Raw genomic sequence first — 56,158 nt, forward strand, 5'->3', positions numbered from 1 at the left:
CGCGAAGACAGCATTTCGTGAACGTCACGAACGAGAGAGTAATTAGATTACGGGTGTTGTACGCCGTCAGTGAAGTGTGGCGACCGATGCAACCCGCGGAACGACCGCCCGAGTGGGCCGGGTCGTCCCGCGATTCACTTTCACCACGCTGTCCAAACCCTCTTACACGCCGGCCCCGGAGACGAGGGTAATGGACGGGAACGAGCGCCTCGAGTTGCCGGTTTCCGACGACTCCCTCCCCTTCGATTCCGACGCCGCGACGATCGAAGACGCCGACGTGTTCGGTCGCCTCGAGCCCGCGGTTCAGGAGTGGTGGCTCGAGGAGTTCGGTGAGTTCGTCCCCGAGAACGAGGGCTTCTTTACGCCGCCACAGCGGGGCGCGATTCCGAAGATCCACGAGGGAACGAACACGCTGATCTGTGCGCCGACCGGTAGCGGCAAGACGCTGGCAAGTTTCACTTCGATAATAAATTATTTGTATAACGAAAGTCGCGAGAGCGAGGAAGGACTCGAGAACTCCGTCTACTGCCTCTACGTCTCGCCACTGAAATCCCTCGCCAACGACATCCACCGCAACCTCGAGGTGCCCCTCGAGGGCATCGAGGAGATCGTCGCGGAGCGCGACGGCGAGGAGTCGATGGGCGAGATCCGCCACGCCATCCGCCACGGCGACACCGACTCGAGCGCGCGTCAGAAGATGCTCGAGGAGACGCCCCACATCCTGAACACGACTCCCGAAACGCTCGCGATCCTGCTCAACTCGCCGAAGTTCCGCGAGAAACTTCGAACCGTCGAGTACGTCATCGTCGACGAGATCCACTCGCTGGCGGCGGGCAAGCGCGGCACCCATCTCGCAGTGAGTATAGAACGGCTCGAGGCGATGGCCGAGGGCAACATCACCAGGATCGGCTGTTCGGCGACGATCGAGCCGCTGTCTCGCGTCGCGGAGTTCCTCGTGGGCTGTGACACTCCCGGCGGCGAGCCACGCGATTACGAGATCGTCGACGCCCGGTTCGCCCGCGAGTTCGATCTGCAACTCGAGTGTCCGACCGACGATCTGATCAATACGCCCCGGGAGATCGTCCAGGACCGATTCTATCGAATCCTCCACGAGCACATCCAGGACCATACGAACACGATCGTGTTTACGAACACGCGTTCGGGCGCGGAGCGGGTCCTCCACAATCTCCGGGACGGGTTCGACGCCTACGACGAGGACAACTCCGGCTGCCACCACGGTAGCCTCTCGAAGGAGGTCCGTCAGGACATCGAGAGCCGGCTGAAAGACGGCGACATCGACGTTGTCACCTCCTCGACGAGCCTCGAGCTGGGGATCGACATGCCCCACGTCGATCTGGTCGTGCAGGTCGGCTCCCCCAAGTCCGTCGCGGCCCTGCTCCAGCGGGTCGGCCGGGCGGGCCACCGCGTCGGCCAGACCGTGACCGGCCGGGTGATCGCACTCGATCGGGACGAACTCCTCGAGTGTGCGGTCATGCTCAAGAAGGCCCAGGAGGGATTCGTCGATTCGGTGTCGATCCCGGAGAACGCCCAGGACGTCGCCGCCCAACACGTCTACGGGATGGCGATCGCCGAGATCCGCCCCGAGACCGAACTGAAGGGAATTCTGCGTCGCGCGTACCCGTACCGGAACTACTCGGAAGACGAGTACGAGTCGCTCATGCGGTATCTCACCGCCGAGTACGCCGGTCTCGAGGAGAAGAACGTCTACGCGAAGGTCTGGCGCGACGAGAACGACCCGCCCGACGGCGAACATCACTACGAGGAGTACCCCGTCGGCGAGCGGCTGATCGGTAAGCGCGGCCGGCTCGCGCGGGTCATCTACATGACCAACATCGGAACGATCCCCGACTCGTTTACCTGCGACGTGAAAACGCGTGCGAGCGACGAGTGGGTCGGCCAGTTGGACGAGCAGTACCTCGATACGCTCGAGAAAGGCGACGTGTTCGTTCTCGGCGGCGACCACTTCGAGTACCGCTACCGGCGGGGCTCGAAGGTCTACGTGGATCGCACGAGCGCGCGCCCGACCGTCCCCTCGTGGTACTCAGAGCGACTGCCGCTCTCCTACGATCTGGGCTGTGAAATTCTCGACTTCCAGGGCGAACTCGTAGAGCGCTACGAGGCCGGCGGCCCGCCGCGGGTCCGCGCGTGGCTCCGGGAGTTCCCGCTGGACGACGACAGCGTCCGCGCTATCGCGCGCCTGTTCGACCACCAGTGTCAGTACGCCGGCCTCGAGAGCGTCAGCACGCCCGACCGGCTCGCCATCGAAGTCGTCCGCGACCGCGAGGAGTACGAGCGCCACTACTACGTCCACTCGAACTACGGCCGGAAGGTCAACGACGGACTCTCCCGTCTGCTCGCCTACCGCTGCGCCCAGGCGGCGACCGCGAACGTCCGCGTGGCGGTCGCGGACAACGGCTTCGTCCTCTCGATGCCGCTCAATCGGAAAGTCGACATCGAGGGCGTCATCGCCGATCTCGAGTCCGACGCCGTCCGCGACGACCTCCGGGCCTCTCTCTCGGGAACTGATCTGCTCCAGCGCTACTTCCGGATCAACGCGACCCGGTCGCTGATGATCCTCAAACGCTACAAGGGCTACGAGAAGTCCGCGAGCGAACAGCAGGTCTCCAGCGAGATGCTACTCGGCTTCGCGGAGGACTTGGAGGGGTTCGCGGTCATCGAGGAAACCTATCGCGAGATCCTCGAGGACAAACTGAACGTCGAGGAGATCGAGGACATCGTCGGCGCGCTCGACGCGGGCGACCTCGCGGTATCCCGGCGGCTGCTCGACTCGCCGACGCCGCGGGCGTTCGGCCTCGCGACGCTGTCGGCCAGCGACGTCGTCCTCGCCGAGGACGAGAGCGCCGCCCTGCAGGCGTTTCACGAGCACGTGCTCGAGGAGATCGGCGAGGAGTCGATGGCCGGACTGACCGCGGGCTCCGAGGACGAATAGCGACGGACCAGCCGTCCGCGGCTCCGCCGTGCCGACTCCGTGGCCCGCTGCAACCGCTCCCGCCGGCCGTCGATTCGGTCGCGCTCGCGGTTAACAGCGGTAGGGCTCTCCCAAACTGACTTTATGTTGGAAACTGAAGTGGCGCTATGTCACCGATGACGGTGCGCGAGACAGTTATACGGAAGAGCCGCGATCGCTGGGATGACGGGCTCGACGGAGCGACGAGTCGATCGACGACCGTCCGACCGACGGAGGGGATATAGATGGTCGATCACGAGACCTGGAGCGACGCGCAGTCGTCGGCGACCGTCTCGGTCGACGGCCACGACCTCGAGGTCGCCTATCACGAGGACGGCCCCGAGGAGAGCGGCGACCCGCCGGTCGTCTTCGTCCACGGCATTCCGACCTGGTCGTTCCTCTGGCGCGATATCGTCGCCGAGGTCGCCGAGGACCGCCGGACCATCGCGCCCGATATGGTCGGCTACGGCAACTCCGCGATGTCCGACGACTTCGACCGCTCGATCCGCGCTCAGGAGGCGATGCTCGAGTCCCTGCTCGAAGCGCTCGATGTCGATCGGATCGCACTGGTCGCCCACGATATCGGCGGCGGCGTCGCGCTGCGATTCGCCGCGCACAACCCCGAAACGGTCGATCAACTCGTCCTCTCGAACGCCGTCTGTTACGACTCGTGGCCGGTCGAGTTCGTCTCGAACCTGGGGCTGCCCTCGACCGCCGAACTGGATCGCGGGGAGCTCGAGGGACGCCTCGACGGGGCGTTCGTCGAGGGGGCCTACGGCGAGGCCGATCCAGAGTTCGTCGACGGGATGAAAGCGCCGTGGCTGACCGACGAGGGCCACGTCTCGCTGGTTCGCAACGCCGTCGCGACGAACACGAACCACACGACCGAGATCGACTACGGCGCGATCACCGCCGAGACGCTGCTACTGTGGGGCGAAGACGACGTCATGCAGCCGTACGCCTACGCCGAACGGTTGGCCGACGATCTCGCGGACGCCGAACTCGCCCCGCTGTCGGACGCCTACCACTGGGTTCCGGAGGATCGATCGGACGCCTACGCCGAACGCCTTCGCGAGTTCCTCTCGGACGGGGGGCAGTAGTACACATGGTATCTCGATAGCATGAGCGGGAACCCACCGAACTGGGAGTTCAAGGACCGCGACATCGCGATCCTCTGTGAACTCTCGAACGATCCACAGCTGTCGTCGCGGGAACTGACGCAGGTCCTCGAGGCGGAGTACGATATCGACGTCTCCCACGTCACCGTCAGCGAGTCGATCCGCCGGATGCGCGACGAGGGCGTCTTCCGCGAGGCGATCATTCCGAACGAGGAGTACTACATCTTCGCGCTGTTCGAGTTCAAGTTCAACGCCGAGCACTTCGCGGAGAACTGGCGCGACGCGATGGAGTACATCAGAGGGGACAAACACACCCTCTTTTTCTTCCTCTCGGACGGCGAGTACCAGTGGAAAACGGTCATGATGTTCCGCGACCGCCAGGAAGTCTCGCAGTGGATTCACGACTGCTACACGGAGCACGGCAGCGTCATCGCGAACATCCGCAACTCCGCGATCCACAACGTCCTCAAGTTCCAGACCGACCCGCGGATCTACGAGGATCTGGGAACGGACCGCAACGAGCGGTAGCGCCGCTCGGCGGCTACTCGTCGCCGAGTCCGTCGCGGAACAGCCGGTAGGTGGTCCGGCCGACGGCGGCCTCGCCGTTTGCACCCTCGACGGTCACGTCGGTGACGCCGGTCGACCCGCCGACGCGAAGCACTTCGGCTTCGGCCCGCAGGTCGCCCGTCGCCGGCCGCAGATACGAGACGTTGAGATCGGTCGTCGTCAGGAACGATTCCGACGGGTTCTCGAGCGTGCTTCGGAGTGCGAACGCGCTCGAGGTGTCGATCAGCGTCGCGACGATACCGCCGTGGACCGGATTCGGGCCCTCGGTTCCGGTCGGGTTCTCGAAGTCCTCGTTTCGCTCGATGGCGAGGACTGCGCGTCCGTCCTCGAGGTGGTCGACCTCGATGTCGAGCCAGGACAGGTAGCCGTGACTCTCGACGAACGACGCCCATTCGGGCCACGCCGACGGCTCGTCCGGTCCGCCGGTCATCTCACTTGCCCTCGAACTCGGGCTCGCGGTCCTCGGCGAACGCGGCGGTCCCCTCGAGGACGTCTTCCGTGCTCGTCAGGAGCCCGAAGCCCTGGCTCTCCATCGCGATCGCAGCTTCGATGCTCGCGTCCTCGCCTTCGTTCATGACCTTCTTGGCGATCTTGAGGGCGATCGGCGGGCCGCCGGCGAGGTCGGAGACGAACTCATCGACGGTGTCGTCGAACTCGTCGCGTTCGACCGAGCGGTTGATGAGGCCCCACTCCTCGGCACGGTCGGCATCGATGTGGTTGCCCCGGAAGACCAGTTCCTTCGCGCGGGTCTCGCCGAGGACGCGAGTGAGCCGCTGGGTGCCGCCGCCGCCGGGGATCAGGCCGAGGTTGATCTCGGGCGCGCCGAAGGACGAACGCTCGGTCGCGACGCGCAAGTCACAGGCCAGCGCGAGCTCCAAGCCGCCGCCGAGACAGAAGCCGTCGATCTTCGCGAGGACGGGGCGCTCGAAGTCGTTGACCGTCTCGAAGGCGGGCGTCACGTCCATCAGGTCGGTCGGGTTCGCGTCGCTGAAGCCGGAGACGTCCGCACCGGCACAGAACGCCTGGTCGCCCGCGCCTTCGATCGTCGCACACCGGACTTCGTCGGTGTCGACCGAGGAGAACAGCTCGTCGATCTCGTTTAGCAGGTCCTCCGAGAGCGCGTTCATCCGCGACGGGCGGTCGAGTTCGACGGAGAGAACGCCGTCCTCGAGCTCGTAGTTCAGGTCGTGGAAGGGGCCGAGTTCGTCGTCGCCGTAGTCGTAGAAGCCGGCGCCGGCTTCCTCCCCGGTCTTCCCCTCCTCGACGAGTTGCTCGAGGTACGGGTGGGGCTCGAAGCGGTCGGAGCCGGTCTCCTCGTAGAGCGTCTGGAGCTTCTCGAGGACAGTGTCGAGGCCGATCTTGTCGGCACGACGGCAGATGCCCTCGGGGAAACCGAGACCGAGCTGGACGCCGGTGTCGACTTCCTCGGGTTTGGCGACGTCTTCGCCGACGAGGAAGGCCGCGCGGTTGATCATCCGGGCCTCGACGCGGAGCCAGTCGAAGTCGCCCGCGTCCTCGGGTTCGTAGTCGGCGCCGTCGCCGTCCTCGTAGTCGTAGAAGCCCTTGCCGGTTTTCTGGCCGAGATCGCCGGCTTCGACCTTCTCTTCCGTGATCGGCGGGATGGGGTCGCCGCCCTCCTTACGGACGTGGTAGCCGACGTCGATGCCGGTCAGGTCGCCGAGTTCGAACGGTCCCATCGGGTAGCCCCGCTCGTGGACCATCGTCGCGTCGGCCTCGCGGATCGTGGCCTCGTCGTTCGAGACCATCCAGGCGGGCTCGCCGCCGAACGGACCGACGATCGTGTTGACGACGAAGCCGCGAACGTCCTTGCGGACGTAGATCGGCGTCTTGTCGATCGACTCGACCCACTCGTAGCCGGCCTCGGCGGCCTCGTCGCTGGTGTCCTGCCCATAGATGACCTCGACGAGGTCCATCTTCACCGGCGGGTTGAAGAAGTGCAGACCGAGAACGCGCTCGGGCGTGTCGACGACCTCCGCGATGTCCGTGATCGGCAGGCTCGAGGTGTTGGTAGCCAGCAGTGTATCCTCGCTCGTGTACTCCTCTAAGTCGCTGAAGATGTCGTGTTTCAGGTCGAGTTCCTCGGGCGCGGCCTCGATGACGAGGTCGGCGTCGGCGACGGCCGCTTCGAGGTCCGTCGTCGTGTCGATCCGGTCGAGGACCTCCTCGGCGGAGTCGTCGAGCATCTCCTTTTCCTCGAGCTTCTCGACGCTCCACTTGATCGACTCGTAGCCGTCCTCGACGAACTCGTCTTTGATGTCCCGCATCGTGACGTCGTAGCCGGCCATGGCCGTTACTTCGGTGATCCCGTGTCCCATGTTCCCCGCGCCGAGAACCGCAACGCGGTCAATGCTTTCGAGTGACATGGACGAGTTGTCGGTCGGAAGCGTCTTAATACCACCGACACCGGCTTACCATTGTTAAGAGTTCAATCGAACGGCTAAAAAACCGTGTCTGATTCGCGGTCTGTGAAAACTACTGTTCAGTTTCCGGGCGTTGTCCGGTTCCGGTCGGCGGCGGCCGTCGGATAGGTCGTCCGATAGCGATCCCAGCAAATCGCCTGCCCTGATGGGTCGATGCTCAGAGCGGCTCGTCGCCTTCGATGATCCGTTTGGCCCGCGCGGCGAGCGCCGGCACGCGCTCTTCCATCAGCGGGTACATCGGATCGTCGCTGTTGCCCTCGAGGTAGCGCCGGAAGAACATCTCGCCGAGGCCGGCCAGCTTGTAGACGGCGAGCGCGCGGTAGAACCGCTCGTGTTCGAACTCGAAGCCGGTCAGCTCCTCCCAGCGGTCGACCAGTTCGCGTCGGGTCGGGTACCCCTCGCGTTCCATGAACCGCGTGACGAGTTCCGGGAGCTCCGGATCGGGGTCTTTCGCGTCGCGCCAGTACGACAGCATCCAACCCAGATCCGCGCGCGGGTCGCCGAGTGTGGCCATCTCCCAGTCGAAGACGCCGATGAGTTCCGGCGGCGTCCCCGGCCCGAACATGACGTTGTCGAGCTTGTAGTCGCCGTGAACGAGCGTGTGCGGGTGCTCCTCGGGGACGTTGTCCCGGAGCCAGTCGCCGACCTCGTGGAGGTCGGGTACCTCCCGCTCGTCTTCGGTCACTTCGAACGCCCACGAGAGCTGTTTGCCCCAGCGGTCGACCTGCCGTTGCGTGTACCCCTCGGGACGGCCGAACTCGCCGAGTCCGATGGCCTCGTAGTCGAGGTCGTGAATCTTCGCCAGATTGTCGACGAGTTCCTCGCCGATCCGCTGTCGGTGTTCGGGCCGGGCGAACCGCTCCGGTTCGTCCTCCCGGAGCACGTCGCCCTCGAGCTGTTCCATCACGTAGAAGTCGCTCCCGATGACGTCGTGGTCCTCGCAGGCGAGCACCGGCGTCGGCACGGGGACGTCGGTGTCGGCCACTGCGTTCGTAACGCGGTACTCGCGTATGACGTCGTGGGCGGTGTCGGCGGTCTCTCCCGGCGGCGGCCGACGGATGACGAGTTCCCGGTCACCCCAGGTCACGAACAGCGTCTCGTTCGAGTGCCCCTCCTGATGGCGGGCGATGTCGTAGTCGTCGACCGATCCGAGGTGGTCCTCGAGATACGCCGCCAGCGCGTCCTCGTCGACGAGACGCTCGTAGTAGTTCTCGCTCATGGCAGCCGTTCGCTGTTCTCGGCACGAGTGGCCGGTACGGTGTCGTCCGACTGATTTCGGTGCGTGTCTGTCATTGTCGTGTGCCAATATCTCCCCCCTTTACGAAAATAGTTACGCCGCTATACCTCTTTTACAATGTTTGCGAGATGCAAGTTACCGTGCGGCACGGTCGTGGCCGGCTGGTCGACCGTCCGAGACTACTCGTCTCGCTCCCCGTCGACGATCTCGAGCATCTCTTCCGGCGATTCGATTCGGTAGGCGACGGCCGGACCGTCGTCGGCACCGAACGCGACGCCGTGCATCCCCATCTCGTCGGCCCCCCTCACGTCGTGGTCGTAGCGGTCGCCGATCATCAACGATCGTTCGGGGGCGACGCCGGCCTTCTCGAGCGCCGTCTCGAAGATGGCCGGATCGGGCTTGGTTCGCCCGACCTCTTCGGAGGTGGTGATCGAGTCGAAGTGCTGGCGGACGCCGAACCGCTCTAACATGCGTCGCCCCTCCGCGTCGTCGACGTCGCTGATGACGCCGACGTGGAGGTCCCGATCGGCGAGCCGGGCGATCGTCTCGGGGGCACCCGCGATCGGTTCGATCGACGAGCTAACGACTTCGTCGAACCGGGGTTGCCACTCCTCTCTCGGGATCTCCTCGCCGACGATGGCCTCGATCCCGCGGTGGTACCCTTCGCGCGCGGAGCGGAATTCGGTGCCGTCGCGCTCGCGGAAGTAGTCGCCGACGGTCGTCCGCCAAGTGTCGATCGCGTCCTCGATCGTCGTGTCGACCCCGTGGCGCTCGAGGACGTCCGCGATGAAGTCCGCGTGGGCGGCCTGGACGGTGTCGAGCGCGAGGATGACGCCGCCGATGTCCCAGAAGACGGCCTCCCACTCGCCCGCGTCGGGATCCCTCGCGCCGGCGTCGACGGTCGCGTCCTCGCTCATCGCTCGGCCCTCCGAACCGTCGAGCGATCGACCTCCTCGAGGCTCGCACACCCCGAGAGTCCGACCGTCAGGTCGAGGTCGGCGAGCAGGTTCTCGAGGACGGCACGGACGCCGTCTTCGCCGCCGATCCCGAGGCCGAGCGCGTAGGGCCGGCCCAGCAACACCGCGTCGGCCCCGAGTGCGATCGCGCGGACGACGTCGCTCCCGCGCCGGATGCCGCTGTCGAAGAGCACGGGCACATCCTCGTCGGGGTCCGTTACGTCGTCGACCGCGTCGACGACCTCCGGCAGCGCGTCCAGCGCGGGGATCGCGCCGTCGACCTGTCGGCCGCCGTGGTTCGAGACCACCATGCCGTCGACGCCGCGCTCGACAGCTTCGCGGGCGTCGTCGGGGTGGAGCACGCCCTTGACGAGGACGGGAAGGTCGGTCTGGGCCTGCAGCCACTCGAGATCGTCCCAGGTCAGCGACGCGTCGCCGAAACACGACTGCCAGGAGGCGATCGCGGCCTCCTCGTCTTCCTGTGGGTCCGCTTCGAGTCGATCACGGAAGGCCGGATCTTCGAAGTAGTTCGTCAGGCCCTCGCCCTCGAGGAAGGGGAGGTAGCCGAGTTCGATGTCGCGCTCGCGCCACCCCATCTTCGGCGTGTCGAGCGTGACGACGACGGCCTCGTAGCCCGCGTCTTCGGCGCGCTCGAGGAAGCTGGCCGCCACGTCCCGGTCGGAACTCCAGTAGAGCTGGAACCAGCCGGGACTCTCGCCGAGTTCGTCGCTGACGTCCTCGATCGAGTACGAGGAGACGGAGCTACAGATCATCGGCACGTCGAACGCGCTCGCCGCACGGGCGACGGCCAGTTCGGCCTCCCCGTGGAGGATCGACTGGACGCCGATTGGCGCGAGCATGACGGGCGACGGGTATTCGTGACCGAAGAGCTCGACCGAGAGGTCGCGCTCGGAGATGTCCCGCATGATCCGAGGGACGATCTGCCACTCGTCGAAGGCGCGGTCGTTCGCCTCGACGGTCGATTCCGAGCCCGCGCCGCCCGCGACGTAGGCGAACGCCTCATCGCTCAGTTCTTCGCGAGCGCGATCCACGAGGTCCTCGTAGGAGACGGGGAACTCGGGCGGTTCGTCCTCGAGCATCCCGCTGAGATAGACCTCGGCCTGTCGATCCGGTCCGTAATCGGGGGTGTCTGGTGACATGGATGTGTTCTATCGCGACGACCGTTCCGCCGTCGTCTGAGTACCTGTGTCAGTGCCACCCATTCACTTAACGGTACGGTATCCATACCCATCTTTATTAACAATTGCTGAAAATGGGCGGGTGGAGCTAACAATGGTAACTACGATTCGGGACACAGGTGATCGCGTATGAGCACCGGACAGTTCAGCGTCGACGGCGAGACCGCCATCATCACGGGCTCTTCGAGCGGTATCGGGAAGTCCATCGCCGAACGGTTCGCCGCGGACGGCGTCGACGTCGTCGTCTGCTCGCGCGAACAGGAGAACGTCGATCCCGTCGCCGAGGCGATCAACGAGAGCGACAGCCCCGGGCGCGCGCTGGCGGTCGAGTGCGACGTGACCGACCGCGAGGCCGTCGAGGCGCTCGTCGAGGCCACCGTCGAGGAGTTCGGCGGGCTCGACGTACTGGTCAACAACGCCGGCGCGTCGTTCATGGCCGACTTCGACGACATCTCGCCGAACGGCTGGAAGACGATCATCGACATCAACATCAACGGCACCTACCACTGCACCCACGCCGCCGCCGAATATCTACAGGACGGCGGCGGCTCCGTGATCAATCTCGCCAGCGTGGCCGGCCAGCGCGGCTCGCCGCTGATGAGTCCCTACGGCGCGGCAAAAGCGGCGGTGATCAACCTGACGACGACGCTCTCCTACGAGTGGGCCGACGAGAACGTCCGCGTCAACTGCATCGCGCCGGGCTTCGTCGCGACGCCGGGCGTCGAGAGCCAGATGGGCGTCTCCGCCGACAACATCGACCGCGAAGAGGTCGCCCGGCGCATCGGCACCGTCGAGGAGATCGCCGACGTGACGCAGTTCCTCGCCAGCCCCGCCTCCTCGTACGTGGTCGGCGAGACCATCACCGTTCAGGGCGTTCCCCAGATCGAGGAAGAGCGCGACGTCTGAGCGCCTGGTCGCTCGTTTCTCGAGCGTGAGTCGGTCGCGGCCGGCTCTCGGGTCGGAACCGATTCGTCCGCGAACCACTCCCGTTCACGGGTTCGGCTTCGCTGCCGCAATCGTCGGCGTGCAAGCCCGCGTGAACGATAGTTCGCTCACCTCCGGTTCCCATACAGCCAAAAGGCCGTGTTTCCTCTGTGAATGACGATGACTGACAGAGATGTCCACCTCCCCGTCGCCGCACAGCCGACGATCGACTCGATCGCTGACTACGCCCGAACCGCCGAGGACGCCGGCTACGACTGCGCGTGGCTCCCCGAAACGTGGGGTCGCGACGGCGTGACCGTGCTCTCGGCGATGGCCGAACGGACCGAGACGATCGACATCGGCTCGAGCATTCTCAACACCTACTCGCGCTCGCCGGCGCTGCTGGGGCAGACGGCGGCGACCCTGCAGGAACTCTCCGACGGTCGGTTCCGGCTCGGCCTCGGCCCGAGCGGCCCCGTCGTGATCGAGAACTGGCACGGCGTCGAGTTCGGGAACCCGCTCAAACGAACCCGCGAAACCGTCGAAATCGTTCGAGAAGTGCTGTCGGGGGAGACGGTGAACTACGACGGCGACGACTTCCAGCTCTCGGGCTTCCGTCTGCGCTGTGACCCGCCGGAGACGACCCCGCCGATCGAGGTCACGGGCATGGGCCCCAAGGCCGTCGAACTCGCGGGTCGGTTCTCCGACGGCTGGCACGGGATCATGCTCACTCCCGAGGGAATGGCAGACCGCATCGAGGACATCGAGCGCGGTGCCGACCTCGGCGACCGCGACCCCGACGACGTGCAGGTCACCGCCGGCGTCACCTGCTGTGTGCTGGACGATCCCGACGAGGCCCGCGCGCTCACCCGACAGCACGTCGCCTTCTACGTCGGCGGCATGGGCACGTTCTATCGCGACGCCCTCGAGCGCCAGGGGTACGACGAGGCGACCGAGATCTACGATTCGTGGCAGGAGGGCGACCGCGAGCGCGCCCTCGAGCTCGTCGACGAGAACATCCTCGACGACCTCTGTGCGGCCGGCGATCCCGAGACCGCCCGCGAGCAACTCGAGCGCTACGAGGATGTCGACGGTATCGACGCCATCGCGGTCAGCTTCCCGCGCGGCGCGGACGAGGAACAGGTCCGGCAGACGATGGAAGCGGTCGCGCCCGAGAACTGAGCGGCTCTCGAAATCCGTCCGTTTCCCCGTGGCCGTCCAGGCTCTGCGACAGCAGCCCGATCAAACAACGTCCGGGTGGGAACGAAAGGGGCGACGGCGCTTTCAGGGTATCACTGTAATCGATTCCGAAGAAAGACGCCTTCGCCACGAGAAACGAATCCTTCGACAGCTACAAACGGCGCATCGTCCCAGTTCGTGGTATGCCCGGCAAGGTGAGCCCTGACGACCTGCTCGCGCACGTCTTCGATCGGACGGGGGCGGCCGAGTCCGACGAGACGGTACTGCAGGGGCCCGCGGACGGCGAGGACGCGGCGGCGATCGACTGGCCCGACGGCGACGGCACGCTCGTGGTCAGCTCCGATCCGATCTCGCTCGCGGCCTCGCAGGTGGGGCGACTCGGCGTCCCCGTCGCGACCAACGACGTCGCAGTGTCGGGGGCCGATCCGCGCTGGCTGACCGCCGTCCTCCTCCTCCCGACCGGGACCGACGAGCGCACGCTCGAGGCGATCAGCCGCGACCTCGACGACGCCGCCCGCGAGATCGGCGCGTCGATCGTCGGCGGCCACTCCGAGTACGTCGACCAGCTCGACCGCCCGATCCTCTCGCTGACCGCGATGGGATCGACCGACCGGTTCGTCCCGACCGGCGGCGCGGAACCCGGCGATCGCGTTCTCCTCACGAAAGCCGCCGGAATCGAGGGGACGGCCATCCTCGCGTCCGACTTCGGCGACGACCTCGAGGTCGACCCCGAGATCTGCGACCGCGCCGAGGAATTCCTCTCGGAGATCAGCGTCGCTCCCGAGGCTCGAATCGTCCGCGAGTACGCGACCGCGATGCACGACCCGACCGAGGGCGGTGTGGCGGCCGGCTTGCTCGAGGTGGCCCGCGCCTCGGACGTTCGGCTCGCGGTGGATCGCGACGCCGTCCCCGTCCGCGCGGAGACCGCGGCGCTGTGCGAGGCCGCCGGTGTCGATCCGCTCCGGATCTTCGGCTCCGGGGCGCTGGTCGCGACCGTTCCCGAAGACGCACTCGAGAACTGTCTCGCGGAGCTCGACGACGCGGACCTCGAGGCGGCCGCGATCGGCACCGTTCGGGCGCTCGACGGCGGCGAACCCGCACTCGCCCTCGACGGCGAGTCGATCACCGAGCCGATCGAAGACGCGCTCTACCCGCTCTGGGAGGCAGCCGACGCGGACGATTGACCGACGGACTCGTCGGTATCCCGGAGCGCGTCTACCGTCGCCGCCGCTAATACGGCCTCGGGGTCGACGACGGCGTCCGCGCCGGCTCGCTCGAGCGCGTCTAGCGCCTCCCCGTCGACGATGGCGACGATTCTGGCGTCCGTCACCGACCGAGCGACCGCCATGAGCTGCCGCTGGTCGTCCTCGCCCCCGCCGACGAGGACCGCGTCGCAGGTCTCGAGGCCGGCCCGCTCGAGCGTCCGTTCCGCGGTCGGTTCGCCGATAATTGCCTCGATACCGTCGGGAAGCGTGACGGCCGACGCCTCGCCCGTCACGACCGTGACTGACGCTCGTCCGGCGAGTGCCGCGATCGCGGGCCGAATCGTCTCGCCGGCCCCGAGGACGACGATCCGTGATTCGGCGTCGATCTCGTCGCCGATTTCCTCGCCGGCAGCTCGGGCCCTGCGTCCCGTCGCCCGTCGACCGGTTCGGGCGAGGTGGGCCTCGACCGCGGGGCCGAACAGGCTGCCGGCCGTGGCCGCGATCGTCGCCGGGCCGAGGACGACCAGCGAGACGGCGAACAGTCGCGCCGCGTCAGTCGACGCGTGAACGTCGCCGTAGCCGACGGTACTCGCCGTCACGACGGTGAAATACACCGCGTCGACGATGCTTTCGACTCCGTCGAACCCGCTTCGCAGCGCGTAGGCGCCGGCCGTGCCGTAACAGAAGACGCCGACGATCGAGAGCAGCGCGCCGACCTGCGTCGCGTCGAGGTGGCTCGAGCGGGTAAACCGTCGACTCGTGGTCACGAGGACGACGAGGCCGCCGACCGAGAGAACGACGAGCGGGACGGACAGCGCCCGAAACTGAGCGACGCCGTGAGCCCCAGCGAGGAAGACCAGAGCCACGGCGACGGCGTAGGCAAGCCGATAGTCCCGACGCATTCCCCACGCGGTGACGAGCAGGGCGAACCCGACGATCGTCCCGCTGAACTCCGCGGCGGCCTGGAGGTCGCCGAGCGCGCCACCGGTCTCGAGCGCCGGTTGCGTGACGATCGCGCCGATGCCGGTTCCGATCGACGCGAGTGCGATCGCGGTGACGATCCAGACCGCGGCGCGGCCGCTGGGTCGACGCGGGTGAAGCGCCTCGAGCATACGGGTTCTACACCCGCAACGGCGGTAAATCCCCAGTCGGCCGCGCCAGCGTCGATCGCGCGAATTCGCGCGCACGGGACTTATCGTGCCGCGCCGCCTGCGCTAGACGTATGGCCACGATCGCCTACGAATCGCCGGACGGGCTCGCCGAGGAATCGGTCGACGCCGACGACATCACGGACTCCGGAAAAGTCCAGGGCGTCAGGCTCAAACTCGAGGACGAGAGCTTCGTTCACCTCCCGTACGCACGGCTGTACTGGGTCCGGGAGAGCGAGGACGAGGGGAAAATCGACTACTCGTCGCGGTAGGCAACCCGAACGCCGGTCCGCGGCGCGTTCGACGATCCCGCTCGAGTCCTTCCCCGCGTTACCGGTCGGAATCGTCGTCGATCCCTGCGCCGTGGCGGCCCTCGCCGGACGCGAACCGGTCGGCCCCCTCCTCGGCCGTCTCGAGCGCCCGTCGGCCGTGCCAGGCCTCGATCTGTAGCCCCTTCTCGATGGGTTCGCCGAGCCCCTCGTACAGCGCCGCCCGATCCGTCCGGACCGTCGTCTGCGGGAAGTCCGCGATCGTTTCCCCCATGTCGACGGCGGTCTCGAGCGCTTCCCCGTCCGCAGTCACGCGATTGACGAGCCCCCACTCCCTGGCCTCCTCGGCGTCGACGGGCCGGCCGGTCAGGATCATCTCGAGTGCCCGCCCCTGGCCGACGATCCGCGGGAGGCGCTGGGTGCCGCCGTCGACCAGCGGGACGCCGAACCGGCGCTCGAAACAGCCGAAGGCGGCTCCTTCGCCGGCGACGCGGAGGTCACACCAGAGCGCCATCTCGAGGCCGCCGGCGACGCAGTGGCCTTCGACGGCGGCGATCGTCGGCTTCTCGACCTCCAGGCGCGAGAAGCCCAGCCACCCCTCCGGCCCGTCCTCCAGGTCCATCTTCTTCAGGTCGGCCCCGGCCGAGAAGGTCTCCTCGTCGCCGGTCAGTACGCCGACGGCAGCGTCCTCGTCGTCGTCGAAGCGCTGCCACGCATCGTTCAGTTCCGCCGCGGTTTCGCCGTCGATCGCGTTCTTCGCATCCGGTCGATCGATGGAGATCACTGCGACTGGCCCGTTCCGATCGTAGCTGACCATACCCTCCACCTCTCTGTCCGATCAGATATGTATTTGGCCGGGAACGTTCGCGGTGATCGGTCCGGTGAAACCGCGGTTCAGATCCGGTTCGCGGCCCCTCGGACTTGAATTTACGGTAGTGATATACCCTCTGACATTTGCACATTGATACCGTATGAACTTCGCAGACTACGTCGATCACGCGGCGCGAAACCATCCGGATCGGGCCGCAATCCGGTTCGGCGACCGGGAACTGACCTACGACGAACTCGTCTCGCAGGCGGCGAGCCTCGGCGACTCGCTCGCCGAGCGCGGTTTCGAGTCGGGCGACGTGCTCGCGATCTACGCGCCGAACTCGCCGCAACTGGTCGTGACCGTCCTCGCCTGTCTGAAACGCGGCGTCAACCACCTCCCACTCAACCTCCGCTTCGAGCGGGACGAACTCGCCTACGTCCTCGAGGACGCGGGGGCCCGCGGGATCGTCGCGACCGACACCTTCGCCGACGGCGCGGTGTCGCTGCTCGAGACCGTCGACTCCCTCGAGACGGCCGTCGTTACGGACGATCGCGAGGGCGCGGAGCGGTTCGACGCACTGGTGGCGGCCGGCGACCCCGCCGACCGGAACTACGCGGCGAAAGGCGACGAGGTAGCGGGAATCATGTACACGTCCGGCACCACGGGGAAGCCGAAGGGCGTCAAACACACCCATCGTAACTACATCGGGAACGCCATGGGATTCGTCGAGATGTACGAACTATCGGGCGAGACGAACACGGTCACGGTCGCCCCGTGTTTCCACGTCGCCGGACTGAACATCACGGTGACGCCGACGCTCGTCGCCGGCGGGACCGCGGCGCTGCTACCCGAGTGGGACCCCGAGGCGTATCTCGAGGCCTGTGAGGCGGTCGACGCCCACTACTCGTTTATCGTGCCGACGATGCTGATGGACCTGCTGCATTTCGAAAACGCGGACGAGTACGACCTGAGCCATATGGAGGCGATGATCGTCGGCTCCGCGCCCGTCCCCGAACACGCGATCGGAGACTTCGAAGAGCAGTTCGGCGTGACGATCACCGAGGGGTACGGTATGACCGAAACGACGCCGCTGGCGGTTCTTAACAGACCCGAGGCGAAGAAAGACGGGACTATCGGTCAGGCCTACGAGCGACTCGTCGATGTGACGATCACCGATCCCCAGTCCCGCGAGGAACTGCCGCCCGGCGAGGTCGGCGAGATCACGGTCCGCGGCGAGACCGTCACGCCCGGCTACCACGACCTGCCGGCGGTCAACGAGGAGCAGTTCGGCGACGTCCGATCGAGAACGGGCGACGACGAGGGAGCGTCGTCGGGCGAGTGGCTGTACACCGGCGACCTCGGGTGGGTCGGCGAGGACGGCTACTTCCGGATCGAGGACCGGGTCGACGACATGATCATCACCGGCGGGGAGAACGTGTATCCGGCCGAGGTCGAGGAAGTCGTGTCGACGCATCCCGACGTTCGCAGCGTGGCGGTGATCGGGACCGACCACGAGCGCTACGGGGAGGCGGTAACCGCGATCATCGTGCCGAGCGCCGACGATCTCGAGGCAGAGGCGATCGTCGACCACTGTCGCGATTCGGACGCGCTCGCGAACTACAAACGACCCCGCCGCGTCGAGTTCGTCGAGGGGCTCCCGATGACCGAGACGCGAAAGATCGACAAGGTATCGCTGCGAGACCGGTTCGACTGAGTCGCCCCTGTCTTCGCGCCTCGCGCCGGCTCGGGGACGGGTCGGCTCACGCCCGCGTCGACTCGAGCGCGCCGAACTCGAACCGGCCGACGGCGGCCGGCGCGAGGACGACTCCGGCGAGGAGGACGGCGTAGAGGACGACGAGGAGCGGTTCGATCGAACCGACGATCGATTCGAGACCCCGGACGACGACCACGAACCCGCCGCCGACCGCGACGAGCAGCGCGCCCTCGAGGCGGGAGCGCAGTTCCGGCAGCGCCGACAACCGGCGCGATCCGAGGAGGCCGCCGATCGAGCCGCCGAGGCCGAGCAGCGAGTCTTCGGTGCCGCCGGCGACGACGACCGCGGGAACCGCGAGGACGAGCGCGATCGCGAAGCCGACCGTTGGATCGCCGCCGGTCAATCGATCCATCGCGACGACGAAGACGATCCCGAGGGCCGCTCCGACGAGCACGTCACCGAGATAGTGGACGCCGAGGGCGACTCGAGAGAGCGAGACGGCCGCGATGAGCGTGCTGGCTCCGAGGACGGCTCGCCAGTCGTCGCACCGATCGTACGCCGAGACGAGCCCGCCGTAGACGACGGCCGCCGCGAACGCGTGGCCGCTCGGGAAGCCGTAGCCCTCGCGTGCACCCTCGAGCGAGACGAGCATCGCGTCCGCCGGCGGCCGGGGGAGTGCGAACAGCGTCTTGAGCGTCAGCACCAGCGCCAGTCCGGCGACCGCGTAGCTGATTACCAGCGCGTTTCGCCGACGGCTGCCACACCAGAACAGCACCGCAAGCAGGAACATGAGGGCCGTCGTTCCGCCGAGTTCGGTGATCCACACGACGATCTCCGCGTGTTCGGCCGGGACGGCGTTGCGGACGGTCGCACTTGCCTCCTCGAGTCGCATATCACCGGACGGTACGGTCAGCGGAAGATAAACGTCGGCGGTATCGATCGTGTCCACGGCCGTGGTCGTGTACCAGGAGAACACGCTCATCCACGCCGCACGAAAGGAAAGAATAGTTACACGTGCGTGCGATGTACCGCTATGAACCGCCGCCCCTTCCTTCACGCCCTCGCGACCGCGGCTGTCCCGCTCTCGGCCGGCTGTTCGGTGCCGCTTTCGGGGACCAGCGAGTCGCTGGACTCCTCCACCGTGTTCGAGAGTCATCGGTTCGACGGCACGGAGCTCGTCGTCCGGTTCCGCGACGGCGTCGACGTTCAGCAGGCCGCCCTCGTGAACGAAGCGACCGGGACAGCGTACGAGGCAGTCGAGCGGCCGGCCGAGACCGTTCGGTTTCCCGTTGTCTTCCCGGATCGCCTCGAGACGTACGTCGCCCGATCGCTTCACGTAACGGTCGAGACGCCGGACGGGGAGGCCTCGCTGTGGATTCCGGAGCGCGTTCACGGCTTCGTGAGGTCCGTCGAAGCCCTTTCCGACGGCCGCGCTCGTTTCGAGATTGAGAACCAGGGCGAGGCCCCGCTCCTCGTTCGGTTCGTTGCGATGTACGACGGGGTCCCGAATCCGACCCTCGACCCGCAACGCGACTCGTCCGAGCGCGACTCGCTCGCGTTCGGTCCGGGCGTCGTCGGCGTCGGCGAGAATAGCCCGCTCTCCCCGTCACGGACCGATCTCGTCGTTCCGCCGGGCGAGACGGATCCGTTCGAGACGACCTACGCACCGTTCGCGTTCCCCGACGGGGCCGCTGCAGGCGATTGCGGCGGCGATGAGCGTACCGCGACCATCGCTGTCGTTCACGCTTCCGGCGGGAGCGCGGCCTATACGTTCGACTATCGACTCGAGGGCGATCCCGTCCCCGTCGCCGGACACACGTCGAAATCCACCGACGGAAACACGGCTACCGTCTGCCGCGGTCGTACGGACGAGTAACCGATCGGTCCGACGCCATCGGCGTCGTCTGCCACGTCACCGACGCGCCCACTCGAGCATGCGCTCGTAGACCGGGTCGGACGCGAGCGCCGACGCGTCCCCGACCAGCACCAACGCCCGCTTGGGCCGGGTCAGCGCGACGTTGATCCGGCGGTAGTCCTCGAAGATTGGCCCCTCGAGCGAGCCGGTCGCGGTGAAGGAGACGACGATGACCTCCTGGCTCGAGCCCTGGAAGCGGTCGACGGTGTCGACGGCCACCTCGTCGGGGACGTGCTTGGAGATCTCCGAGACCTGGGCGCGGAAGGGGGCGATGACGCCGATGTCGGATCGCTCGAGGCCGGCGGTTTCGTAGGCCTCGATCAACTCGGCGATCCGGGCGGCCTCCTCGCTGTCGGTGTACCGGCTCCGGTCACCCTCGACGTCGACGAACGAGACCGGATCGCGCAGGTTCGCGGGCAGTGGGTCGCGGGAGACGCCCTCGAGATCGTCCAGCGTTCGGCTCGCGACCTCGGGCGTCGCCGGTCGGAGTTGTCCGTCGTAGAACTCCCGCGAGGCGAAGACCTGAATGCGCTGGTTCATTCGGTACTGGCGGTCGAGCATGACGCCGGCCTCGGGATGGAGGTCGACGAGTCGCTCGAACAGCGACTCGGTGAGGTCGTTCTCCGCGCGCACCACGGGCGGTAGCTGCTCGTGGTCGCCGACGAGGACGAACCGCTCGGCCAGGTTGATCGCCGCGTGGGTACCGGGTTCGGTCAGCTGGGCGGCCTCGTCCACCAGCGCGGCGTCGAAGGCCTGTTCTTTCATCACCCGCGAGCCGCAGGTCGCGGTGGTCGCCGCCACCACCTGCGCGTTCTGGAGTTCCGCCACGCGGTCCTCGGGATCGCCGCCCCGCTCGAGCCGGTAGGGCTCCATGTCGTCGCGGACCCCGCTCTCCGAGCCGACGCGGACGACTCGATCGGTATCGACGCCGTCGGCGGCCTCGAGTTGCTCGAGTACGGCCTCCAGAGCGTTGTCGACCGCCCGATTCGTAAAGGCCGACAGCAGGACGCGCTCGCCGCGCTCGACCATCGCGCGGACGGCGCGGGCGATGGTGTAGGTCTTCCCGGTTCCCGGCGGGCCGTGGATCAGGGCGCAGTCTCGTGCGCCGACGGCATTCTCGACGGCCTCGTTCTGGGCGTCGTTGTTCGAAATGAAGGTCTCGTCGAGTTCAGCAAACTCGGGTTTCGCGCGGCCGAACAGGACGTCCTTCCGACGCTCGTCGCCCTTCAGCAGCGCGTCGTGGAGCGCCACGAGAAGCCGATCGGTGGTCAGCTCAGACGGGTAGACGTCGAGTCGCGTCACCTCGACCGGCTCGTCCGCGGTCAGGACGATCTCGTCGTCTCGCGGGCTTCGCCCGCTCGAATCCGTCGCGGATCGCGGATCCGCGCTTCCCAGCCGCTCGATCATCGCGAGTTCCGAGTCGCCCCGGACCGGATGCCCGTCGCTCGCGAGCACGAGGTCGCCCTCGCGGAGCTTCGAGGTCGCGCCGCCCGTTCGACGGGCGCGCAGTTCCCAGCGCCCGCCCTCGAGCGGCCGTTTCTCGACGAACTCGAGGTCGATCAGCGCGCGATCGTCCTCGGCTCGCTCTTCGGCGCTTTGCTCCCAGAGCTTCGCGTACTCGCGGTGGACCTCCCGGCGTTCTTCCTCGATCGCCCGGTAGAAGCGATCGAAGTAGTCGAGTTCCTCGTCGGGCAGGGACTGGCCGATCTGGCCGGCCTTCGACTCCTGATCGAGTCGGCCGGAGACCACCATGCAGGTGTCCTGCTCGAAGCAGTACTCGCACTTCGCGTCGGCCTCGTAGCCGGTCGGTACGTCCCCTTTCGTCTCCATCGCCGCGATCTCGTTGCGCAATCGGACGACGTACTTCAGTAGCCCGTCGCCCATCGTGAACTCCTTCGCGGGGGTGAGATCACCGGTCTCCTCGTTGCGATCCAGCGCCGAGTTCTTCGTGTACAGCAGCGTTCCGATGTCGACGTCGCCGCCGTGTTCCTCGAGCAACAGCGCGTAGCAGGCAGCCTGGACCTTGTCCTTGAACCGCGGCTCCTTCTTGAGGTTCTTGCCCGTCTTGAGTTCGACCGGCGCCCCACGGCGGACCGCGTCGGCCCGGCCGCGGATGCCGAAGGTTTCGCTGATGAGCAGTTGTTCGGAGCGCCAGCTGCTCTCCGCGGGCGTGAACGCCCGCTCCGAGCTGTCGGCGGCTGTCGCCGCCCGGTCCTCCTCCGTCAATCGGCCCTGCTCGAGCCAGCCCTCGATCGCTGTGGCGTTCTCGCGGATTTCGTCTTTGACGGCCTCGGGCGTCTCCCCGAGCAGTCCGAGCTGGAGGCCCCGTTCCTCGACGCGGGCCTCGATCGACTCCTCGATGTCGCGCCCGCGCAGCAGGTCGCCGAAGACCTCGTGGACCAGCGTCCCCTTCACGACGGGGTAGTTCAGCGGTACCCCCGAGAGCTTGTTCAGGTAGTAGAGTCGGGGACACTCGACCCAGTTGCGGATCGAGGTCACGCTAATGAGGAAGGACGGCTCGACGACGACGTAGGAGTCGCCCGTCGTCGCGAACTTCGTCTCGCCCTGGTACTCCTCCTCTTTCGCGTTCGTCACGAGCAGCTCCATCCCCGGCTCGAGGAGTTCGGCCGACTCGGTCCACTTGTTCCACAGCGTTACCGTCGTCGTCTCGCGGCCGCCGACGGCCGTCGCCGTGCCGCCGTCGCCGAGCGTCGCCGGGGCGTCGTCGGTCGTCTGCTCGCCCTCGTCCGCGAGCCGGAGCGGAACGTCGGCGAGGTCGCTCTCGCCGTAGCTCGTCGATACCGACCGCACCTCGACCTCGCCCGCGACGGTTCCGCGTACGTGCACAGCCTATCGTCACGGTCGAGCGATCAAAAACGCTATCGGTCCGCGTACAGATCTCGTTTCCGTCCCCGATCGCCCGCGTTGACGGACGCGTCGTCACCGTCGCTGCCCCGGTAAAACTGGGTTACGGACGGTTTCGATTGGTCTCGAGAAGCGACACGAGCGGAACGGACGGGCCGTTTTTGAGATTTCGAACCGAACATCGGTCCCATGAGTGACCCCAACGACGACGAGCGTCGGACGCGCGGAGACTCCGGGTCCGACACCGACGAGCCGATCAACCGCAGCGAGTCGGCGTCCGCCGACATTGACTCCGGGACCGGCTTCGGCGATCGTCGCGATGCCGGCCGCGACCGACGCGACGAGTCGACCCGGGTCGCGAACGAGGAGCGCCGACGCAAGACTTCGATACTCGGCCTCTTCGTCGTCGCCCTCGGTGCGTGGGTCGCCCTCTCTGCGTTCGTCTTCGAGACGGACGCGACGCCGCTGTGGAACAACGTGTTAGTCGGACTCGTCGTGGCCGCCGCGGCCGGCTACAACTACTACCGGGTGACCAACGATATCCCGCTCAGCGCCGCCATCGCGTCGCTGGTCGCCATCCTCGGCGTCTGGCTGATCGTCTCGGCTGCGCTGCTCGGAATGACCGGCGGTCTGTTCTGGAGCACGATCGCGGCCGGACTGCTGATCGCGGGACTGGCCGGCTACAACGCCTACGAGGCCAGAGAAACGCGGACGGTTGCGACCCAGCTGGGACCGGACGCGTAAGACGCGTCTCGCGCTCAGGGCCGCCCCAGGCCGTGTTCGGCCTCGAGCCGGCGAATTCGGCACTCCGCGGCGTGGTGGCTCGTCGCGACGACGGCGAAGGCGATCATGGCCACGGCGAACGCGATCGAGACGGCCGGGGAGAGGCCGTTGACGTAACTGTTGCATAACTGGCCGAGCGCGAGTGCGAGCGGCGTCAGCGTCACGAGTGCGCTCTTGGCCGGTGCGGCGCGAAACAGTTCGACGAGCGAGAGTTGATAGCGGCCGGACATGGGGAAAGCGTCAGTTACGATCTATGGTCCGGGAGCCGTCGTATTCCTTTTGGTTCGACCCCCGTCGCACCGTCCGCCTGCGGCGTTTTTCGATTCAATCGATACGTTCATTCTGCCGGCGTTCCAACCGTCGATCATGCGGATACGCGAGTGGCAGGACGTACTCGAGGACGTCACCGAGCGGGACGTCGATCCCGAAGACTGGCGTGCGGTCGCCGGCGATCGCGCCAGCGGCGTCGGCGAAGACATGTACCTCGCGCATCCACGGGCCGGCGTCTTCTTCCTGAAAACGTACGCGAAGAACCCGTTCGAGGTCCGCGGCGTCGGCAGCCGTGTCGCCCGCAAGGTCGACGACGAGATCGGTTCGTTCCTCCCCGAGCGTGACTCGGGTGGCCGCTTCGCGGTTCAGTCACCGCCGGAGGACGAGGAGCAGGCCGAAACGGTCGGAAAGCGTCTCGAGACGGTCCTCGAGACGCACGCGGACGCGCCGACGCGCCCGCAGGATCTGTTCGACGACGTGATGGACGCCATCGAGAGCCCCGCCTTCGGGCCGATGGAGTACGACCAGTACGACCGGCCGGACGAACTCGAGGATCTCTCCGAGCGGTTCGAGGAGGCCGACGAACTACTGAACAGCGAACTCGAGGACCTGATCGAGACCGACGAGGTCGATCGCGGCTTCATGTGACCGGCGGGCGAGCAGCCCCGTCCGGTGGCTCTTAGGCGCCGGGCGCTCACAGTAAACCCATGTCACCGAGCGCGACCGCCGAGGGCGTCGTCCGCGACTACTACGACGCCCTCCGCGACGGCGACCCCCTCGAACCGTACTTCTGCGACGACGACTCGACCGTCAAGTTCGGCATCAGCGAATCCCTGTTCGGCGGTCGCGAGGTCGCCGCGGCACTCGAGGAACAGACCGAGACGACTGCGGGCTGGTCGATCGAGAGCCGCCATCTCGTCGTCGAGGAACGAGACGGGTTCGCGACGGTCGCCGACGAGGTCGCGATGGCCTGGACGGACCTGGAGAGCGGTGACCGACATCGATTCGACAGCCGCTGGAGCGGGACGCTGATCGAACGAGCGATGGCGGACGCCGACGCGCCGGACTGGCAGTTCGCCGGGATGCACGTCAGCGCTCCCCACGAGCTATGAGTCGCGGTCGTGGCCCGGGACGCGGCCGGACGCGCTCGAGCGAACTGACGAGCGCGGCCGACCAGCTCAAGATCGCGTTCGTGCTGCTGGTCGGACTCTCGGGTGGGCTGATCGCGCTTCAGAGCGGCGCTCCGCTGGCGGTGATTGGCGCGGCGATACTCGGCGGTGTCGTCGCCGGCGGCGCGTTGCTCTGGTATCTGGTCTGGATAACGACTGACTGACTCGAGGGAACGCGTCGGCGACTATCGGCGATCGACGCGCCGAATCCACGTCCCCGGCGCGTCGAGTTCGTCGTGGCTGGGGAGGTTCTCGGGTCCCTCCCAGACGAGACTCGCCGTCTCGAGGTCGCGGACGGTGACGACGTGTTCGAAGAAGTTCTTACCGCGCTGGTACTGCCGTTCCTTGAGCCCGAGACCGAGCAGGCGACGGAGGAGCTTCTGGAGTGGCCCTCGTCCCTGCCGGCGCTCGTCGAGTTTGCGCCGGAGGTCCTCGTACTCGTCGTCGAAGGCGTGGTCCATCAGGAGTTCGGCGTATCCCTCGACGACGGTCATCGCCGCGTCGAGATCACGGAACGCCTCGCGATCGAACGAGCCCTCCGAGAGCCTCGCGATGCCGTCTTCCATGCGGGTCTCGAGGTGGTTCGAGAGCCACGGTGCGGCCCCGAACTCGGCGGCGTGAGTCACCTCGTGGAAGGCGATCCAGCGGCGGAACCGGTCGGCGTCGACGTCGAGTTTCGCGGCGGCGTTCAGGATGTTCGGCCGGACGAAGTACAGCGCGTGGTCGTTCGCGGGTGCGTCAGCCAGCAAGAGTGGGTCGTACTGCCCGAGGACGTTCCGCCCGAGGAAGGAAAGCAGGACGGTCATCGTCCCGGTGTTGATCGTCCGGGCGACGCCGGGGAAGGTGCCGGTGTGGGTCTCGAGGGAACTCATGACCCGTTCGAAGGTGGCGACGTTGGCGTCGATCCAGTGGTGGCGATTCTGGATCTCGACGGTGTCGGGAACGTCGAACTCGACGCCGGAGACGGTCCGCACGGCGTCCCGTGCGTCCCGAACGTCGCGGGCGTAGGCCTCGCTCTCGCCGGGCGTCAGGTCGAGCGACCCGGGATCGGTCGCCGCCTTGGCGGCGTCGGCGGCCGACCGCCAGTCGATCGCATCGTCACCGGACGCCCCGGCGACGGCCCGGGCGCTGCGATAGAGATTCACAACCTTCACTAGGGGCAGGAAGCGCAAAAGCGTTCGGCTCGGTTCCGTTCGGTGTGACGCGTCGACGCCGGCGGCCGATTGCCGACGGGATCCGCGTCGCGGTTCGCCGCTGATCGGTGTCCGATCTGGCGACGATCAGTTGACGATGACGTCGGGCTCCTCTTCGGCCTCGAGTTCCGGTTCCTCGTCGCCGCGGAACTTCTGGGCGGCGGCGGCGATGCCGACGAGGACGACGAGCGCGACCAGCGCGCCGACGGCGCTCTTGCCCGCGCCGCCGGAGTCGTCTTCGGTTTCGTCCGTCTCGGTTTCCGTTTCGGTCTCGAGCTCTGTCGACGACTCGGAACCGCCGAACGGCAGCGCCTCGCCGATCGATCCCAGTCCGAACCGCGCGTCGCCGTCGAAATGCAACTCGATGAGGGTGAGGTTGGTGTCTCCCATAGGCCGACGGTCCACGAGAAGTCACTTAGCCGTTTGGTTAGGTCTCCGTTATTGACGTGTGTAGCGACAGATTACCGTGACGATCGTCCTGTTCCCACACGACGTGGTGGCGGGCCATCCGCCCGAAGCCGGCATCTGGACCGGTACGATTAAGTGTCCATCACCAGCGGTGTTTCGTATGAGTGGACGACCGCTGGACGTCCTCGAGGCGTCACTCGGCGAACGCGTCACGGTACGACTCAAGAGCGGCGACGAGTACGTCGGCGACCTCGCCGGCTACGATCAGCACATGAATCTGGTGCTCGATGACGTGACGATCCCCGTCGAGGGCGGCATCGAGGAGGAGACGCCGGTCGAAGACACAACCATTATACGCGGCGACAACGTCGTCTCGATCACTCCATGACTGGTGCAGGAACCCCGAGCCAAGGAAAGAAGAACAAGACGACTCACGTCAAGTGTCGTCGCTGCGGTGAGAAGTCCTACCACTCGAAAAAGAAGCAGTGCTCGTCGTGTGGCTTCGGCAAGTCCGCCAAACGCCGCGACTACGAGTGGCAGTCGAAGGCCGGCGACAACTGATCTCTCCGTTCTCTCGTTCGTTCTCGTCTCGAATCGCGTCTCAGCGGTGCCGCCGGCGTTCGTCGGTGCGTGACACCCGGCCGATCGGCCGGCAGCGGTACTGTCGGTCGAGTTCGAGCGCGGCATCGTGCGACCGGCCGTCGCTGTCTGCCGCGCCGATGAACAGCCCTTAGTTCGCCGCCGCGAAGGATCGACTATGGAGACGACAGACGCGTTCGCCGGACTCGAGTGTGTCGACTGCGGGGCCACTGTCGACGCCGCCGAGTCCCACCGGTGCCCGGACTGTGGCGGGTCGCTCGATCCGACCTACGACTACGACGCGATCGACCTCGATCGCGAGACGCTCGCCGACCGGCCGTTCGACTCGCAGTGGCGCTACGCCGAACTGCTCCCGTTTTCCCGCGAGTCGGCGGTGACGACGAGCGAGGGCGCGACACCGCTGGTCGACTGCCCCGATCTGGCCGACGAACTCGGCGTCGAGCGCGTCCTGATCAAAGACGACGGCCGGAATCCGACCGGCTCGAGCACGGACCGCGGCGCGTCGGTCGCCGTCACTGCCGCTGCCGAACACGGCGCGAGTGACGTCGCGCTCCCCTCGACGGGTAACGGCGGCCAGGCCGTCGCGGCCTATGCGGCCCGCGCGGGGCTGGACGCGCACGCGTACCTCCCCTCGCGCTCGGGTTTCACGAACAAGGCGATGGTCAACGTCCACGGCGGCGACATGAACGTGGTCGGCGGTCGCTTCGGCGACGCCGTCGGAGCCTTCGAGGAAGGCCTCGACGAGCACGACGACTGGTACTCGCTCCGGGCGTTCGACACCCCCTATCGCCACGAGGGCGCGAAGACGCTGTTTTACGAGATCGCCGAACAGCTCGAGTGGACCGTCCCCGACGCGATCTGTTATCCGACGGGTGCCGGCGTCGGGATCGTCGGCCTCGCGAAGGCCGCGGCCGAGTTCCGTGAACTGGGCCTGATCGACGAGTTGCCAGCTCTCTACGCCGCCCAGGCGTCGGGCTGTGCGCCGATCGTCGAAGCCCTCGAGGACGGCCGCGACGAACACGAACCGGTCGAGCGCCCCGACACGATCTGTGGCGAACTCGAGGTCCCGGATCCCGCGGCGAGCCGGCGCGTGCTCGAGGCGGTCCGCGATACCGACGGCGGCGGCGTCGCGACTGACGATCCAGACATTCTCGAGGCCGCCGTGCAGGTGGCCCAGGCGGCAGGGCTTGAAATGATTCCCAGTGCCGCGGCGGCGGCCAGCGGCGCGTGGGCGCTCGCCGAACAGAGTGCGTTCGACGGCGACGAGACGGTCGTCATCGTCAACATCGGATCGGGGAACAAGGAAGCCGACGTGCTGCGCAGCCACCTGATGGGGCAGGGCGTCTAGTTCGGTCGCCGCAGTGAATCTGCAGTCGGTGGTACCCCTCAGTATGGCGGGAGAAACCACTAGCAGCGGGCGTATTCGACGAAACGGCCGAACCGATTCACCGACAAGGTCTTGACTGCGAGACGAGTAGACGAAACGAGTACCAATGTGTGAACATTCACCAGAGTGTTCGAACGGGGCCACATGCCAGCTCGTCATCGAGAACGGGCAGACCGGGCTCGAGACCGCCGAGTACTACTGCAAGGCCCACCTCGTCCTGCGGATCTGGGAGCTCGAGGAAGACGGCGCGATGCGGCCTGTCAGCGCAGAACAGCTGTGAGCTGCGCTGGGAGTCACGAACGCGCGCCCGCCTCGAGGTCACAGACGCACCGTCGTGGGGGCCCGACCGGAGCCCGTGACCGGATCAGGACGAACACGGCTCGCCCCGCCGTGTCGTCCGCGAGACCGCCGATCGGTCGGTCCAGAACGGTTTCGACCGCGGATCCGCGAGACGGGCTCGTTCCGTAGCGTTTTTGCTGGTTGTCGGGAAACGACGCGGTATGACTACCCCCTGGGAGGACTGGAATCACATCCTCAAGATCGATCCCGACAAGGAGTTACCCGAGGGTGTGACCTACGGTGATCTCTGTGCGACCGGCACCGACGCGATCGAAGTCGGCGGTACCATGGGCATCACCCAGGAGAACATGAGCGCCGTCATCGACGCCTGCGCCGAACACGACGTCGCCCTCTATCAGGAGCCGTCGAACCCCGAGGTCGTCCTCGAGGACGACGTGCTCGACGGCTATCTCATCCCGACCGTCTTCAACGCCGGCTCGCCGTTCTGGATCACCGAGGCCCACAAGGAGTGGGTGCGACTCGAGGGCGATCTCGACTGGGAGCGGACGACGACCGAGGCCTACATCGTCATGAATCCCGAGGCCGACGTGGCGGAGCTGACCGAGGCCAACTGCGATCTCGGCGCCGACGACGTCGCCGCCTACGCGACGGTCGCCGAGCACATGTTCGGTCAGGAGATCGTCTACGTCGAATACTCCGGCACGCTCGGCGACGAGGGCGTCGTCGAAGCGGCCGCCGAAGCGCTCGACGACTCGACGCTCTTCTACGGTGGCGGCATCCACGATTACGATTCCGCCTACACGATGGCGCAGTACGCCGACGTTATCGTCGTCGGCGATCTCGCCCACGACGAAGGGATCGAGGCGGTCCGCGAGACCGTCGACGCTGCCAACGACGCGTAACGAGGCCAGCGCGGCTCGCGATACGTTAGATCCGGTAACAGTGGCCTAAACTGTTTTGTCGCTCCGTATTGCACGACGCCTCATGAGTCTCCTCGCTTCGTTCGAGGCGTCGTCGCCGGCGCTCGTCCTCGGGCCGACGCTCGAGGCGCTGCCCTCGGTCGACATCGCCATCGAACGTCAATACGCCCTCAACCCAGCGCGGCCGATCCTGTTCTGCTGGGTCCGCCATCGCGACCGCGAGCGAGTCGAGCACGCGCTCGCCACCGACGCGACGGTCGCGGACTTCGAGCGGATCGGCGGCGTCGACGGCCGTGACTGCTATCGACTGCAGCGAAGCGACACCGACGTCGTGGCGGCGTACCGGCGGTGGGTCGCCGCGGGCGGCGAACTCCTCGACTGTCGCGGCTCGGACGGCCGCTGGGAGGTCGAGATGCGCTTTCCCGACAGAGCATCGTTCAGCGACTATCACGACTTTCTCGCGGACGAAGGCGTCACCCTCGAGCTACACCGGCTCTCCGACGGCGACGACCGCCGGCACGGATCCGAGTCGGCGTTGACCGACGCCCAGCGGGAGGCGCTCGTTCTGGCCCACGAGCGCGGGTTCTTCGAGGTTCCGCGAGAAACGGGGTTGAGCGAGGTCGCCGACCGACTCGGTATTTCGACGCAGGCCGTCAGCGAGCGCCTGCGGCGCGGACAGGCGCAGTTGATCGAAGCGCAGCTACTCGAGTGAGCGATACGCGACGCGACCGTGGCCTTACTCGAGAACGAGATCGCGCAGGCGGGGAAGGGCGTCGGTCACGTCTTCCCGGACCACCACGTCGGCGGTATCGTCGTGGGGCGTCGACTCGAGGTTGACGATGCCCACCGTCGCGCCGGTCGACGCGGCCAGCCGCGGGAGCGAGGCGGCGGGTTCGACGACGAGCGAGGACCCGATCGCGAGGAAGGCGTCGCTCTCGCGTGCGAGTGTTCGCGCGCGTTGAATTACAGCGCCCGGGAGTTGCTCGCCGAAGAGCACGACGTCGGGTTTGAACACGCCGCCGCAGTCGCAGGTCGGCGGGAGTTCGCCCGCCGCCGCGCGCTCGAAGATCGGGTCGCCGCCTCGACGGTTCCCGCAGTCCGTACAGCGAACCCGCTGGGAGTTGCCGTGTAGCTCGAGAATCGCCGTCTCGTCCCCATCGCTGGCTCCGTCGTCCCGGGCCGAATCGACAGCGTCGCCGTGGAGACCGTCGGTGTTCTGCGTGAGGATCGCCTCGAGGTGGCCGTTCTCCCCCATCGCGGCCAGGGCCTCGTGGGCCGCGTTCGGTTCGTACTCCCCGTCGAACATCTCCCGCTGTAACTCGACGCGGTCGGTCCAGAAGCCCTCGGGGTCGCGCTGGAACCGGCCGTAGGCGAACTGTCCCTCGTCGAACCGCTCCCAGACGCCGTCGTCGCCCCGGAAGGTGGGGACGCCGGAGGGGGCCGAGATCCCCGCGCCGGTGAAAGCGACGACCGTGTCTGCACGCCGCACGTCGTCAGCGAATCGCTCGAGGTCGTCCATGTTCCCCTGTTCGCGCCCGCCGGGCAAAACGATTAATCTCGCCGCGAACGACTGCGCTTAAGTTCCGCCTGCGTGAACCGGGAGGTATGCAGGACAGAACCTACACTGCCGACGCCGAGCCGGGCGACGACGCGACCGTCGCCGGCTGGGTCCACGAGATCCGCGATCTCGGGGGCATCGCCTTCCTGATTCTCCGGGACACCACGGGCAAGATCCAGATCAAGTTCGAGAAAGACGAGATGGACGAGGACCTCGTCGAGACCGGTCTCGGCGTCTCTCGCGAGAGCGTCGTCGAAGTCACCGGCGCGGTCGAGGAGGAGCCGCGCGCGCCGACGGGCGTCGAGATCACGCCCGAATCCGTCGAGGTCATCGCGCCCGCCGACCCCGAACTGCCGCTCGACCCCTCGGGGAAGGTCGACGCCGATCTCTCGACGCGCCTGGACAACCGCACCCTCGACCTGCGCAAGCCGGACGTGCAGGCCGTCTTCGAGATCCGCTCGGAGATCCTGCGGGCGGTCCGCGAGCAGTTCCGCGAGTTCCGCTGTACGGAGATCAACACGCCGAAGATCGTCGCGACCGGCACCGAGGGCGGCACCGAACTCTTCCCGATCACCTACTTCGGCGAGGAGGCGTTCATGAACCAGTCGCCCCAGCTGTTCAAGCAGCTCATCGCCGGCTCGAACGTCGAACGCGTCTTCGAGATCGGCCCGATCTTCCGCGCCGAGGAACACAACACGCCGCGGCACCTGAACGAGGCGACCTCGATCGACTTCGAGGGTGCCTTTTGCGACCAGAACGACGCGATGGACGTCGTCGAGGGCGTCGTCAAAGCCGCATACGACGCGGTGAGCGAGAACTGTCAGGAGGAACTCGAGGCGCTCGACCTCGAGGACGAGTTCACGGCCCCCGACGAGGACTTCCCGCGCATCAGCTACGAGGACGCCATCGAGCGCATCAACGCGACGGGCGAACTCGACGAGCAACTCGTCTGGGGCGACGACCTCTCGACGGAAGCCGAGAAGGCCCTCGGCCAGGACGTCGGCGGCCACTACTTCATCACCGACTGGCCCAGCGAGATCAAGCCGTTCTACATCAAGGACCACGACGACGATCCGCAGCTATCGACCGGCTTCGACCTCATGCACCCGCGGATGGAGCTTGTCTCGGGCGGTCAGCGCGAGCACCGCCACGAGAAGCTCATCGAGGGCTTCGAACAGCAGGGCCTGGACCCCGACCAGTTCGAGTACTACACGAAGATGTTCAAGTACGGCATGCCGCCCCACGCCGGCTTCGGTCTCGGCGGCGAACGCCTGATCATGACGATCCTCGGGCTGGACAACATCCGGGAGGCCGTTCTCTTCCCGCGAGACCGCCAGAGATTGAGCCCATAGGGCGAAATCTCTGAGAGCCAGCGAGACGTCTCGTTCGACTCGAGAAACGATTTCGTTCTTCCGTTCGCGACCGCTCAGAACCAGTCGAACCAGCCGCCGTCACCGCTGTCACCATCGCTGGTACAGGAGCCGCTGTTGATGGCCGCGGCGAGGTCGGCGCAGACCGTCGCGTCACCGAGGTACTCGAGGTGACCGCCGACGGTGCCGGTCACGTCGACGTCGGTGTAGTTCGAGGCAGGGTCGCAGCCGGCCCCTTCCGTGCCCAGCGCGGTGTCACCGAAGCCGCCGTACGCACTGCCGACCGTCGAGTCGTTCTGGGAGTAGTAGTTGCGGACCTGGCAGGCGTTGCTCAGCCCGGGGTTCCACGGATCGCCGCAGATCTCCGAGCCGTCGGCGGCCGTCCCGAGGCCAGCGACGGTCTCGATCTCGTAGCCGCTCGAGAGTTTCGTCGCGGTCCAGTAGACACAGCGGCCGCCCAGCGAGTGGCCGACGAGGCGGACGCTGCCGCCGCCGTTGTCGTAGAAGTCCTCGATGAGGCCGGCGACGACGTCCCCGACGTTCTCCGTGTCGCCCTCAGCCCCGTAGTAGTTGAAGTTCGTCGCGGGCCACTCGATGGCGACGGTCCGATCGGGCGAGTAGCCGCCGGACTCGAGGGAGCCGAGCACGTCGGCGGCCTGACTCGAGACGGTGGTGTCGCCGAACCAGCCGTGGATGAAGATCAGCAGTTCGTCGGTGAGGGGGAGGCTTCCGTCGGCGCTCCAGCCGAACCAGCCGTCTTCGACGTTGATGACCTCTGGACCGCCGAACTGGGCAGAGGCCGATCCGGCCGCAGCCAGCCCCGTCCCGCCGACGATCGTCGTGCCAGTCGCTTTCATGAACGTTCGCCGATCGATTGTCGATCCGTCCGCCGCCGGTTCGTCTGTGTACGAGTCGTTGTCTGGCATGGTACATACTATCGGAGCACATGTCGTGGATTTACTTTTCCTCCCCTATATTGAGTATATTTAAGACCTATTATACTGGGTGGAAGTGGGAAAACATTCGATATACGTGTGGCTAGAATCGACAGAGCCAATCGTATGATGTATCGGAGCTGGATAGGCGGTGGTGGGGCCGACGGACAGCGGCGCGCGATTCCCTTCGGTGTTCGCGGCCGGGTCCCGCTGGGGCTCGCGCGGGAATCTTCAACGTTATACCGTTCGGGCCGAAAGCGAGGGCGTAATGCGCGACGAGGCGACGGCGTTCGTGCCCGGCCACATCACCGGCTTTTTCAGCACCCACCCGGACGAGGACCCGACGAAAGCCGGGTCTCGAGGAGCAGGATTGACGCTCACCGACGGCGTCGAGGTAACGGTCGAGCCCGCGGCTGGCGACGACTCGACCGTCGTCCTCGACGGGACGGAACTCGAAATCGATCCGGTAACGACCGTCCTCGAGACGCTGAACGCGACCGCGCGCGTCGAGGCCGAATCCGAGGTGCCCCTCGGTGCCGGCTTCGGCGTCTCGGGCGCGATGGTGCTCGGGACGGCGCTGGCCACCAACCGGGTGTTCGAACGGAAACTCTCGATGAACGAACTCGTGACGATCGCTCACGGTGCCGAAGTACAGGCCGGAACGGGCCTCGGCGACGTAGTGGCACAGGCCCACGGCGGCGTCCCGATCCGTCTCGAGCCGGGCGGGCCACAGGACAACAAGCTCGACGCGATTCCCTCGCGGGCGCGCGTGGAATACGTCTCGTTTGGTGAGCTTTCGACGGCCGACGTGCTTTCGGGCGACACCGACGAGCTGACGGCCGCAGGCAAGGAAGCGCTGGCCAGAGTCGTCGAGGAGCCGACGCTCCTCTCGTTTCTTTACGCGTCGCGGTTGTTCGCGCGCGACGCCGGCCTCTTGACCGACCGGGTTACGGAAACTATCGCCGAGGTCTCGGCGGCCGATGGTCAGGCGTCGATGGCTATGCTCGGTGAAACCGTCTTCGCGCTCGGGACCGGATTGTCCGACGCGGGCTACGAGCCGTCGGTCTGTGCGACCCATCCGGCCGGTGCTGTCATGCGATAGTTAAGTATCCCCGCGATCTATCAGCCGATGTACCCGTCGGGCTGCCGAATCGCAAGCAAGCGTGGCGATGTAATTCTATTCGAACTCGGAAGGAGCGGACAAAACGGAGTTGATCCGCGGCCCACTGCACACTATCACTCTTGAAAACGACTGATACAGGCCCAAGGACTTTCGATTTCGTCAAAATATTTGCGGCGGCGGCCGTTCCATAACGGGTCGAATGGATGCTCGATAGCGCCATTTGTATAGAAAATACTATATGACATTTTCCGTATCGATAGCCAGAACTTTATTATGATGCGTTCGAGTTATCCGGTCAAGATTTGACAATGGCCTCACGGACTGACATTCATCAAAACCTGTTTCAGCTGTACGAACATTACGTCGGTGAACCCGACTCGAGCAAGGACGTCTACGGGTATTGGCTGTTCATCGTCGGGTATATCATCGGGGCAGCGGGCGTGGCGACCTTCGTCGTCGGCTACGCGGGCGCGGCGGACTCCTACACCCTGATCAAGATTTCCGGCATCACAGCCGCGACGGGGCTCGCGCTCTGTCTGTTCGGCATCGTGCTGATGTTACCGGTGCGAAAGCGAGGGATCCAGGCCAGTATGGTCGGACTCGCCGTCGCCTTCGGGGGCGTCGGGTTCTTCGCCTGGGCGTACCCGTACAACTGGCGCGCGCTCGGCACCGACTACAGCGTCGAAGTGATCTCGGTATACACGTTCGGGATCGGGATCATCGCTGGCGTCACTGCGCTCGTTCCGGTCCTCACCGGTCAGCGGGGGATGTTCGTCGAGGAAGAAGGACAGACCGAAGATCCGGAGATCCTCACGGGCGACGCGATGGAGAGCGCCCAGTTCGCCGTCTTCCGCGACGAGAACGGCGACTGGAAGTGGCACGTCCTCCACCTCGAGGCGCTGGCCCAGAGCACCGAGAGCGCAGTTACGCGGCCGGACGCGACGGAGGGGATCGAACGCGTCAAGTCCCAGATCAGCTCCGCAGGGCTGATGGAGCTGACGACCTCCGCGTTCCGACTCTACGAGGATCGCGACGGCACCTGGCAGTGGACGCTCGCGCGCGACGACGGATCGATCGTCGGCTCCTGTGCCGGCGAGTTCGACCGCCGTGACGGTGCCGAGGAGTCGGTCAGCTTCCTGAAAGACCGCGGCCCCGAGGCCGACGTGATCGAGATCGAGGGCGCCGCGTTCACCTACGAGGAACGGCGCGATCAGTGGTACTGGCAACTCGTCGACGACGACCGCACACCGCTGGCCTCGAGCGACACGGGCCACTCGACGCAGGAACGCGCCGAGGAGGCCGCTCGGACGTTCGCCGAACGGTTCGACCGCGCACGCGTGCTCGACGTCGAGCACATCGGCGTGGAACTCTGCGAGCAGGCGAGCGGCTGGACCTGGCGGTTCGTCGACGCCGACGACACCGTCATCGCTACCAGTACGCACGAGTTCAGTTCCCGGCGCAGCGCCGAGGAAGCCGCGGAGGACCTGCTGCCGGAACTGGACTCGGCGTCGATCACCGTCGCCGGCGAACCGACGTTCGAACTCTACGAAGACGACGACGAGTGGCACTACCGGCTCATCGACGCGAGCGAACACGTCGTCGGCCGTGGCCCAGAAGGAACCCCCGAACTGGGCGCCTCCGAGCAGTGGGCCGACCAGTTCAGCGAGAACGCTCGCGACGCCGACGTCGTCGAGATCGAGAGCGCGGAGTACGAAGTCTACCCCACCCCGGACGCCGAGGGCGACGAGTACACGTTCAGCGAGGCCGAGATGTCCACGGCTGCGATCGAGGACCCCGAGCCGGCCCCGGACGGCGGGACGGTCGTGGACGACGGCGCAGGTGCCGACGAGGCCGGCCCGTGGAACTGGCGGCTCGTCACCGACGACCGCGACATCATCGCGGCGAGCAACGTTCCCCACAGCGATGCCGACTCGGCCGCCGACGCGATCGAGCGCGTCCGCGAGCAGGCCAGCGAGGCCGACCTCATCGAGTTCGAGAACGCCGCGTTCCAGGTCTACGAAGCCGACGACGGCGAGTGGCGCTGGCGGCTCATCGACGAAGACGGCAACGTGCTGGCCGACAGCGGTGAGGAACACACCTCCCGCGGAGAGGCCGCCGAGGCGATGATGACGCTCAAAGAGCAGGCCCCCGACGCCGAACTGCTCGAGATCGAGACCGCTGCCTTCGAACTGTTCGTCAACGAGGACGACGAGTGGGGCTGGCGGCTCATCGACGCGGGCGGCAAACTCGTGGCCGAAGACCCGAACACCCACCCGACGCGCGACGCCGCGCGCGACGCGATGAACCGCCTGCTCGAGCACCTCGATTCGAACGTGCGGACGATGGATCGGGCCATCTTCCAGACGTACGCGACCGAGGACTGGCACTGGCAGTTCGTCATGCCGGACGGCGAAATCGTCGCCGTCGGCGGCGAGGAGTACCCGACCCGTGACGAACTCGTCGACAGCCTCGACGACGTGCGCGAGGCGGCCGCGTCGGCGCGCCAGTTCACGATCGGCGACGTCTCCGTGCAGCTCTACGAGACCGACGACTGGCACTTCCGCCTGCTCGACCGTGACCGCGAGGAGATCGCCGACGCGAACGTCTCCTTCGACGACCGCGACGCGGCGATGGCCGGCGTCGAGGACCTCGCAGAACACGCCACCGATGCACCGATCTTCGCGATCGAGGACGCCGCGATCCGCCTCGACGGCGAGGGCGAGGACGGCTGGTCGTGGGAACTCGTCGACCGCGACCGCCAGGTGCTCGCCGAAGCGGTCGGCAGTTCCGAGAGCAAAGACGACCTCTACGATGCGATCGAAGTGGTCCGCCAGCTCGCGCCGATGGCCGGTCGGGTCGACTTCGACGTGGCCTCCTTCGAACTCGTCGCCGACGAGGACGACCGCTGGCAGTGGCGGCTCATCGACGAGGACGGCCGCACCGTCGCGACCGGTTCCGAATCGTACGAGACGACCGAGGACGTCCGCGAGGCCCTCGAGGACGTCCGCGAGCTGATCAAGTCCGCGAGCATCCTCGAGATCGACAGCGTCTCGTTCGAACTCCACACCGACGACGACGGCTGGGTCTGGCAGCTCATCGACGAGTACGGCGCGACGATGGCCGAGAGCACCCAGACCTACGATACGCGGACCGCGGCCCGCGAAGCGATGAACGACGTGAAGGCGCAGGCCCCCGAGGGCTGGATCACCTTCACGGAGTGACTGCCGCGCCGGAACTGACGACACGAACCGATCGCTGACCGACCCCCGTTTTCGCCGCTTTCGTTCGACGTACCCGTCGTCGCCGAGCGGATCATCGGCCGTTATCCAGAACTCATATTCCTCGATCGAGATGTTCGAGTCGTGAAATCGATGGGGATCCGACTCGAGTACGCCCCGGACGCGCTCCCCCCGCTTCACGAGGGGATCTGCGAGTCGTCCGCCATCGACCGGGAGGTCGTCGTCGGCGGGCAGTCGGTCGACGGCGTCGAGACGGTCACTTCGTTCGTCTACGGGGACCCCGACGCCTACGAGTCGCTGCTCGCGGACCTCGAGTCCGTCCGCGAGTACGACATCACGCCGTCCGACGACGGGTTTTCCTCTACCTTCGTCGGGAACTCGGGCCGGAGGGACTATCGTTGCTGGACGCGCTAGCCCGGGAAACGGCCGTGATCGTGCCGCCGATCGAGATACGATCCGATCGGACGATTCGGCTGACCGTGGTCGGGCACTCGTCGGCTCTCACCGCCGTGATGGACTCGGTTCCTGACGAGCTGGCGGTGGACGTTCGCTGGGTGAGCGACGACGTGACGGTCGACGGTGCGCCGGTCTCCGAACGGCAGGCGGCCGCACTACGGGCCGCCTGGGAGGTCGGATTCTACGGAATTCCGCGAGAAGCTGGGATCGAGGCAGTTGCCGACGAACTGGACTGTGCCGTCTCGACGGCGTCGGCACTCGTCCGTCGCGGCGAAGCGAACGCGGTCGAACGCGTCCTCGAGAACGGTCCGTAGACGTCTTCGATCAGGTCGTCGCCCGTTTCGTGCAGACCGCCGTGTAGGCGGTTCCAACGAAGTGCGTATCGACGATTTCGCACGAATCGAAGACCGCGTCCAGCGACTCCGCGACATCGCCGTCGGGATTCCAGTTGGCGTACCAGCGGAGGAACCGCCGGATGAACGGATTGACGACGCGCGCAGGACCGGTCGGAACCGGCCGGATGTCGACGACCGCGAGACGCCCTTCGGGGACGAGCGATCGGTAGACGGCCGCCGTGGCGCGGCCGATATCGGGCATGACGGAGAGGGAGAGCGTCGCGAGCGCCGCGTCGAACGCGATCGTCGTCGCATCCGCTCGGCGTACTCGGACGTTCTGCCACCCGTGACCTCGATTCGCTCTCGCGCGTCCTCGGTCATCTTCGGGCTGTAGTCGACGGCGACGAGTTCGCCCTCCTCGCCGATCTCCCGTCGAATCCGCCCGAAGTCGACGCCCGGACCGCAACCGATCTCGAGCACGCGGTCCCCCGATCGCAGGTCGAGTCGATCGATAGCTCCCTCGCGAACCGGCTCGAAGTCTCTCTCGCTCATCCCGTACCAGTCGCTCCAGCGGTCCCAGACCGTCCGACTCCGCTCGAGGCGGGCAGCGTGCTCGTCGTCGATGTGCGAGGTTCCCTCTGTCGACGGTCGATCCGTGACCATACGGAGAGATGTCTCCGCGTGAGGGAGTACCTTGACGCGAAAGCTATCGTGTATTTATTAGGGGGAGCGGTCTCGAGAGGGGACCATTCGACCCGCCGGGAGACCGGCTTCGCAAGAGCGGACTGCCCGACCCGGTTCGACCCTGCGGGAGTTGGCGAGGTCGACGGAATCCGGGAAGTCGGTGGATCGGGCTGTTTTTTATCGATCGAATCCAGTGATCGATCGTGAGCGATTACGACACCGTCTCCGCCGACGTCGAGCACGAGGAGGAGATTCCCGAGGACCACCCGAGATACCAGGACCTGCTCACCCGCCACCGGATCGAGCGGGGCGTCGAGAAGGGAATCACGCACCTCCAGGGAATGCACGCGGAGGGCCGGGGCAGCGCGTTCGACTATCTGCTGGGCGAGGAGACGATCCCCAGCGCCGCCGACGCCGAGCGGGCGGCCGCGGCCCACCTCCTGCTCGCCGACCGTCCCGTGCTCTCGATCAACGGCAACGTCGCGGCGCTCGTCCCCGGCGAGATGGTCGAACTGGCCGACGCCGTCGACGCCGACCTCGAGGTCAACCTGTTCAATCGGACCCCCGAGCGCATCGAGGCCATCGCCGACCACCTGCGCGACCACGGCGCGGACGAGGTGAAGGGGCTCGAGGCCGACGCGCACATTCCGAATCTGGACCACGAACGCTCGAAGGTCGACGCCAACGGGATCTACGAGGCCGACGTGGTGCTCGTCCCCCTCGAGGACGGCGACCGCGCCGAGGCGTTAGACGAGATGGGGAAAACGGAGATCGTGATCGACCTCAACCCGCTGTCGCGCTCGCCGCAGGTGGCCGACGTGCCGATCGTCGACAACATCATCCGCGCGGTGCCGAATATGACCGAGCACGCGCGAGAACTGGCCGACGCCGACGAGGACGAACTGCGGGCGATTATCGAAGCGTTCGACCGGGAGCGCGCGCTCGAGGACGCGGAGGACCGAATTCGATCGGGCGACCTCTGACCGCGGCGTTCGTCTCGGACGCTGCCGACGCTCACTTCCCCGTGATCGTCGGTGAGACCGAATCGCGTGCTCCCTCGCGCTCGACGACCTGCTGCCGCTCGACGCCGTCGACGAACGGCAGTTTCGACGCGACTGCCGACTTCGCCTCTCTGACCCGGTAGTACGACAGCCACAGCGCCTCGCTCGCACGGCGGGCGAGCGAGTCGTCGATCTCGTAGTCGATGCCCGGTCCGAACTCGAGTTCGTCGCCGTCGACGAGCCACTGTCGCGCGAGCGCGACGCCTTTCTCGGCGTCGTAGCCGCGGGCGACGTAGTGTCTGTACGGGTGGCGGATCCACGAACACTCCCAGTGGGCGTAGACGTCGACGCCGGGCTCGTTCTCGAGGTCGTGGAGGACGACATGCAGTTGCTCGTCGGCGAACAGCGACGGTCGCCACACCCACGACCCCTCGGAGGTGTTGCCGTCCATCCGGACCTTGAGCGCGGCGATTGGGTTGCGCGAGAAGCCGAGTCGCTCGAGGACGTCCTCGAGTTCCTCCTCCGAGCAGTACGCGGTGAGGGCGTACTCGTCGGCGGTCGTCTGGCTGATCGCGTAGCCGCCGAACGTTCCCCGCAAGAGGAAGTGGAGGTCCGGGAGGAGGCTACGACGGACGGCGTTGACGGCGTCTTTCGTGTAGCTCATCGATCGACGTGATTACGAGAACCGTCCGGAAGAGCGTTGTCCCAACGTTCGGTCCCCGCCCGCGAGGCGAGCGCTGCGGGGTCAGGCGTCCGTCACGCGGCGCCCGCTCTCCGTTCTGCGGTTGGGCCGACGGCTCGAGTCGGGCGATATAAATTCCTCCTCCGGTTCCTGCCACACATGGACGCCTACGAGTTACTGACGCGAAACGCCGAGGAGGTCGTCACCGACGAGGAGGTCCGCGACCTCGCCGAGGATCCGGCGGGGAAACGCGCTTACGTCGGCTACGAACCCTCCGGCGTGCTCCACCTCGGCCATCTACTGACGGCGAACAAGCTCATCGACCTGCAGGAGGCCGGCATGGAGGTCGTCGTCCTGCTGGCGGACGTCCACGCTTACCTCAACGGGAAGGGGACGTTCGAGGAGATCCGGGACACCGCCGAGCAGATGAAAGCCCAGTTCCTCGCGTACGGTCTCGACGAGGACAACGCCGAGTTCGTCTACGGCTCGGAGTTCCAGCTCGACGAGGAGTACGTCCTCGACCTGCACGCCCTCGAGGTCGGGACGACGATGAACCGCGCCCAGCGCGCGATGGCCGAGATCCAGGGCGAGGAGACGGCCAAGGTGAGCCACCTCGTCTACCCGCTGATGCAGACGCTGGACATCGAGTACCTCGACCTCGATCTGGCCGTCGGCGGGTTGGACCAGCGCAAGGTCCACATGCTCGCCCGCGAGAAGCTCCCCGACCTCGACTACGAGGTCCGGCCGGCGATTCACACCCCCATCGTCGCGAACCTCTCCGACGGTGAAGGGAAGATGTCCTCGAGCGAGGGGATCACCATCTCGATGGAGGACTCGACCGAGGACTTAGAGGAGAAGGTCAACTCGGCCTTTTGTCCGCCGACCCGCGACCCCGAGGGCGACCTCGAGAACCCCGTCCTCGAGCTCTTCGAGTACCACGTCTTCCCGCGGTTCGACGAGGTCGTCGTCGAGCGTCCGGAGAAGTACGGTGGCGATCTGACCTACGAGGCGTACGAGGCGCTGGCCGAGGACCTCGAGTCGGGCGAGCTCCACCCTGCCGACGCGAAGGGAACGCTCGCGACCTACCTCGACGAACTGATCGCGCCGGGTCGCGAGAAACTGCGCGAACTCCGTTCCTGATCAGCTCGTCGGGGCGGAAACGTAGAGCCTGCACGTCACTCCGCTTCGCTGCCCGTTTCTGCAGCATCGTCGATACTCCGAAACGTGCCTGCGCCACACGAACACGTGTCGCTCTTACCGATCGGCAGGACCGCTCCGTCGGAGCGCTTTCGTGCGGCGTACACTCTCCGACAAGAGGTGCAGATTACTGCAACTCTGTATCTCTCCACGGATTTCGTGGTCGAATCACGCCTGTCAGCCGCTTACCCTCGTCGTTGGGATCGGGGTGACTGCTTTTGAGGAACGGTCGAATCGACCGCGGAACTCGAGTTCCGCCGGTGGGTTGACGGCCCTCGCCCTCGAGAATCGTGGTATGTCGTTCCAACTCACTGCGGAACAGGAGGCCATCCGCGATGCGGTCCGGGCGTTCGGCGAGAACGAGATCCGGCCGGTCGCCGCCGAGTACGAGGCCGAACAGCGGTATCCCGCCGATCTTCTCTCGGCCGCGGCCGACCTCGACCTCGTCGCACCACACGTCCCCGAGGCGTACGGCGGCGCGGGGATGGACTCGATTTCGACGCTGCTCGTCACCGAAGAGCTCTGGCGCGCCGATCCCGGCGTCGGCGGCTCGATCGCCGCCGCGGACTTCGGCACCGGCATGCTCCTCGAGTACGGCGACGAGCGCCAGCGCGAGGAGTGGCTGCCGCGGGTTACGGCGGGCGAAACGTCGATCGCGACGGGCATCTCCGAGCCCGCACACGGCTCGAACGTCGCGGGAATGGAAACGCGCGCAGAGCGTGAGGGCGATGAGTGGGTGATCGACGGGCAGAAGATGTGGATCACCAACGGCACCGTCGCCGATGTCGCGATTGTCATGGCCAAAACGTCACCGGAAGCGGGCCACGCCGGGATTACCGCGTTCCTCACACCCACCGATGTCGATGGCTACGAGGCGACGAAAATCACGAACAAGCTCGGCATCGAGGCTCAGGACACCGCCGAGATCGTCCTCGACGGCCTTCGGGTACCCGAGGAAAACGTCGTCGGCGAGGTCGACCGCGGCTTCTACCAGCTCATGCGCTTTTTCGCGCCCGCTCGAGCCGACGTGGCCGCGCAGGCCACGGGCGTCGCCCAGGCGGCTCTCGAGGAGGCCACCGCCTACGCCGCCGAGCGCGAGCAGTTCGACCGTCCAATCGCCGAGTTCCAGGCGATCCGGCACAAGCTCGCCGAGATGGCGACGGCGGTCGAGGCGGCGCGCTCGCTGGCCTATCGGGCCGGCGCGGCCCTCGAGTCCGACGACCCCGACCGCGCGACGCGGCTGGCTTCGATGGCGAAGCTGTTCGCGAGCGAGCGGGCCGTCGACGTCACCGACGAGGCGCTGCAGGTCCACGGGGGCGCGGGCTACGTGACCGATCACCCAGTCGAGCGGTTCTACCGCGATGCCCGGATCACCAAGATCTACGACGGAACGAGCGAGATCCAGAAGAACATCATCGCCGAGCAGTTGCTCTGAGGCCCCGTCGGACCCCGCCGATTGAAGTGCGAGCGCCTCCCTCTCGAGGCCATGAACGAGACGCGACGAGCGATCCTCGAGGCCCTGTCGGACGGACCGGTCTCGGGACCGGAACTGGCCGACGACCTCGAGATTTCGCGGGCGGCGGTCTGGAAGCACATCGAGGGGCTTCGCGACGCCGACTTCGAGATCGAGAGCGGGCCGAACGGCTACGAACTGGCGGGCGTCGACGCCTACAACGCGCCGGCGATCGAGTTCGGACTCGAGGCCCCGTTTTCGATCGAGTATCACGATAGTCTGGGAAGCACGAACGACCGGGCACGCGAGCTAGCGGCCGACGGCGCGACGGACGTGGCCGTCGTCGCGGACGAACAGACCGGGAGCCGCGGCCGCCTCGAGCGCGAGTGGTCGGCTCCGTCGGGCGGCATCTGGGTGAGTATCGTCGTCCGACCCGAGATCACACCCGCGCAGGCCCCGCTGTACACGCTCGCCGCGGCGGTCGCGACGGCGACGGTCGCTCGCGAGGCCGGTGTCGACGCCTGGATCAAGTGGCCCAACGACGTGGTCGTCCCAGTCGGCGACGACGGCGACTACCGGAAGCTCGTGGGTATCCTCACGGAGATGGAAGGAGAGATGGATCGCGTAGACTGGATCATCCCCGGGATCGGCGTCAACGCGAACCTCGACGCCGACGGGCTCCCCGAGGGCGCGACCAGCATTCGGGACGAGGCCGGCGACGTCGATAGACGGCGCTTCGTCCAGCGCCTGCTCGAGGAGTTCGATCGCTATCGAACGGACCTCGACGCCATCGTGCCCGCGTGGCGCGAGCTGACGCTGACGCTCGGCCAGCGCGTTCGAGTCGAACTGCCGTCGGACGAAATCGTCGGCGAGGCGGTCGACGTGACGGAAGCGGGGGCGCTCGAGATCGAGACCGACGACGGCCGCGTGACGGTTTCGGCGGGCGACTGCGAACACCTGCGTCCGGTCTGACTGACGCACCGCGGTTTCAGGCACCGAGCAGAACCGAACAGGCGGCCGCGGCGATAACCCAGCCCGTACCCGTCCACGACAGCACGAAAAACGCCTCGCGAGCGCTGGCCTCCGTCCAACCGGAGCTCACGTCGAGGTGATCCTGCATCCCCTCGATGGTTCGACCGAGGCCGACCGCAGTCGACCACGCGGTAACGCCGAACCCGAGGACGAGCGCGCCGAGTGCGAACGCCGTGTCCGTCGCGGCTCGCGGCGTCCAGACCGTCAGCAGTCCCAGCGAAATGATCACTCCGAGTACGGCTCCGATAATCATCCAGCGAACGGTAGCCGTCACGAGTCGGCGGGTTCGCTCGATACGAGCCGCCGAGACGGGGACACTGCGATCAATCGACGGCATCACGCATTCGCGGATCTAAGGCGTCACGCATTCCGTCGCCGAGGAGGTTGAAGCCGAGTACCGTAAGGGCAAGGAATAGCCCGGGGAAGAACGACCACCACCACGCGCCTGAGAACAGGCCGCGCTCGACGCCCTCGGAGAGCATCATTCCCCACGACGGGTCACCGGGGCTCGCACCGAACCCGAGGAACGACAGCGCCGCGATGTCGATGATAGCCAGGCCGTAGTTCAGCGTCGACTGGACGGTAATGGGTGCCAGACAGTTCGGAAGGACGTGCCGTACCAGCAGCCGCGGATCGTTCGCGCCGAGGGCGCGCGTCGCCTCGATGTACTCGTCTTCGAGGACTTTCAGGGCCGCGCCGCGGACGACGCGGGCGAACCGCGGCGTGTACACGAGCGTGAGCGCGGCGACCGCCCGCCACAGTCCCAGCGAGTCGGGGAAAATGGTGACGAGCGCGAGCGCGAGCAGTAGCGACGGGAACGACAGGAGCACGTCCATCGTCCGCATGATAACGTTGTCCGTGAGGTCGCCGTAGTACGCCGCGACGATCCCGGCGGTGATGCCGAGGACCGTGGACGCGACGACGGTCGCGGTCCCGAACTTCAGCGCGTACCACGCGCCGTACAGCACGCGCGGGAAGATATCGCGGGCCTGTCCGTCCGTCCCGAACCAGAACTCGCTGCTCGGCCCCGCCTTCGTCGGGTTCGATCCGAAACTGGTGGCGACGATGGCCTCGAGGTCGTACGCGAGTCGGGCGTAGACGGCCACGACGACCATCCCGAGGATGATACCGAGGCCGACAACTGCGATTCGATTCGACAGCAGTTCCGTGAGGAACGGGCTGGCGCGGATGCGGTCGACGGTGCTGCGTTCGACGTCTGCTGATTGAGTTTCCGTGCTCATTGGTCGATCCGTGGGTCGAGGATGGAGTACGTGATGTCGACGAATAGATTCACTATCGTGTACATGAACGCGAACACGAGGACGGTCGCCTGTACCACGGGGTAGTCGCTCCGGTTGATAGCGCTGACGAGCAGCGTCCCGATGCCGTTGATCTCGAAGACGGTCTCGGTCAACACGGAGCCGCCGAGCATCGAACCGAACTGGATCCCGATGATCGTGATCACGGGGATGAAGGCGTTCCGGAGCCCGTGTTTCATGACCGTCGTCTTCGCACCCTGTCCCTTCGCGCGAGCCGTCCGCATGTAGTCCTGGCGGACGACCTCTAGCATCGACGAGCGCATCATCCGAGAGATAAACGCCATCGAGTAAACGCCGAGCACGACGACGGGCAGGAACAGGTGACGAACGGCCGACTGAAACGCCGCCGGATCCCCGGCTAACAGCGTGTCGACGAGGATGAATCCGGTCTTCGAGTCGATGAAGTGAGTCGATCCGATACGCCCGCTCGTCGGGAGGACGCCCAGAAACTGTGCGAACAGCAGTATGAGGAGCGGACCGCTCCAGTAGATCGGGACGCTGATTCCCGTGAGCGCCCCGATCCGTGAGAAGTGATCGGTCAGCGTATCCTTCTTGACGGCGCTCAGGATGCCGAGGGGCAGTCCGAACAGCAGGCCGGCGGCCTGTCCGAGTATGGCGAGTTCGATGGTGATCGGGAGCCGGTCGGCGAGGATTGCGCTGACATCACTGCCGCGCCGGACCTGGTAAGACTGACCGAAATCGAGCGTCGCGGTGTCCCCGAGAAATCGGATGTACTGCTGCCACAACGGGTCGTTCAGCCCGAGGTCAGTTCGGACCTGATTGATGAACTCCTGACTCGCTCGTTCGCCCGCGATAGCCACCGCAGGGTCTCCCGGAGAGAGCTGAAGGATCGCGAAGACTAGCGTCGCGACTCCGAACAGCACCGGGCCGAGCAACAGCAGGCGTTTGGCGATGAACCGCTTTGATACCATTATACGGAGATAATTTTGATATCTTGAAAAACTTCCGTCAACCGGGCGCTCTACTCGAGTTCCACCAAGTGGAGGTGCGGACCACCGATGGCCGATACCGTGTAGTTGCTGACGGTATTCCGGACACCGCGGACTTCGTCAGCGTAGTCGATGAAGACCCACGGCGCTTCGTCGTGGGCGATCTGGGCCGCCTGGTTGTAGAGTTCCGCACGCTCGTCCTGGTTTGCCGTCTTCTGGGCTTCCTCGACGAGGTCCATGTACTCCTGATTGGCCCACGCGCTCCGGTTGGACGTATTGAAGCCTTCCGTTCCCCAGTCGACCCAGTCCTGTCCCTCCGGGGACTCGACCTGCGGGTGGAGGAGGACGTAGTAGAAGTTGTCCGGGTCGGCGTTGTCCGTGTACCAACCGGCCAGAGACGCGTCGTGTTTCCCCTCCGACGTATAGGTCAGGTAGTCCGAGAACTGCCGTTCGTCGATCGTAACGTCGATACCGATCTCGCCGAGGTTCGTTCGGATAGTCTCCGCCGTCGGCAGCGGCGCCGGGTTGTAGCCGCGGGCGTTCTGGAAGGTCGTCAACTCGAAGGAGAGGCCGTCGCTGTACTCGGTCTCGTCCAACAGGGACTGCGCCTCATCGGGATCGTAGGAGTACGGGCTGAGGTCGTCGTTGTGTCCGAAGAGCGCTGGCGGGCACGGTTGGTCGGCCTGCTCCGCGATACCGGAGTAAACCTCGTTGACGATCGATTCGGTATCGATGGCGTAACTGATGGCCCTCCGGACTTTGGGATCGCGGAACGCCTCCATCCGAGACTGGTTGAGCGACATGTAACCGATGTTAATGCCCTGTCCGGACTGGACTTCGGCGGCGTCGGAGTCCTCGACCGTGCCGATGTTGTTCGGGCCGAGGTTATCGATGATCTCGAGCTCCCCCTCAACGAGGGCTTGCGTCCGTGTGGAGTTCTGCCCTCGTTCGAGGAACAGGAGTTCGTCCACGTTCGGACCGTCTCCCCAGTAGTTGTCGTTACCGGTGAGCAGGATACGGCCGTTCGAGTCGTCGAGTTCCTCGAGCTGGAACGGGCCCGTACCGTTCGCGTCTGCGTTGAAGTCGAAGCCGCTCTCGATGTCGTCCTTGGAGAGGACGACGGCAGCGAACATCGCGAGGTTGCGAAGGAACGGTGCGTACGGTTGCGTGAGTGTGATGTTCAGGGTATAATCGCCGTCGGCCGAAACGGAGTCGATCCAGCTACCGAGCGTAAACGGACCGTACACGGACGCGTCCTCGAAGTAGTACTCGTAGTCTTCATCCACGAACCGTCGGTAGGTCGCGATAAAGTCGTCGGCGGTGAAGTCGGTGCCGTCGTCGAACTGCGCGTCCTCGCGCAGTTCGAGCGTGACGTCCTTGCCGTCCATCGACCAGTCGGTCGCGAGACTCTCCGTGATAGCCGCTTCGCCCGGCTCGAAATCGATGAGCCCGTCGTAAATCTGATTCGTGACTTTCGAAACCTCGCCACTGGTCGTGTTCTGCGGGTCGAGGGTGTCCGAGTGCGAACTCCGTCCGTACCGGAGCGTTCCGCTCCCGCCACCCTCACCGCCGAGACAGCCGGACATCGAACTCGCCGCGGTTGCGACGACTGTCGCGCTACCGGCCGATTTTAGGAAACTTCGCCTGGAAGTTTGATTGCCAGCATCTGACATAAGGCTATGGCTCGGGCCAATATATATAATACTTCCGGACAGAATCGAAAGGGGCGAGATTATATATGATTTGTACTGATTAAATTAAAATAAAAACCGCTCATAACGCCCTGAATATGCAGTAATCCACGAGAAAGTTTCCAATAGTTTATTCTGGTCGTACGCTCTATCATTCCGGTATAATCGACCGCTATAGCGGTTCGATATGTCTCACTCCACGTCGGTAACTCGGTGACAGGCTGCCGGGTGGTCGCTATCGTCGAGTGTGGGTTCTTTCCGTTCACAGACGCTTTCGAATGCGTCCGTGAGAACGGCCTCGGCAGCCTCCCAGTCACCGTCTCTGAGATGGCGGTAGGACTCGTCGATCGCCTCGCGGGCGCGACCCGACAGCGTCCCATCGAAGAACTGCGCGTCTAGTACGGCGGCGAAGCCGTTGCCACCGTCTGCGATAGCGCGGGCCGCTGGCGCCTCACCGGCGGCCTCTTCTCTGGCCGCCTCGAGATCGATGTCGCGGGACGCGACGCGCTGTCGGTAGAACATGACCTCACGGTACCGCTCCTGATCGATGTCGAGGTCGTCGGGGGGGATGATCGCCGGACACCGCGTCCGAAAGTGACACCCCGACGGCGGATCGATGGGAGACGGTACGTCGCCCTTCAGGATAGTGCGGTCGTCGGTACTCGCCAGCGGATCGGGTTCGGGAATCGCCGAGAGCAACGCGTTCGTGTACGGGTGAGTCGGATCCGCGAACAGTTCGTCGGTCGTCGCGACCTCGACGATTTCGCCGAGGTACATCACTGCCACGCGGTCCGAGATGTGCCGAACGACCGAGAGGTCGTGGGCGATAAACAGGTACGTCAACCCGAACTCGTCCTGTAGGTCCTCGAGGAGGTTGATAATTTGTGCCTGGACGGAGACGTCGAGGGCCGATACCGGCTCGTCGGCGACGATGAAATCGGGATCCACCGCGAGGGCGCGAGCGATGCCGACGCGCTGGCGCTGCCCGCCGGAGAGTTCGTGGGGATACCGGCCGTACTGGCTCTCGTCGAGCCCGACCTCCTCGAGGAGGTCGAAGACGCGGCGGCGGCGGAGGCCGCGCTTCGAAGCGCTCAGTGACACATCCACGTGCACGCTCGTGATGTGCCCGTTCTCACGCGTGACATCCGTCGTCACGTCGAGGGGGCCCTCGACGTCTACGGTGACGTCGTCGTCGGCCACGGTGACGTCTACGGGAACGACGGTCTCCCCGTCGCTGCTCTCGAGTAACGCGTCCACGTCGTCCGCGACGTCGACGGACACCGCGTCTGCCGGAACACCGGTCGTCGAGACGGCCGCACGCGTTACCACGTCGGGGTCGCTCTCCGGGAGCCCGTGAATCTTCAACGGCTCCATGATGGTCTGCCCGACGGTCATCCGCGGATCGAGACTCGACATCGGATCCTGGAACACCATCTGCATGTCCTTGCGCTTCTCCCGGAGTTCGGACTTCGAGAGGTCTCCGAGGGTTTCACCGGCGAACACCACCGTCCCGTCCGTCGGCGGGTTGAGGTGGAGGATGGCGCGACCCGCAGTCGATTTGCCACAGCCGGACTCGCCCACCAGCCCGAGCGTCTCGCCCTCGTGAACGTCGAAGCTGACGCCGTCGACGGCCTTTACGCTCGGTTGCTCGCCGATAAACCGGTCGAGGATGCCGTCCTCCTGTTGGTAATACTTCCTCATTTCGCGGAGTTCGACGATCGGCTCGCCGATATCGCGATCGGTCGATGACGCGACGCCCTCGCTGCCGTACTCGTCTTTGTCGAAGGACTCTCGGACGCACTTCGATCGATGGTCGACGTTCGCGGGTCCGTGTTGCTGGAACTGAATCTCGCCCTCGCGACACTCGGATTCTGCCCACGGACACCGGTCTGCGAAATGGCACCCGTCTGGCATGTCGATGAGGTCCGGGACGTTGCCCTCGATGGGCGTGAGACGGTCTTTCTCTTCCGTCGGGATCGACTCGAGGAGCGTGTACGTGTACGGGTGGCTCGGATCGGCGAAAATCTCCTCGACTGGCCCCTCTTCGACGATTTCGCCGGCGTACATCACCGCGACGCGGTCGCAGGTCTCCGCGACCACGCCGAGGTCGTGGGTGATCATCAGCACCGACATCCCGAACTCGTCCTGCAGGTCGTCGATGAGATCGAGTATCTGGGCCTGAATGGTCACGTCGAGGGCGGTCGTCGGCTCGTCGGCGATGAGGAGGCTCGGCTGACACGCGAGCGCGATAGCGATGAGGACGCGCTGGCGCATTCCGCCGGAGAACTCGTGGGGATACTCCTCGAGGCGCGTCGTGGCCTCCGGGATGCCGACTTCGGTGAGGATTTCGACGACGTCGGCCATGACTTCGTCGTCGTGTTCCTGGCCGCCGATTTTCGGCAGAATCTCCCGGATAGCGTTCAGCCACGTGTCTCGTTTCCGTTCGCCGTACTGGTGCAGTCGCAGGGACTCCGCGACCTGCTCGCCGACGGTCACCGCGGGGTTCAGGGACGTCATCGGGTCCTGAAAGATCATCCCCATCTCGCTGCCGCGGACCTTTCGCATCGCTTCTTCGGGTGCGTCGGTCAGGTCGACGACGCCGTCTTCGACCGCGATCGATCCGATATCCTCGCCGCGTTCGAATCGGTCGCGCGCTTTCTCGTCCAGATAGACGAACCCGTCGTCGGCGTCGTCCACGGCGTTCTCTAGCGCGTCCGCGACCGCGGAGTCGGCTTCGCCGTCGTCGAGTCGGTCGGCGGCGTCTCTGAGTTCCGGTGCGAGCTCGGCGGGATCGTCGCGGTCCGCGAGGTCGGTGGCCACGCCGCGCAACTCCGAACTCGCCGAGTCGATTCCGTCGCCGACGCGGAGGTCCGAGATGAGTTCCCTGACTGCGTCGACGAGTTCGAAGGGATACGGCACGACGGCTCCGTCGAACTCGTCCGCGAGATCCGCAGCGAGTGCCCCACGCCGTAAGGACACCCGACCGCTCACCACGTCGCCCGGGTCGTCCACGAGATCCATCGCCGAGAGTGCAGTCACGCTCTTGCCGGAGCCGGACTCGCCGACGAGGCCGACAGTTTCGCCCTCTTCGATGCTGAGATCGATACCGTCGACGGCTTTCACTGCACCGCGTTTGGTCTCGAACTGCGTGCGGAGACCGGAAATGGATAGAAGATCGGACATTAACAGCAGTTCTCGAGTCAGCGAAGAAATAGCTTGTGGGACTTCGACAACGTTTACCTTCGATGGCGCATGCGGTGCAGACATGAGCGAGAATCCAGCCGATGGCGCTCCGAGCACCGCCCAGCCCCAATCCGGATGGCGGGCTGTCGTCGAGGACATGGCGGCGACCGCCGACGAGTACCGCGACCGGGGCTGGACGGCCCTCGAACTCCATCCCGGAGACTCCGTGCTCGTCGACTCCGAGCGGCGCACGGGCCTCGACGTGGTCCTTCCGGGGCCCGAATACGAGGACCTCGAGTCGCTGACCGAGGACTGCACGTTCGCGGACGTAGACGTGTTCCGCGCGGAACAAAGCAGCATGCTCTACCTGCTCGTCGTCGAAAAGGATCCGAACACCGAGACGGCAGTGTTCGTTCCCGCCTACTACGACCCCGGGTCCGGCCAGTCGAAACTGGAGACGATCCAGTCGGACGGAGAGCTCCGGCTGTTCTGCAGGCGGCTGGACGACGACTACGTCGAATTCGTCCACGACGACGTCACGCCGTTTCTCCCCGAATCAGTGTAGGGCGTCGAGTGAGAGCCGTTTCGGCCCGGTACTCTGCTATCACTGTCTCGTTCGGAGGACCGAGCGGAGGCCACAGGGAAACCGTTCGGCGTGAACGACACGGGACATCGCCGGTCCCCGTCAACTGCTTCTGACCACTGCTCCCGACAGAATCCGTTACTCGACGGTGAGTCGCTGCTCGTTCGGCCGCTCGTCGACCTCGTCGGAGTCGACTTGCACCGTCAATACCGGCACCGAGGCGCGACGGACGACCCGCTCCGCGACGCTGCCGAGCAACAGCCGATCGATTCCGCCGCGACCGTGGGTCCCCATCACGATCAGGTCGCACTCCCCCGGGTCGGCCGCCTCGACGATGGCGTGGCTCGGCGACCCCTCGAGCACGTCGGTCTCGACCGTGACGCCGTCCGGCGCCAGTGCCGCGGCTCGTTCGACCGCAGCTCGCCCCTCCTCGTGAAGCGCGTCGCTGATCCCTTCCAGCGCGGTCTCCATGGGGAGCCCGCTGTAACCGGTCACGTTGACGACGTAGAGCGCGCGAACGGTCGCGTCGTGGGAGCGCGCGAGGTCGAACGCGTACTCGAGCGCGCGTTCGACCTCCGGCGAGCCGTCGGTCGGGACGAGGATGCGGTCGTACATTACGATACGTGATAGCATACAACAAGCACCTATATCAGCGTTTTCCCGCCGGTGGCGGCCGGCGGATCGATCGACGAGTCGAGAGTCGCTCGCCCGGGCGGCGACGGGCGCGCGGAGGGGAAACGCTGATACAGCCGCCCCGCTAACCGGATTCCATGAGCGACACGTCGTGGACCGACCGGATCGTCGGGGACCGCATGACCGTCGATCAGGAGTTCGCTGCGCGGATTCAGGAGTCGCAGTTTTCCAACCAGCAGTGGAGCCTGATCATGACTGCGACGGAGTTCGAAATCGAACACCCCGACGACCCGGAACGGGCGCAGATCGTCGCCAACACGGACAACCTCGAAGGCATCATCCCCGAACTCGACAACGTGCAGTCAGGGATGGGCGCGATGGGGGGCCAGCCCGGCGGCGGTGCCACCGACTCGAGTGCTTCGAGCGGCGGCGTCTTCGACTCGATCATGGGCGCGCTCGGCATCGGTGGCGGGGGCGGCTCCGACGAGAAGGCACAGCTCGAGGCGGCCGAACGGCTCACCCAGGAGTACGCCACGGAGCTCCAGTCACACCTCGAGTCGAAGGGGCGGTGGGAGTCCGTCCGACGTAACGTCGCCGACGGGAGCTAACTCGAGCCGTCCTATTCGAGGATCGCTGTTCCGTCCCGCCGGCACTCTCGTCGCCGATCAGTCGCCGGCGTGGAACATCGTGTACTCGCTGGCTTCGTAGATGTTGATAAGCTCGGTGACAAGCTCGTCGTAGGACTCGTCCTCGACGCGCAGTGCATCGAGCCGTTCGATCGTCTCTTGCTCGAGTTCGACGGATGGCATACCCGTGTGTTCGTCGTAGACCGGCAAAAACGCGAGGGGTAGGGGGATCCGTCGGCGGCTCGTCGTCGACCGCTCCGGCGCGAGTCACAGCATCTATAGGGACGGTTCCCGACCGTAGGTGTATGTCCGACGAAGTCCAGACGACGACCTTCTCGATCAGTTCAGACGACGGCGAGACCGACGAGGTGACGATTCCGACGGGGCTCGTCGATCTCGTCGCCGAGGGCGACCAGACCGACGCCGAAACGGTCGGCGACGTGATGCTGCTGTCATTCGCCAGCCGCGCCCACCACATCGTCCACCACGGCGAGGACGCCGACGCGGAACTCGAGGCCCAGGAGTCGGAAGTGATGGACCTGTTCGAGGAGCGGTTCGGCGTCACGTTCGGCGAAGCGACCGGCCACCAGCACTGACGCTGCGCGAGCCGATTCCTTCGGAACAGGACCGATTTTTGCAGGACAACGAGTCCGACGAGTCGAACGACGCGGTCGGTGCGAGCGCTATCCAGTAGCCTCGGTTTCGTTTCCGGTCTCGGCTGCCCCACCATCGTCAGCCGCGCCATCGGCCCCGTCGGCCGTGTTCGGGCCGGCATCAGCGTTCGTGCCCGGTGACCCGGGCTGCGTCGGGCCCGTCGTCTGATCGTTGCCGCCCGCGACGTTCGGTTGCTCTTGCGTTCCGGGCGTTTCGGGCTGCTCGGGCGGCGTCGGCACGTCGGGTTCTGCCGGTTCGGGTGGTTCAGGTGGTTCGGGTGGTTCCGGCTGTTCGGGTTCGGCCCCCTCGTCCGCCCCCGGTATGGCCGCCTCGATCGTCACCGACGCCTGGTTGTCGGGGGTCGCGACCGTGTGCGTCGATGTCCCCGCGGGAAGTTGCGGCGAGAACGAGAGCGTCGTCGCCTGCCCGCCCGCGAGCGTCACTGACGCCTCGGCGATCGGTTGGCCGTCGATGCTGTAGGTCACCGTCTTCGTTCCCTCGAGATCGCCCTCGTTCTCGATCGTCGCACTGACCGTCACCTCCTCGCCCGGCGTGCCGGTTTCGGGCACCGAGAGATCAGCAACGGCGAACGCGGCCGGATCGGGCCTCGGTTCGACCGTCACCGTCGTCTCGGCTGTTTCGTTCGCGGTCGAAACCGCGACCGGGTACTCGCCGGGCTCGAGATCAGCCGTCTCGGCGCTCAGCGTGAGTGTTCCCGATTGGCCGGCCTCGAGCGAGACCGCTGTCGCGTTGACGACGGCGTCGCCGATCGCGAGCGAGACGTTCTGCGTCCCGGTTTCACCGCCGACGTTCTCGACCTGGGCCTCGACCAGAATCGGCTCGCCCTGCGTGACGGGGTCGTTCGTCCCCGTGATCGAGACGCCGAACGCGGCGGGGTCAGCCTCGAGTTCGCCGGCGGGCGGCGTCGCCGCGGTCAGCGGCTCCTCGTAGCCGAACTGCGAGAGGTCGACCTGCCAGACGAGCCGTTCGTCGTCGCTCTCGGGCGTCCACTCGACGGTGAACTCCTGCTGCCCGGGCTCGAGTTCGGTCGGCGGCCGGGCGGTCGTCGTTCCCTCGACGAACTCGCTGTTCGCGGCCAGCGGTGCGTCGTTCGGGTTCTCGTAGTCGAAGGTCACGTTGATGCCGTCCTCGGTTGGTGCCGTCTCCACGACGGAGAGCGACGGGCGCTCCGGCCGGATCGAATCGAGACACGTTTCGTCGGGATTCGGGTAGTCGATGCCACCGACGGGTGCCGCTTCTGGCGAGCTGATGCCGGAGATGGACGTACCGAAGGTGCCGTAGTCGGGCACCTCGACGATCACTCGGTCGCCGTCGGTCGTGACGTTGCGTTCGTCGCCGATCCGGAAGACGATCGTCCCGTCGAACGGGGCTTCCATCTCGTCGCCGGCGGTGACGATGTCCTCCGCGATGGTATCACCGATCCCGCTGCTGGTGTAAAAGCTGGTGCTGGCGGCGACCCGCTCACCTTCGTCGAGCGAGGCGTCGACCTCGACGTACGTGCAGTTGACGAACTCGACGTCGAACGACTCGAGCGTTCCGTCGACCGTGTACTCGACCGCGTCCGTCTCGAGGACGGTCCCGTTACCCGCGTCGACGACCGCCACTTCGAGCGTCGCGTTCGACTCGAGCGGCGGTTCGAGGGGGAACTCGAGAGGGCCGATCGTCTCGTTCGCGCCGAAGGTCTCGGTCGCCGTGCGTTGCGTGCCGTTCTCGTCGGTGACGGTGATCGCGTAGTCGACGGACGCGTTGGCCTGCGTGACGGTGATCGTCTCGCCGTCGCCCGTCTGATCGGCCACGGAGAGGTTCGCGGTCGGCCGGTCGGGGTCCGGTTCCGCGAGCCCGTAC

At 66.2% G+C, this 56,158-nt stretch carries 53 protein-coding genes and 2 pseudogenes (2 of these 55 only partly in view); 30 read left to right on the plus strand and 25 right to left on the minus strand.

Annotated elements, in window-relative coordinates; translation table 11 throughout:
* Positions 1-14, minus strand: partial view of a hypothetical protein gene (locus tag NDO75_RS11360; protein ID WP_310906376.1) — the start only. 1,204 nt of this gene lie to the left of the window's left edge; 14 of the gene's 1,218 nt are visible here — the first part of the coding sequence; the start codon lies at positions 12-14; its stop codon lies beyond the left edge, outside the window.
* Between the two features lie 176 nt (positions 15-190).
* Between NDO75_RS11360 and NDO75_RS11365 the strand changes: the two genes are divergently transcribed.
* The 3 genes from NDO75_RS11365 to NDO75_RS11375 all read left to right on the plus strand — a co-directional run bounded on the left by NDO75_RS11365 (position 191) and on the right by NDO75_RS11375 (position 4,635).
* Positions 191-2,971 carry an ATP-dependent helicase gene (locus tag NDO75_RS11365; RefSeq protein WP_310906377.1) on the plus strand — a complete coding sequence of 927 codons (2,781 nt, stop codon included), beginning with the start codon at positions 191-193 and terminating at the stop codon, positions 2,969-2,971.
* A 263-nt stretch (positions 2,972-3,234) separates the two neighbouring features.
* Positions 3,235-4,089, plus strand: coding sequence for an alpha/beta hydrolase (locus NDO75_RS11370; protein WP_310906378.1), 855 nt, complete (start codon positions 3,235-3,237; stop codon positions 4,087-4,089).
* 21 nt (positions 4,090-4,110) lie between these two features.
* A complete protein-coding gene (locus NDO75_RS11375) occupies positions 4,111-4,635 on the plus strand; it encodes a winged helix-turn-helix domain-containing protein (RefSeq protein ID WP_310906379.1) in 525 nt (174 codons plus the stop codon).
* 13 nt (positions 4,636-4,648) lie between these two features.
* On the opposite strand, the gene NDO75_RS11380 is transcribed toward NDO75_RS11375, so the two are convergent.
* From NDO75_RS11380 to NDO75_RS11400, 5 genes are all read right to left on the minus strand, one after another.
* The gene (locus NDO75_RS11380) at positions 4,649-5,104 is read right to left on the minus strand and encodes a PaaI family thioesterase (protein WP_310906381.1); all 456 of its coding nucleotides are present in this window, start codon (positions 5,102-5,104) and stop codon (positions 4,649-4,651) included.
* Position 5,105: 1 nt separating this feature from the next.
* Entirely contained in the window at positions 5,106-7,058 is a 1,953-nt protein-coding gene (locus tag NDO75_RS11385) for a 3-hydroxyacyl-CoA dehydrogenase NAD-binding domain-containing protein (RefSeq protein WP_310906382.1), read from the minus strand.
* Between the two features lie 214 nt (positions 7,059-7,272).
* Positions 7,273-8,334: a phosphotransferase family protein gene (locus NDO75_RS11390; RefSeq protein ID WP_310906383.1), complete on the minus strand. Its 1,062-nt coding sequence runs from the start codon at positions 8,332-8,334 to the stop codon at positions 7,273-7,275.
* A gap of 197 nt (positions 8,335-8,531) precedes the next feature.
* The gene (locus NDO75_RS11395; RefSeq protein ID WP_310906384.1) at positions 8,532-9,269 is read right to left on the minus strand and encodes an HAD family hydrolase; all 738 of its coding nucleotides are present in this window, start codon (positions 9,267-9,269) and stop codon (positions 8,532-8,534) included.
* The gene (locus tag NDO75_RS11400; RefSeq protein ID WP_310906385.1) at positions 9,266-10,468 is read right to left on the minus strand and encodes an alpha-hydroxy-acid oxidizing protein; all 1,203 of its coding nucleotides are present in this window, start codon (positions 10,466-10,468) and stop codon (positions 9,266-9,268) included. The genes NDO75_RS11395 and NDO75_RS11400 overlap by 4 nt, the downstream gene beginning before the upstream one ends.
* 168 nt (positions 10,469-10,636) lie before the next feature.
* On the opposite strand from NDO75_RS11400, the gene NDO75_RS11405 reads away from it, so the two are divergent.
* From NDO75_RS11405 to NDO75_RS11415, 3 genes are all read left to right on the plus strand, one after another.
* Complete coding sequence (locus NDO75_RS11405; protein ID WP_310906387.1) at positions 10,637-11,413, plus strand: SDR family NAD(P)-dependent oxidoreductase; 777 nt, start codon at positions 10,637-10,639, stop codon at positions 11,411-11,413.
* A gap of 198 nt (positions 11,414-11,611) precedes the next feature.
* Positions 11,612-12,613, plus strand: coding sequence for a TIGR04024 family LLM class F420-dependent oxidoreductase (locus tag NDO75_RS11410; protein WP_310906389.1), 1,002 nt, complete (start codon positions 11,612-11,614; stop codon positions 12,611-12,613).
* A 200-nt stretch (positions 12,614-12,813) separates the two neighbouring features.
* Positions 12,814-13,815 carry an AIR synthase family protein gene (locus tag NDO75_RS11415; RefSeq protein WP_310906390.1) on the plus strand — a complete coding sequence of 334 codons (1,002 nt, stop codon included), beginning with the start codon at positions 12,814-12,816 and terminating at the stop codon, positions 13,813-13,815.
* On the opposite strand, the gene NDO75_RS11420 is transcribed toward NDO75_RS11415, so the two are convergent.
* The gene (locus tag NDO75_RS11420; RefSeq protein WP_310906391.1) at positions 13,779-14,948 is read right to left on the minus strand and encodes an ion channel; all 1,170 of its coding nucleotides are present in this window, start codon (positions 14,946-14,948) and stop codon (positions 13,779-13,781) included. The genes NDO75_RS11415 and NDO75_RS11420 overlap by 37 nt on opposite strands.
* A 110-nt stretch (positions 14,949-15,058) precedes the next feature.
* Here NDO75_RS11420 and NDO75_RS11425 point away from each other — a divergent pair, with 110 nt between their 5' ends.
* Positions 15,059-15,256, plus strand: a complete 198-nt coding sequence (locus NDO75_RS11425) for a hypothetical protein (protein WP_310906392.1) — start codon at positions 15,059-15,061, stop codon at positions 15,254-15,256.
* 58 nt (positions 15,257-15,314) lie between these two features.
* Here the strand turns inward: NDO75_RS11425 and NDO75_RS11430 are convergent, their stop codons facing one another.
* Entirely contained in the window at positions 15,315-16,070 is a 756-nt protein-coding gene (locus NDO75_RS11430; protein ID WP_310906393.1) for a crotonase/enoyl-CoA hydratase family protein, read from the minus strand.
* Positions 16,071-16,224: 154 nt separating this feature from the next.
* On the opposite strand from NDO75_RS11430, the gene NDO75_RS11435 reads away from it, so the two are divergent.
* A complete protein-coding gene (locus tag NDO75_RS11435) occupies positions 16,225-17,778 on the plus strand; it encodes a class I adenylate-forming enzyme family protein (protein WP_310906395.1) in 1,554 nt (517 codons plus the stop codon).
* 46 nt (positions 17,779-17,824) lie between these two features.
* Here NDO75_RS11435 and NDO75_RS11440 read toward each other — a convergent pair whose 3' ends face one another.
* Positions 17,825-18,670, minus strand: coding sequence for a phosphatase PAP2 family protein (locus NDO75_RS11440; protein WP_310906783.1), 846 nt, complete (start codon positions 18,668-18,670; stop codon positions 17,825-17,827).
* Between the two features lie 141 nt (positions 18,671-18,811).
* Here NDO75_RS11440 and NDO75_RS11445 point away from each other — a divergent pair, with 141 nt between their 5' ends.
* On the plus strand, positions 18,812-19,654 hold the full coding sequence (locus NDO75_RS11445) for a hypothetical protein (RefSeq protein ID WP_310906396.1): 843 nt from the start codon (positions 18,812-18,814) through the stop codon (positions 19,652-19,654).
* Between the two features lie 36 nt (positions 19,655-19,690).
* On the opposite strand, the gene NDO75_RS11450 is transcribed toward NDO75_RS11445, so the two are convergent.
* The gene (locus tag NDO75_RS11450; protein WP_310906397.1) at positions 19,691-22,540 is read right to left on the minus strand and encodes an AAA domain-containing protein; all 2,850 of its coding nucleotides are present in this window, start codon (positions 22,538-22,540) and stop codon (positions 19,691-19,693) included.
* 207 nt (positions 22,541-22,747) lie between these two features.
* Here NDO75_RS11450 and NDO75_RS11455 point away from each other — a divergent pair, with 207 nt between their 5' ends.
* The gene (locus tag NDO75_RS11455; protein ID WP_310906399.1) at positions 22,748-23,302 is read left to right on the plus strand and encodes a hypothetical protein; all 555 of its coding nucleotides are present in this window, start codon (positions 22,748-22,750) and stop codon (positions 23,300-23,302) included.
* Between the two features lie 14 nt (positions 23,303-23,316).
* Here NDO75_RS11455 and NDO75_RS11460 read toward each other — a convergent pair whose 3' ends face one another.
* Positions 23,317-23,571 carry a hypothetical protein gene (locus NDO75_RS11460; protein ID WP_310906400.1) on the minus strand — a complete coding sequence of 85 codons (255 nt, stop codon included), beginning with the start codon at positions 23,569-23,571 and terminating at the stop codon, positions 23,317-23,319.
* 136 nt (positions 23,572-23,707) lie between these two features.
* Here NDO75_RS11460 and NDO75_RS11465 point away from each other — a divergent pair, with 136 nt between their 5' ends.
* The 3 genes from NDO75_RS11465 to NDO75_RS11475 are packed head-to-tail and all read left to right on the plus strand — an operon-like array spanning position 23,708 to position 24,944.
* Entirely contained in the window at positions 23,708-24,259 is a 552-nt protein-coding gene (locus NDO75_RS11465) for a hypothetical protein (RefSeq protein WP_310906402.1), read from the plus strand.
* Positions 24,260-24,318: 59 nt separating this feature from the next.
* Complete coding sequence (locus NDO75_RS11470) at positions 24,319-24,723, plus strand: nuclear transport factor 2 family protein (protein ID WP_310906403.1); 405 nt, start codon at positions 24,319-24,321, stop codon at positions 24,721-24,723.
* Entirely contained in the window at positions 24,720-24,944 is a 225-nt protein-coding gene (locus NDO75_RS11475) for a hypothetical protein (protein WP_310906404.1), read from the plus strand. The genes NDO75_RS11470 and NDO75_RS11475 overlap by 4 nt, the downstream gene beginning before the upstream one ends.
* 21 nt (positions 24,945-24,965) lie before the next feature.
* Here the strand turns inward: NDO75_RS11475 and NDO75_RS11480 are convergent, their stop codons facing one another.
* Both NDO75_RS11480 and NDO75_RS11485 read right to left on the minus strand, forming a co-directional pair.
* Positions 24,966-25,925 (minus strand): zinc-dependent metalloprotease, encoded by a 960-nt coding sequence (locus NDO75_RS11480; RefSeq protein WP_310906405.1) that lies wholly within the window; start codon positions 25,923-25,925, stop codon positions 24,966-24,968.
* 135 nt (positions 25,926-26,060) lie between these two features.
* Positions 26,061-26,363 (minus strand): hypothetical protein, encoded by a 303-nt coding sequence (locus NDO75_RS11485; RefSeq protein WP_310906406.1) that lies wholly within the window; start codon positions 26,361-26,363, stop codon positions 26,061-26,063.
* 178 nt (positions 26,364-26,541) lie between these two features.
* On the opposite strand from NDO75_RS11485, the gene NDO75_RS11490 reads away from it, so the two are divergent.
* The 6 genes from NDO75_RS11490 (at position 26,542) to NDO75_RS11515 (ending at position 30,300) form a co-directional block, all read left to right on the plus strand.
* Positions 26,542-26,769 (plus strand): LSM domain-containing protein, encoded by a 228-nt coding sequence (locus NDO75_RS11490; protein ID WP_310906407.1) that lies wholly within the window; start codon positions 26,542-26,544, stop codon positions 26,767-26,769.
* Positions 26,766-26,942: a 50S ribosomal protein L37e gene (locus NDO75_RS11495; RefSeq protein WP_310906408.1), complete on the plus strand. Its 177-nt coding sequence runs from the start codon at positions 26,766-26,768 to the stop codon at positions 26,940-26,942. The genes NDO75_RS11490 and NDO75_RS11495 overlap by 4 nt, the downstream gene beginning before the upstream one ends.
* 196 nt (positions 26,943-27,138) lie before the next feature.
* Complete coding sequence (locus NDO75_RS11500) at positions 27,139-28,329, plus strand: threonine synthase (protein WP_310906410.1); 1,191 nt, start codon at positions 27,139-27,141, stop codon at positions 28,327-28,329.
* A 145-nt stretch (positions 28,330-28,474) separates the two neighbouring features.
* Positions 28,475-28,648: a hypothetical protein gene (locus NDO75_RS11505; protein ID WP_310906412.1), complete on the plus strand. Its 174-nt coding sequence runs from the start codon at positions 28,475-28,477 to the stop codon at positions 28,646-28,648.
* Positions 28,649-28,868: 220 nt separating this feature from the next.
* A complete protein-coding gene (locus NDO75_RS11510) occupies positions 28,869-29,570 on the plus strand; it encodes a phosphoglycerol geranylgeranyltransferase (RefSeq protein ID WP_310906413.1) in 702 nt (233 codons plus the stop codon).
* Positions 29,571-29,652: 82 nt separating this feature from the next.
* Positions 29,653-30,300: a helix-turn-helix domain-containing protein gene (locus NDO75_RS11515; RefSeq protein ID WP_310906415.1), complete on the plus strand. Its 648-nt coding sequence runs from the start codon at positions 29,653-29,655 to the stop codon at positions 30,298-30,300.
* Positions 30,301-30,324: 24 nt separating this feature from the next.
* Here NDO75_RS11515 and NDO75_RS11520 read toward each other — a convergent pair whose 3' ends face one another.
* Positions 30,325-31,107: a Sir2 family NAD-dependent protein deacetylase gene (locus NDO75_RS11520; protein WP_310906417.1), complete on the minus strand. Its 783-nt coding sequence runs from the start codon at positions 31,105-31,107 to the stop codon at positions 30,325-30,327.
* 86 nt (positions 31,108-31,193) lie between these two features.
* Between NDO75_RS11520 and aspS the strand changes: the two genes are divergently transcribed.
* Complete coding sequence (aspS, locus tag NDO75_RS11525; RefSeq protein ID WP_310906419.1) at positions 31,194-32,498, plus strand: aspartate--tRNA(Asn) ligase; 1,305 nt, start codon at positions 31,194-31,196, stop codon at positions 32,496-32,498.
* 74 nt (positions 32,499-32,572) lie between these two features.
* Here aspS and NDO75_RS11530 read toward each other — a convergent pair whose 3' ends face one another.
* Positions 32,573-33,442, minus strand: coding sequence for an alpha/beta hydrolase (locus NDO75_RS11530; RefSeq protein ID WP_310906421.1), 870 nt, complete (start codon positions 33,440-33,442; stop codon positions 32,573-32,575).
* 277 nt (positions 33,443-33,719) lie between these two features.
* On the opposite strand from NDO75_RS11530, the gene NDO75_RS11535 reads away from it, so the two are divergent.
* The 3 genes and pseudogenes from NDO75_RS11535 (at position 33,720) to NDO75_RS11545 (ending at position 38,583) form a co-directional block, all read left to right on the plus strand.
* Complete coding sequence (locus NDO75_RS11535; RefSeq protein ID WP_310906423.1) at positions 33,720-34,553, plus strand: pantoate kinase; 834 nt, start codon at positions 33,720-33,722, stop codon at positions 34,551-34,553.
* 329 nt (positions 34,554-34,882) lie between these two features.
* Positions 34,883-37,795: a DUF1508 domain-containing protein gene (locus tag NDO75_RS11540; protein WP_310906424.1), complete on the plus strand. Its 2,913-nt coding sequence runs from the start codon at positions 34,883-34,885 to the stop codon at positions 37,793-37,795.
* A 141-nt stretch (positions 37,796-37,936) separates the two neighbouring features.
* Positions 37,937-38,583 (plus strand): annotated as a pseudogene (locus NDO75_RS11545) (helix-turn-helix domain-containing protein).
* A 10-nt stretch (positions 38,584-38,593) separates the two neighbouring features.
* On the opposite strand, the pseudogene NDO75_RS11550 reads toward NDO75_RS11545, so the two are convergent.
* Positions 38,594-39,267: pseudogene (locus NDO75_RS11550) on the minus strand (methyltransferase domain-containing protein).
* A gap of 224 nt (positions 39,268-39,491) precedes the next feature.
* Between NDO75_RS11550 and NDO75_RS11555 the strand changes: the two are divergent.
* Positions 39,492-40,271, plus strand: coding sequence for a 4-phosphopantoate--beta-alanine ligase (locus NDO75_RS11555; RefSeq protein ID WP_310906426.1), 780 nt, complete (start codon positions 39,492-39,494; stop codon positions 40,269-40,271).
* 31 nt (positions 40,272-40,302) lie between these two features.
* On the opposite strand, the gene NDO75_RS11560 is transcribed toward NDO75_RS11555, so the two are convergent.
* Positions 40,303-40,953, minus strand: coding sequence for a hypothetical protein (locus NDO75_RS11560; RefSeq protein ID WP_310906427.1), 651 nt, complete (start codon positions 40,951-40,953; stop codon positions 40,303-40,305).
* A 177-nt stretch (positions 40,954-41,130) separates the two neighbouring features.
* Here NDO75_RS11560 and NDO75_RS11565 point away from each other — a divergent pair, with 177 nt between their 5' ends.
* The 3 genes from NDO75_RS11565 (at position 41,131) to NDO75_RS11575 (ending at position 44,593) form a co-directional block, all read left to right on the plus strand.
* Positions 41,131-42,111, plus strand: a complete 981-nt coding sequence (locus NDO75_RS11565) for a tyrosine--tRNA ligase (protein ID WP_310906428.1) — start codon at positions 41,131-41,133, stop codon at positions 42,109-42,111.
* Positions 42,112-42,463: 352 nt separating this feature from the next.
* Positions 42,464-43,603, plus strand: a complete 1,140-nt coding sequence (locus tag NDO75_RS11570) for an acyl-CoA dehydrogenase family protein (RefSeq protein ID WP_310906430.1) — start codon at positions 42,464-42,466, stop codon at positions 43,601-43,603.
* Between the two features lie 51 nt (positions 43,604-43,654).
* Complete coding sequence (locus NDO75_RS11575) at positions 43,655-44,593, plus strand: biotin--[acetyl-CoA-carboxylase] ligase (RefSeq protein ID WP_310906432.1); 939 nt, start codon at positions 43,655-43,657, stop codon at positions 44,591-44,593.
* Positions 44,594-44,609: 16 nt separating this feature from the next.
* Here NDO75_RS11575 and NDO75_RS11580 read toward each other — a convergent pair whose 3' ends face one another.
* From NDO75_RS11580 to NDO75_RS11600, 5 genes are all read right to left on the minus strand, one after another.
* The gene (locus NDO75_RS11580) at positions 44,610-44,882 is read right to left on the minus strand and encodes a hypothetical protein (protein WP_310906433.1); all 273 of its coding nucleotides are present in this window, start codon (positions 44,880-44,882) and stop codon (positions 44,610-44,612) included.
* A 94-nt stretch (positions 44,883-44,976) separates the two neighbouring features.
* Entirely contained in the window at positions 44,977-45,894 is a 918-nt protein-coding gene (locus NDO75_RS11585; RefSeq protein WP_310906435.1) for an ABC transporter permease, read from the minus strand.
* On the minus strand, positions 45,891-46,904 hold the full coding sequence (locus NDO75_RS11590; protein ID WP_310906436.1) for an ABC transporter permease: 1,014 nt from the start codon (positions 46,902-46,904) through the stop codon (positions 45,891-45,893). The genes NDO75_RS11585 and NDO75_RS11590 overlap by 4 nt, the downstream gene beginning before the upstream one ends.
* A 50-nt stretch (positions 46,905-46,954) precedes the next feature.
* A complete protein-coding gene (locus NDO75_RS11595) occupies positions 46,955-48,595 on the minus strand; it encodes an ABC transporter substrate-binding protein (protein ID WP_345784899.1) in 1,641 nt (546 codons plus the stop codon).
* A gap of 210 nt (positions 48,596-48,805) precedes the next feature.
* Positions 48,806-51,796 (minus strand): ABC transporter ATP-binding protein, encoded by a 2,991-nt coding sequence (locus NDO75_RS11600; RefSeq protein ID WP_310906438.1) that lies wholly within the window; start codon positions 51,794-51,796, stop codon positions 48,806-48,808.
* Between the two features lie 82 nt (positions 51,797-51,878).
* Between NDO75_RS11600 and NDO75_RS11605 the strand changes: the two genes are divergently transcribed.
* Complete coding sequence (locus tag NDO75_RS11605; RefSeq protein WP_310906439.1) at positions 51,879-52,361, plus strand: hypothetical protein; 483 nt, start codon at positions 51,879-51,881, stop codon at positions 52,359-52,361.
* Positions 52,362-52,517: 156 nt separating this feature from the next.
* On the opposite strand, the gene NDO75_RS11610 is transcribed toward NDO75_RS11605, so the two are convergent.
* A complete protein-coding gene (locus NDO75_RS11610; protein ID WP_310906784.1) occupies positions 52,518-52,994 on the minus strand; it encodes a universal stress protein in 477 nt (158 codons plus the stop codon).
* A gap of 155 nt (positions 52,995-53,149) precedes the next feature.
* Between NDO75_RS11610 and NDO75_RS11615 the strand changes: the two genes are divergently transcribed.
* Complete coding sequence (locus NDO75_RS11615) at positions 53,150-53,620, plus strand: DUF5799 family protein (RefSeq protein ID WP_310906440.1); 471 nt, start codon at positions 53,150-53,152, stop codon at positions 53,618-53,620.
* A 57-nt stretch (positions 53,621-53,677) separates the two neighbouring features.
* On the opposite strand, the gene NDO75_RS11620 is transcribed toward NDO75_RS11615, so the two are convergent.
* Entirely contained in the window at positions 53,678-53,821 is a 144-nt protein-coding gene (locus tag NDO75_RS11620; protein ID WP_310906441.1) for a hypothetical protein, read from the minus strand.
* A gap of 122 nt (positions 53,822-53,943) precedes the next feature.
* Between NDO75_RS11620 and NDO75_RS11625 the strand changes: the two genes are divergently transcribed.
* A complete protein-coding gene (locus NDO75_RS11625) occupies positions 53,944-54,234 on the plus strand; it encodes a hypothetical protein (protein ID WP_310906444.1) in 291 nt (96 codons plus the stop codon).
* Positions 54,235-54,321: 87 nt separating this feature from the next.
* On the opposite strand, the gene NDO75_RS11630 is transcribed toward NDO75_RS11625, so the two are convergent.
* Positions 54,322-56,158, minus strand: the 3' portion of a protein-coding gene (locus tag NDO75_RS11630) for a CARDB domain-containing protein (protein ID WP_310906445.1). It continues 2,885 nt past the right edge of the window; 1,837 of the gene's 4,722 nt are visible here — the last part of the coding sequence; the start codon falls outside the window, past its right edge; the stop codon is at positions 54,322-54,324.

The organism is Natrinema sp. 1APR25-10V2 (genome assembly GCF_031626495.1).
Lineage (GTDB): Archaea > Halobacteriota > Halobacteria > Halobacteriales > Natrialbaceae > Natrinema.

Excerpts from the sequence above, each read along its gene's own strand:
- NDO75_RS11530 (WP_310906421.1), bottom strand. The coding sequence starts at position 33,442 with ATGCCAGACAACGACTCGTACACAGACGAACCGGCGGCGGACGGATCG.
- NDO75_RS11495 (WP_310906408.1), top strand. The coding sequence starts at position 26,766 with ATGACTGGTGCAGGAACCCCGAGCCAAGGAAAGAAGAACAAGACGACT.
- NDO75_RS11485 (WP_310906406.1), bottom strand. The coding sequence starts at position 26,363 with ATGGGAGACACCAACCTCACCCTCATCGAGTTGCATTTCGACGGCGAC.
- NDO75_RS11570 (WP_310906430.1), top strand. The coding sequence starts at position 42,464 with ATGTCGTTCCAACTCACTGCGGAACAGGAGGCCATCCGCGATGCGGTC.
- NDO75_RS11600 (WP_310906438.1), bottom strand. The coding sequence starts at position 51,796 with ATGTCCGATCTTCTATCCATTTCCGGTCTCCGCACGCAGTTCGAGACC.
- aspS (WP_310906419.1), top strand. The coding sequence starts at position 31,194 with ATGCAGGACAGAACCTACACTGCCGACGCCGAGCCGGGCGACGACGCG.
- NDO75_RS11565 (WP_310906428.1), top strand. The coding sequence starts at position 41,131 with ATGGACGCCTACGAGTTACTGACGCGAAACGCCGAGGAGGTCGTCACC.
- NDO75_RS11420 (WP_310906391.1), bottom strand. The coding sequence starts at position 14,948 with ATGCTCGAGGCGCTTCACCCGCGTCGACCCAGCGGCCGCGCCGCGGTC.
- NDO75_RS11605 (WP_310906439.1), top strand. The coding sequence starts at position 51,879 with ATGAGCGAGAATCCAGCCGATGGCGCTCCGAGCACCGCCCAGCCCCAA.
- NDO75_RS11465 (WP_310906402.1), top strand. The coding sequence starts at position 23,708 with ATGCGGATACGCGAGTGGCAGGACGTACTCGAGGACGTCACCGAGCGG.
- NDO75_RS11490 (WP_310906407.1), top strand. The coding sequence starts at position 26,542 with ATGAGTGGACGACCGCTGGACGTCCTCGAGGCGTCACTCGGCGAACGC.
- NDO75_RS11515 (WP_310906415.1), top strand. The coding sequence starts at position 29,653 with ATGAGTCTCCTCGCTTCGTTCGAGGCGTCGTCGCCGGCGCTCGTCCTC.
- NDO75_RS11435 (WP_310906395.1), top strand. The coding sequence starts at position 16,225 with ATGAACTTCGCAGACTACGTCGATCACGCGGCGCGAAACCATCCGGAT.
- NDO75_RS11500 (WP_310906410.1), top strand. The coding sequence starts at position 27,139 with ATGGAGACGACAGACGCGTTCGCCGGACTCGAGTGTGTCGACTGCGGG.
- NDO75_RS11395 (WP_310906384.1), bottom strand. The coding sequence starts at position 9,269 with ATGAGCGAGGACGCGACCGTCGACGCCGGCGCGAGGGATCCCGACGCG.
- NDO75_RS11505 (WP_310906412.1), top strand. The coding sequence starts at position 28,475 with ATGTGTGAACATTCACCAGAGTGTTCGAACGGGGCCACATGCCAGCTC.
- NDO75_RS11520 (WP_310906417.1), bottom strand. The coding sequence starts at position 31,107 with ATGGACGACCTCGAGCGATTCGCTGACGACGTGCGGCGTGCAGACACG.
- NDO75_RS11560 (WP_310906427.1), bottom strand. The coding sequence starts at position 40,953 with ATGAGCTACACGAAAGACGCCGTCAACGCCGTCCGTCGTAGCCTCCTC.
- NDO75_RS11615 (WP_310906440.1), top strand. The coding sequence starts at position 53,150 with ATGAGCGACACGTCGTGGACCGACCGGATCGTCGGGGACCGCATGACC.
- NDO75_RS11385 (WP_310906382.1), bottom strand. The coding sequence starts at position 7,058 with ATGTCACTCGAAAGCATTGACCGCGTTGCGGTTCTCGGCGCGGGGAAC.
- NDO75_RS11380 (WP_310906381.1), bottom strand. The coding sequence starts at position 5,104 with ATGACCGGCGGACCGGACGAGCCGTCGGCGTGGCCCGAATGGGCGTCG.
- NDO75_RS11445 (WP_310906396.1), top strand. The coding sequence starts at position 18,812 with ATGAACCGCCGCCCCTTCCTTCACGCCCTCGCGACCGCGGCTGTCCCG.
- NDO75_RS11415 (WP_310906390.1), top strand. The coding sequence starts at position 12,814 with ATGCCCGGCAAGGTGAGCCCTGACGACCTGCTCGCGCACGTCTTCGAT.
- NDO75_RS11575 (WP_310906432.1), top strand. The coding sequence starts at position 43,655 with ATGAACGAGACGCGACGAGCGATCCTCGAGGCCCTGTCGGACGGACCG.
- NDO75_RS11470 (WP_310906403.1), top strand. The coding sequence starts at position 24,319 with ATGTCACCGAGCGCGACCGCCGAGGGCGTCGTCCGCGACTACTACGAC.
- NDO75_RS11440 (WP_310906783.1), bottom strand. The coding sequence starts at position 18,670 with ATGCGACTCGAGGAGGCAAGTGCGACCGTCCGCAACGCCGTCCCGGCC.
- NDO75_RS11475 (WP_310906404.1), top strand. The coding sequence starts at position 24,720 with ATGAGTCGCGGTCGTGGCCCGGGACGCGGCCGGACGCGCTCGAGCGAA.
- NDO75_RS11455 (WP_310906399.1), top strand. The coding sequence starts at position 22,748 with ATGAGTGACCCCAACGACGACGAGCGTCGGACGCGCGGAGACTCCGGG.
- NDO75_RS11595 (WP_345784899.1), bottom strand. The coding sequence starts at position 48,595 with ATGTCAGATGCTGGCAATCAAACTTCCAGGCGAAGTTTCCTAAAATCG.
- NDO75_RS11425 (WP_310906392.1), top strand. The coding sequence starts at position 15,059 with ATGGCCACGATCGCCTACGAATCGCCGGACGGGCTCGCCGAGGAATCG.
- NDO75_RS11590 (WP_310906436.1), bottom strand. The coding sequence starts at position 46,904 with ATGGTATCAAAGCGGTTCATCGCCAAACGCCTGCTGTTGCTCGGCCCG.
- NDO75_RS11410 (WP_310906389.1), top strand. The coding sequence starts at position 11,612 with ATGACTGACAGAGATGTCCACCTCCCCGTCGCCGCACAGCCGACGATC.
- NDO75_RS11375 (WP_310906379.1), top strand. The coding sequence starts at position 4,111 with ATGAGCGGGAACCCACCGAACTGGGAGTTCAAGGACCGCGACATCGCG.
- NDO75_RS11540 (WP_310906424.1), top strand. The coding sequence starts at position 34,883 with ATGGCCTCACGGACTGACATTCATCAAAACCTGTTTCAGCTGTACGAA.
- NDO75_RS11585 (WP_310906435.1), bottom strand. The coding sequence starts at position 45,894 with ATGAGCACGGAAACTCAATCAGCAGACGTCGAACGCAGCACCGTCGAC.
- NDO75_RS11405 (WP_310906387.1), top strand. The coding sequence starts at position 10,637 with ATGAGCACCGGACAGTTCAGCGTCGACGGCGAGACCGCCATCATCACG.
- NDO75_RS11365 (WP_310906377.1), top strand. The coding sequence starts at position 191 with ATGGACGGGAACGAGCGCCTCGAGTTGCCGGTTTCCGACGACTCCCTC.
- NDO75_RS11390 (WP_310906383.1), bottom strand. The coding sequence starts at position 8,334 with ATGAGCGAGAACTACTACGAGCGTCTCGTCGACGAGGACGCGCTGGCG.
- NDO75_RS11370 (WP_310906378.1), top strand. The coding sequence starts at position 3,235 with ATGGTCGATCACGAGACCTGGAGCGACGCGCAGTCGTCGGCGACCGTC.
- NDO75_RS11620 (WP_310906441.1), bottom strand. The coding sequence starts at position 53,821 with ATGCCATCCGTCGAACTCGAGCAAGAGACGATCGAACGGCTCGATGCA.
- NDO75_RS11430 (WP_310906393.1), bottom strand. The coding sequence starts at position 16,070 with ATGGTCAGCTACGATCGGAACGGGCCAGTCGCAGTGATCTCCATCGAT.
- NDO75_RS11610 (WP_310906784.1), bottom strand. The coding sequence starts at position 52,994 with ATGTACGACCGCATCCTCGTCCCGACCGACGGCTCGCCGGAGGTCGAA.
- NDO75_RS11400 (WP_310906385.1), bottom strand. The coding sequence starts at position 10,468 with ATGTCACCAGACACCCCCGATTACGGACCGGATCGACAGGCCGAGGTC.
- NDO75_RS11625 (WP_310906444.1), top strand. The coding sequence starts at position 53,944 with ATGTCCGACGAAGTCCAGACGACGACCTTCTCGATCAGTTCAGACGAC.
- NDO75_RS11460 (WP_310906400.1), bottom strand. The coding sequence starts at position 23,571 with ATGTCCGGCCGCTATCAACTCTCGCTCGTCGAACTGTTTCGCGCCGCA.
- NDO75_RS11510 (WP_310906413.1), top strand. The coding sequence starts at position 28,869 with ATGACTACCCCCTGGGAGGACTGGAATCACATCCTCAAGATCGATCCC.
- NDO75_RS11535 (WP_310906423.1), top strand. The coding sequence starts at position 33,720 with ATGCGCGACGAGGCGACGGCGTTCGTGCCCGGCCACATCACCGGCTTT.